The organism is Pedobacter hiemivivus (assembly GCF_004331685.1).
GTDB lineage: Bacteria > Bacteroidota > Bacteroidia > Sphingobacteriales > Sphingobacteriaceae > Pedobacter > Pedobacter hiemivivus.
Window position 1 is genome coordinate 1 of sequence record NZ_SJSM01000034.1, and the last position, 43,552, is coordinate 43,552.

General features: G+C 38.0%; 41 protein-coding genes, 1 pseudogene and 2 riboswitches. Of the genes and pseudogenes, 24 read left to right on the plus strand and 18 right to left on the minus strand.

The genetic code is table 11. The annotated features are described in order from the left end of the window. Window positions 1–259: transposase (locus EZ444_RS25460; RefSeq protein ID WP_165503623.1), on the minus strand; the 259-nt coding region annotated here is incomplete at its 3' end. A gap of 151 nt (window positions 260–410) precedes the next feature. Between EZ444_RS25460 and thrS the strand changes: the two genes are divergently transcribed. The 4 genes from thrS (at window position 411) to rplT (ending at window position 3,562) form a co-directional block, all read left to right on the plus strand. Beyond that, the gene (thrS, locus tag EZ444_RS25465) at window positions 411–2,336 is read left to right on the plus strand and encodes a threonine--tRNA ligase (RefSeq protein WP_131612700.1); all 1,926 of its coding nucleotides are present in this window, start codon (window positions 411–413) and stop codon (window positions 2,334–2,336) included. A 13-nt stretch (window positions 2,337–2,349) separates the two neighbouring features. Next, window positions 2,350–2,919, plus strand: a complete 570-nt coding sequence (infC, locus tag EZ444_RS25470; protein WP_084290180.1) for a translation initiation factor IF-3 — start codon at window positions 2,350–2,352, stop codon at window positions 2,917–2,919. Between the two features lie 24 nt (window positions 2,920–2,943). Next, complete coding sequence (gene rpmI, locus EZ444_RS25475; RefSeq protein ID WP_084290179.1) at window positions 2,944–3,144, plus strand: 50S ribosomal protein L35; 201 nt, start codon at window positions 2,944–2,946, stop codon at window positions 3,142–3,144. 73 nt (window positions 3,145–3,217) lie between these two features. After that, on the plus strand, window positions 3,218–3,562 hold the full coding sequence (gene rplT / locus EZ444_RS25480) for a 50S ribosomal protein L20 (RefSeq protein WP_090783774.1): 345 nt from the start codon (window positions 3,218–3,220) through the stop codon (window positions 3,560–3,562). 54 nt (window positions 3,563–3,616) lie between these two features. On the opposite strand, the gene bioD is transcribed toward rplT, so the two are convergent. The 3 genes from bioD to EZ444_RS25495 form a co-directional block, all read right to left on the minus strand. Continuing rightward, the gene (gene bioD, locus EZ444_RS25485; protein ID WP_131612702.1) at window positions 3,617–4,225 is read right to left on the minus strand and encodes a dethiobiotin synthase; all 609 of its coding nucleotides are present in this window, start codon (window positions 4,223–4,225) and stop codon (window positions 3,617–3,619) included. After that, window positions 4,218–5,348 (minus strand): aminotransferase class I/II-fold pyridoxal phosphate-dependent enzyme, encoded by a 1,131-nt coding sequence (locus tag EZ444_RS25490; protein ID WP_131612704.1) that lies wholly within the window; start codon window positions 5,346–5,348, stop codon window positions 4,218–4,220. Before EZ444_RS25490 ends, bioD begins: the two co-directional genes overlap by 8 nt. Before the next feature lie 103 nt (window positions 5,349–5,451). After that, window positions 5,452–6,228, minus strand: a complete 777-nt coding sequence (locus tag EZ444_RS25495) for an XRE family transcriptional regulator (protein WP_131612706.1) — start codon at window positions 6,226–6,228, stop codon at window positions 5,452–5,454. A 134-nt stretch (window positions 6,229–6,362) separates the two neighbouring features. Here EZ444_RS25495 and EZ444_RS25500 point away from each other — a divergent pair, with 134 nt between their 5' ends. Beyond that, window positions 6,363–6,713, plus strand: a complete 351-nt coding sequence (locus tag EZ444_RS25500) for a GIY-YIG nuclease family protein (protein WP_131612708.1) — start codon at window positions 6,363–6,365, stop codon at window positions 6,711–6,713. A gap of 72 nt (window positions 6,714–6,785) precedes the next feature. Here EZ444_RS25500 and EZ444_RS25505 read toward each other — a convergent pair whose 3' ends face one another. From EZ444_RS25505 to EZ444_RS25515, 3 genes are all read right to left on the minus strand, one after another. After that, complete coding sequence (locus tag EZ444_RS25505) at window positions 6,786–9,968, minus strand: basic secretory protein-like protein (RefSeq protein ID WP_131612710.1); 3,183 nt, start codon at window positions 9,966–9,968, stop codon at window positions 6,786–6,788. Continuing rightward, the gene (locus EZ444_RS25510; protein ID WP_131612712.1) at window positions 9,965–12,412 is read right to left on the minus strand and encodes a penicillin-binding protein 1A; all 2,448 of its coding nucleotides are present in this window, start codon (window positions 12,410–12,412) and stop codon (window positions 9,965–9,967) included. Before EZ444_RS25510 ends, EZ444_RS25505 begins: the two co-directional genes overlap by 4 nt. A gap of 93 nt (window positions 12,413–12,505) precedes the next feature. Further along, window positions 12,506–12,940 carry a CBS domain-containing protein gene (locus EZ444_RS25515; RefSeq protein ID WP_131612714.1) on the minus strand — a complete coding sequence of 145 codons (435 nt, stop codon included), beginning with the start codon at window positions 12,938–12,940 and terminating at the stop codon, window positions 12,506–12,508. A gap of 123 nt (window positions 12,941–13,063) precedes the next feature. On the opposite strand from EZ444_RS25515, the gene EZ444_RS25520 reads away from it, so the two are divergent. After that, the gene (locus tag EZ444_RS25520) at window positions 13,064–13,948 is read left to right on the plus strand and encodes a polyphosphate kinase 2 family protein (protein ID WP_225874851.1); all 885 of its coding nucleotides are present in this window, start codon (window positions 13,064–13,066) and stop codon (window positions 13,946–13,948) included. Between the two features lie 14 nt (window positions 13,949–13,962). Here EZ444_RS25520 and EZ444_RS25525 read toward each other — a convergent pair whose 3' ends face one another. Next, a complete protein-coding gene (locus EZ444_RS25525; RefSeq protein WP_131612716.1) occupies window positions 13,963–15,174 on the minus strand; it encodes a serine hydrolase in 1,212 nt (403 codons plus the stop codon). A gap of 70 nt (window positions 15,175–15,244) precedes the next feature. Further along, window positions 15,245–15,451: riboswitch (cobalamin riboswitch) on the plus strand. A gap of 110 nt (window positions 15,452–15,561) precedes the next feature. Here EZ444_RS25525 and EZ444_RS25530 point away from each other — a divergent pair. The 6 genes from EZ444_RS25530 (at window position 15,562) to EZ444_RS25555 (ending at window position 24,037) form a co-directional block, all read left to right on the plus strand. Next, a complete protein-coding gene (locus EZ444_RS25530) occupies window positions 15,562–17,442 on the plus strand; it encodes a TonB-dependent receptor plug domain-containing protein (protein ID WP_131612718.1) in 1,881 nt (626 codons plus the stop codon). 89 nt (window positions 17,443–17,531) lie between these two features. Further along, window positions 17,532–17,740: riboswitch (cobalamin riboswitch) on the plus strand. A 96-nt stretch (window positions 17,741–17,836) separates the two neighbouring features. Next, the gene (locus EZ444_RS25535) at window positions 17,837–19,897 is read left to right on the plus strand and encodes a TonB-dependent receptor plug domain-containing protein (protein ID WP_131612720.1); all 2,061 of its coding nucleotides are present in this window, start codon (window positions 17,837–17,839) and stop codon (window positions 19,895–19,897) included. A 2-nt stretch (window positions 19,898–19,899) separates the two neighbouring features. Further along, a complete protein-coding gene (locus EZ444_RS25540; RefSeq protein ID WP_131612722.1) occupies window positions 19,900–21,042 on the plus strand; it encodes a YncE family protein in 1,143 nt (380 codons plus the stop codon). A 110-nt stretch (window positions 21,043–21,152) separates the two neighbouring features. Then, window positions 21,153–22,256, plus strand: coding sequence for a cell surface protein (locus EZ444_RS25545; RefSeq protein WP_131612724.1), 1,104 nt, complete (start codon window positions 21,153–21,155; stop codon window positions 22,254–22,256). Between the two features lie 65 nt (window positions 22,257–22,321). Next, a complete protein-coding gene (locus tag EZ444_RS25550; protein ID WP_131612726.1) occupies window positions 22,322–23,422 on the plus strand; it encodes a DUF5074 domain-containing protein in 1,101 nt (366 codons plus the stop codon). A gap of 45 nt (window positions 23,423–23,467) precedes the next feature. Further along, window positions 23,468–24,037, plus strand: coding sequence for a DUF6580 family putative transport protein (locus EZ444_RS25555; RefSeq protein ID WP_225874852.1), 570 nt, complete (start codon window positions 23,468–23,470; stop codon window positions 24,035–24,037). Here the strand turns inward: EZ444_RS25555 and EZ444_RS27925 are convergent. Next, entirely contained in the window at window positions 24,034–24,303 is a 270-nt protein-coding gene (locus EZ444_RS27925; RefSeq protein WP_131612730.1) for a DUF1016 N-terminal domain-containing protein, read from the minus strand. The two genes, EZ444_RS25555 and EZ444_RS27925, sit on opposite strands and share 4 nt — an antisense overlap. A 24-nt stretch (window positions 24,304–24,327) precedes the next feature. Then, on the minus strand, window positions 24,328–24,570 hold the full coding sequence (locus EZ444_RS25565; RefSeq protein ID WP_131612732.1) for a hypothetical protein: 243 nt from the start codon (window positions 24,568–24,570) through the stop codon (window positions 24,328–24,330). A gap of 464 nt (window positions 24,571–25,034) precedes the next feature. Between EZ444_RS25565 and EZ444_RS25570 the strand changes: the two genes are divergently transcribed. Genes EZ444_RS25570 through EZ444_RS25585 form a run of 4 tightly spaced genes read left to right on the plus strand, consistent with a single transcriptional unit; the run spans window position 25,035 to window position 29,858 of the window. Further along, complete coding sequence (locus tag EZ444_RS25570; RefSeq protein WP_131612734.1) at window positions 25,035–26,519, plus strand: TolC family protein; 1,485 nt, start codon at window positions 25,035–25,037, stop codon at window positions 26,517–26,519. A gap of 45 nt (window positions 26,520–26,564) precedes the next feature. Continuing rightward, window positions 26,565–27,551 (plus strand): HlyD family secretion protein, encoded by a 987-nt coding sequence (locus tag EZ444_RS25575; protein ID WP_131612735.1) that lies wholly within the window; start codon window positions 26,565–26,567, stop codon window positions 27,549–27,551. Further along, a complete protein-coding gene (locus EZ444_RS25580) occupies window positions 27,551–28,735 on the plus strand; it encodes an ABC transporter permease (RefSeq protein WP_131612737.1) in 1,185 nt (394 codons plus the stop codon). Before EZ444_RS25575 ends, EZ444_RS25580 begins: the two co-directional genes overlap by 1 nt. Then, window positions 28,704–29,858: an ABC transporter permease gene (locus EZ444_RS25585; protein WP_131612739.1), complete on the plus strand. Its 1,155-nt coding sequence runs from the start codon at window positions 28,704–28,706 to the stop codon at window positions 29,856–29,858. Before EZ444_RS25580 ends, EZ444_RS25585 begins: the two co-directional genes overlap by 32 nt. Here EZ444_RS25585 and EZ444_RS25590 read toward each other — a convergent pair. The 7 genes from EZ444_RS25590 to EZ444_RS25620 form a co-directional block, all read right to left on the minus strand. Beyond that, window positions 29,844–30,128: a hypothetical protein gene (locus EZ444_RS25590; RefSeq protein ID WP_131612741.1), complete on the minus strand. Its 285-nt coding sequence runs from the start codon at window positions 30,126–30,128 to the stop codon at window positions 29,844–29,846. The two genes, EZ444_RS25585 and EZ444_RS25590, sit on opposite strands and share 15 nt — an antisense overlap. A 47-nt stretch (window positions 30,129–30,175) precedes the next feature. Next, window positions 30,176–31,918, minus strand: coding sequence for a hypothetical protein (locus EZ444_RS25595; protein WP_131612743.1), 1,743 nt, complete (start codon window positions 31,916–31,918; stop codon window positions 30,176–30,178). Next, window positions 31,918–32,871, minus strand: coding sequence for a FecR family protein (locus tag EZ444_RS25600; protein ID WP_131612745.1), 954 nt, complete (start codon window positions 32,869–32,871; stop codon window positions 31,918–31,920). The genes EZ444_RS25595 and EZ444_RS25600 overlap by 1 nt, the downstream gene beginning before the upstream one ends. Window positions 32,872–32,879: 8 nt before the next feature. After that, entirely contained in the window at window positions 32,880–33,467 is a 588-nt protein-coding gene (locus EZ444_RS25605) for an RNA polymerase sigma-70 factor (RefSeq protein ID WP_131612747.1), read from the minus strand. A gap of 10 nt (window positions 33,468–33,477) precedes the next feature. Then, complete coding sequence (locus tag EZ444_RS25610) at window positions 33,478–34,137, minus strand: DUF4833 domain-containing protein (protein WP_165503730.1); 660 nt, start codon at window positions 34,135–34,137, stop codon at window positions 33,478–33,480. 69 nt (window positions 34,138–34,206) lie between these two features. Further along, window positions 34,207–35,274 (minus strand): hypothetical protein, encoded by a 1,068-nt coding sequence (locus tag EZ444_RS25615; protein ID WP_131612751.1) that lies wholly within the window; start codon window positions 35,272–35,274, stop codon window positions 34,207–34,209. Window positions 35,275–35,340: 66 nt separating this feature from the next. Then, a complete protein-coding gene (locus EZ444_RS25620) occupies window positions 35,341–36,540 on the minus strand; it encodes a multidrug effflux MFS transporter (RefSeq protein WP_131612753.1) in 1,200 nt (399 codons plus the stop codon). Between the two features lie 251 nt (window positions 36,541–36,791). Here EZ444_RS25620 and EZ444_RS25625 point away from each other — a divergent pair, with 251 nt between their 5' ends. From EZ444_RS25625 to EZ444_RS25660, 8 genes are read left to right on the plus strand one after another with little or no spacing between them, the layout of a single operon-like run. Continuing rightward, window positions 36,792–37,316: a helix-turn-helix domain-containing protein gene (locus EZ444_RS25625; protein WP_225874853.1), complete on the plus strand. Its 525-nt coding sequence runs from the start codon at window positions 36,792–36,794 to the stop codon at window positions 37,314–37,316. A 53-nt stretch (window positions 37,317–37,369) separates the two neighbouring features. Then, the gene (locus tag EZ444_RS25630; protein WP_131612757.1) at window positions 37,370–38,065 is read left to right on the plus strand and encodes an HAD family hydrolase; all 696 of its coding nucleotides are present in this window, start codon (window positions 37,370–37,372) and stop codon (window positions 38,063–38,065) included. Then, a complete protein-coding gene (locus EZ444_RS25635; RefSeq protein WP_131612759.1) occupies window positions 38,062–38,898 on the plus strand; it encodes a phosphoribosyltransferase family protein in 837 nt (278 codons plus the stop codon). Before EZ444_RS25630 ends, EZ444_RS25635 begins: the two co-directional genes overlap by 4 nt. 2 nt (window positions 38,899–38,900) lie before the next feature. Beyond that, a complete protein-coding gene (locus tag EZ444_RS25640) occupies window positions 38,901–39,455 on the plus strand; it encodes a TerD family protein (RefSeq protein WP_131612761.1) in 555 nt (184 codons plus the stop codon). Between the two features lie 6 nt (window positions 39,456–39,461). After that, window positions 39,462–40,076 carry a TerD family protein gene (locus EZ444_RS25645; RefSeq protein WP_131612763.1) on the plus strand — a complete coding sequence of 205 codons (615 nt, stop codon included), beginning with the start codon at window positions 39,462–39,464 and terminating at the stop codon, window positions 40,074–40,076. Window positions 40,077–40,101: 25 nt separating this feature from the next. Further along, a complete protein-coding gene (locus EZ444_RS25650; protein ID WP_131612765.1) occupies window positions 40,102–41,199 on the plus strand; it encodes a toxic anion resistance protein in 1,098 nt (365 codons plus the stop codon). A gap of 9 nt (window positions 41,200–41,208) precedes the next feature. Beyond that, on the plus strand, window positions 41,209–42,171 hold the full coding sequence (locus EZ444_RS25655) for a hypothetical protein (RefSeq protein WP_131612767.1): 963 nt from the start codon (window positions 41,209–41,211) through the stop codon (window positions 42,169–42,171). 54 nt (window positions 42,172–42,225) lie between these two features. After that, window positions 42,226–43,218, plus strand: a complete 993-nt coding sequence (locus tag EZ444_RS25660) for a TerC/Alx family metal homeostasis membrane protein (protein WP_225874854.1) — start codon at window positions 42,226–42,228, stop codon at window positions 43,216–43,218. A gap of 90 nt (window positions 43,219–43,308) precedes the next feature. Here the strand turns inward: EZ444_RS25660 and EZ444_RS25665 are convergent. Beyond that, a pseudogene (locus tag EZ444_RS25665) lies at window positions 43,309–43,552 on the minus strand (hypothetical protein); the annotation flags it as partial.

The following is a 43,552-nucleotide window of genomic DNA, read 5'->3' on the forward strand; positions in this document are numbered from 1 at the left end:
CGCTCATTCCTGCTTTTATAGCCCGGATGACCGACCGCTTTTCTCCGGCGGTATAACGCTTGTGCTTGGCTATGCCTGAACCATATTTGGCTATCCAATCAATGAGCGTACCGGGGCTCATACCATAATCATTTACCAGATCTCTGCGAGGAACGCCTTGTTCCGCCAGATCAACAATATGCGCTATTAAACGCTTATCAAAGCGCTGTTTATTATTCCTACGAGAGGAATAAAGAAATTCCGTTTCTTTTGTTTCCATACACTGTTTTTAGTGTATAGCTTTTTTAGGAATCGACATTCTGTATTTTTATATCCTTTAAATAAGTTTTTTCTTATCTTCGCGATATTAGAAATCACATTGTAGGTGATTCATATTTAATTTTTTATTAATTTTTAAATCATAGTTGTAGATGATTAATATTACACTCCCTGACGGTTCGAGCCGCCAGTATGAAAAGGGCACAACTGCCCATCAAATTGCTTTATCTATTTCAGAGGGTCTTGCCCGTAATGTTTTAGCTGCTGAAGTAAACGGCGAAATTTGGGATTCATCGAGGCCTATTGAGGCTGATGCTTCCGTAAAATTGCTAACCTGGAATGATCAGGTTGGTAAAGCTACTTTCTGGCATTCATCGGCACATATTATGGCCGAGGCATTAGAGGCTTTATATCCAGGAACAAAATTTGGTATTGGTCCGGCTATTGAAACCGGCTTTTATTATGATGTTGATTTTGGAGACAGAGAGTTCTCATCAGATGATTTTAAGGCTATTGAAGCTAAAATCATTGAATTGGCAAAACAGAAAGAAGTTTTTGAACGTAAAGCTGTTGCTAAGGCTGATGCCATCGCTTATTTTAAAGAAAAAGGCGATGAGTATAAACTAGACCTTTTAGAAGGTTTAGAAGATGGTAAGATCACTTTCTATACACAAGGCGAATTTACTGATCTTTGTCGCGGTCCACATATTCCTAATACTGGTTTTGTGAAAGCTGTAAAACTGATGAACGTTGCCGGTGCTTATTGGCGTGGTGACGAGACTAGAAAACAGTTGACACGTATATATGGGGTTACTTTCCCTAAAGCAAGTGAGCTAACTGAATATCTTCACATGATTGAAGAGGCTAAGAAAAGAGATCACCGTAAATTGGGTAAAGAATTGGAGCTGTTTGCTTTTTCTGAAAAAGTGGGCATGGGCTTGCCATTGTGGTTGCCAAAGGGCGCTGCTTTGCGTGAACGTTTGGTTCAGTTTTTAACTAAGGCACAAAGTAAGGCTGGTTATGAGCAGGTGGTTACACCGCATATCGGACATAAGAACTTATACATTACATCTGGCCATTATGAAAAGTATGGTAAGGATGCTTTTCAACCGATAAAAACACCACAGGAGGGAGAGGAGTTCTTTTTGAAACCAATGAATTGTCCGCATCACTGCGAAATTTATAAGGTTAAACCCCGCTCTTATAAAGATCTTCCTTTGCGTTTTGCTGAGTTTGGAACTGTTTATCGTTATGAACAAAGTGGTGAACTACATGGTTTAACTCGTGTTCGTGGCTTTACTCAGGATGATGCGCATTTATTTTGCAGACCAGATCAGGTAAAAGAAGAGTTTAAGAAGGTAATTGATTTGGTATTGTATGTATTTAAGTCTTTAGGATTTGATAACTACACTGCACAGGTTTCCTTAAGAGACCCTGAGAATAAAACTAAATACATTGGTAGCGATGAGAACTGGCATTTGGCTGAGACGGCTATTATAGAAGCTGCCGCTGAAAAAGGTTTACCTACAGTAGTAGAATATGGTGAAGCGGCTTTTTATGGTCCTAAGCTAGACTTTATGGTGAAGGATGCTTTGGGCAGAAAGTGGCAATTGGGAACAATACAGGTAGATTATAATTTGCCGGAACGTTTTGAATTGGAATATACTGGAAGCGATAATCAGAAGCACAGACCGGTGATGATCCATAGGGCTCCATTTGGTTCATTAGAGCGTTTTATTGCTGTTCTGATTGAGCATTGTGCTGGGAATTTCCCACTATGGCTTTCTCCAGAGCAGTTTATTATTCTTCCTATCTCTGAAAAGTATGAAGAATATGCAAAAAAAGTTTCAGATGAACTAAATAATTCCGATATTCGCGGGCTGATTGACTTCCGAGATGAGAAAATTGGAAGGAAAATCAGGGATGCAGAGGTTAAGAAAATCCCTTATATGTTGATTATTGGTGAGAAGGAAATGGCAGAAGGTAAGGTGTCAGTAAGGAAGCATGGAGAGGGAGATTTAGGTGAAATGACACTGCAAGAATTTAGTGAATTATTAATTAAAGAAATAACAGTTTAAACAATATACAAATTTGGCATTAGGCAGACCAGGATTTAACAGGGGACCACGTCCTCCTTTTAAGAAAAAAGAAGCAGAACATAATATTAATCAGCATATCAGAGCACAAGAGGTGCGATTGGCTGGAGATAATGTTGAACCGGGGATCTATCCTTTGGCAAAAGCTTTGGCCCTTGCCGACGAATTGGAATTGGATTTGGTAGAAATATCTCCAAATGCAGTACCTCCAGTTTGTAGGATCATTGATTACAGTAAGTTTGTTTACGAGCAGAAGAAAAAGCAGAAAGAGATTAAAGCAAACGCAAAGCAGACTGTAATTAAGGAGATCCGTTTTGGACCTAACACTAACGATCACGATTTTCAGTTTAAACTAAAGCACGCTGTTAGTTTCCTGGAGAATGGTGAGAAAGTTAGAGCTTATGTTCACTTTAAAGGTAGGGCGATTGTTTACAAGGAACAAGGAGAGATCTTGTTGTTGAAATTTGCTCAAGCCCTTGAAGATATAGGGAAGGTAGAGTTACTACCTAAATTAGAAGGTAAGCGTATGTTTTTAACGCTTGCACCTAAGGTTGTTAAGAAATAAATTACATTAATATAAACACAGGTTATGCCAAAAATGAAAACCAATTCCAGTGCTAAAAAGCGTTTTAAGCTTACTGGAACAGGTAAAATCGCAAGGAAGAATGCCTACAAAAGCCACATCTTAACTAAGATGTCGACTAAACGTAAGCGTAATTTAGGACACACTTCAATGGTGTCAGCAGCTGACACAGGCAACGTTAAACGTATGCTTGCAATCGGTAAATAATTAATTTTTAACCAGGTAACCGGTAGTAAGTTTGCTGTAATACGCAACGCCGTTTATCAAAAACAACAAAAACATGCCACGTTCGGTAAACGCAGTAGCTTCGAGAAGAAGAAGGAAAAAGGTCTTAAATTTAGCCAAAGGTTATTGGGGATCAAGAAGTAAGGTATTCACCGTAGCTAAAAATACGGTAGAAAAAGGTTTGCAATATGCTTACCGTGACCGTAAAGTTAAGAAAAGAGAATTCCGCGGATTGTGGATTCAGCGTATCAATGCTGGAGCACGTCAGCACGGTATATCTTACTCTCAATTAATTGGTAAATTAGCAACTAAAAATATCGGTTTAAACCGTAAAGTTTTAGCAGATTTAGCTATGAACCATCCAGAAGCTTTTAAAGCTGTAATTGATGCAGTAAAATAGATATAACTTATAAGTTGTAAAAAAAGGGGAGTCGATTGACTTCCCTTTTTTTATTTATAAGGTAATGCCTTGACCCGCTTTTTTAATACTTTCACTATCTACTACACTTAACTTCGGAATTCTTCCAAGCACTTTTACGTTACTATAATTTGTGATGTACTGTTCGCTTTCTTGATTTTCTGTACCATTGAAGATCAAACCTGCTACATCGATTTTATTTGCTTTAAGCACTTCTAGTGTAAGTAGGGTATGATTAATACTGCCCAGGTAGTTTTGAGATACAACAATCACTTTGGCTTGTAAACCTTTGATCAGGTCAAGTATCAGTTCTTCGTCGTTTAAAGGGACCATTAAGCCACCGGCGCCTTCAATGATCAGGTGGTTGTTGGTTTGTGGCTTTTTTATAGATGCTACCGTAATGTTAATGCCATCGAGTTTTGCCGACAAGTGTGGCGATAAGGGCTGACTAAGTCGATAACGCTCTGGATGGATGACGGTTTCGGGGCTAACGAGATGTTTAACAAATAGACTGTCGCTAATGTCCAGGTCGCCAGACTGCACAGGCTTCCAATAGTCTGCCTTTAGTTTTTCTGTGAGTACAGCACTGACAATCGTTTTGCCAATACCTGTTCCGATACCGGTAATAAAATATGTATTATTCATGTTTTAAGGTCTTTAATTCATTAACCAATTTTTTAATCTCCAGGTCGCTGTTAAATAGGTGAAGACAAATTCTTAGTCTTTCTTTTCCTTCGGCAACGGTAGGACTTAATATTGCTCTAACATCGATTCCTTTAATTTGTAAGCTTTGGGCCGCTGCTTTTGCTTCGCTGCTATTGTTAAATAAAACAGTTTGTATAGCACTTGTACTTTGAATAGTAGGGATATTTGAGTCTTTTAATAAATTAAGATATAGGGTTATTTTTGATTTGATCTTTGTAGTGTAATCTGTTTTGATCAGCATTTGGTATGCCGAATGGATGGCTGCGATGGCATGGATAGGGGCTGCAGTAGTGTACACAAAAGAACGGGCAAAGTTGATGAGGTATGTGCGCAGGTTTGTGCTTCCCAGGACTATGGCACCATGACAGCCAAGGGCTTTACCAAAAGTTACAATACGTGCAAAGACTTCATGTTCTAGTCCGAGCATTTGAACTAAGCCTACACCATGATCTCCGAATACACCAAGGGCATGGGCTTCATCCACAATCAGCTGTGCCTGGTACTGATGGCAAAGCTTGTTGATTTCTACCAATGGGGCAATATCACCATCCATAGAATATACGCTTTCTATAAGTACATAAATATTGCCTTTGGCTACTTTTAGTTTGGCTTCCAGCTCATTCAGGTCGTTATGTTTAAAGGTATAACGGTTGGCATGGCTAAGTCTGGCTCCATCTATCAGACTTGCATGTATCAACTCGTCGGCTATGACGGTATCGCCACGTTGTGCTAAGCTGGATATGAGGCCGACATTGGCATCATAACCGGAATTGAAGATTAGTCCCGCTTCTGCCTGATGAAAGTTTGCAATGGCTTGTTCAGTCTCTTCGGTGAAGTTATGGTTGCCACTAAGTAAACGGGAGCCGGTAGCACCGTTTTTATAATGTGGTATTTGACCTAGTGTGGTTGCAGTACGGATCTTTAATTCGGCTGACCTTGCAAAACCAAGGTAATCATTGGAAGAAAAATCTATGGGGAAGTTGGTAGAGGAGAGCGCTCTGAGTATGCCCTTGTCGGCTCTTTCCTGTAGCCTGCTTTGGATGAATTGCTCTGCTTTGTTCATGGTTTCAAAAATATACAAAGCAGATTAAAGTATACCTGTTGAATTGAATTTATTTTGCTTCGCAGCTAATCGTGGTCAGTTCAACAGGTAGTATAAGGTGTCTTTAGTTTTTGTTCAGTTGCGAGATAGATTTCTGCATCTGTGCCATCATGGTACTTAGCGTTTCTATGCTTGGTTCTGGTGTTGGATCAGGTAAAGCAGTTGAGATGTAAGCTTTGGCTTTCCATATTTCCAGAATGTCTTCAGCTGCGACAGTGTATGGATCGTAGATTCTATTGTCAGAGATCAGTTTAAGATCTTTGTTTTCTTTGAAGCGGTTACCAGCTCTTTTGTAAACCACACCTTCATTTTTACTGATTATGATATAGGTTTCTCCAGTTTTAACATCATTCCAGTTGTCCATATATTCTGCAACGATGATACTTCCCGGTTGTATAGGTAGCATAGAGTCACCTACAATTTCAAAAGCTCTAAAGGTTCCATGTTTTAAAAACGGAAGGGGAAGTTGAAATTTTGGTAAGTCTTTAATGTATTGTGGATCAGAAAATCCGTTCAAGTATCCGGCGCTAGCCTTTACAGGAACCATTTCTATATTCTCATTGTCGTCTTTGTCGACTGATATACTTAATATACGAAGATTTGATCCCTGGCTTTTTGGCTTGGGTTTCCAGTCTTCATTGATGCTTTCGTTAATAAACTCATCTATTGTTAGGTCAAAGTATTCTGCTATTTTTTTTAGCAAATCGTATTTTGGTTCAGCCCGGTCTTCTTCATAAGCACCAATAAGTGACCTTTTAATTCCCATAGCATCAGCGAATTGCTGCTGTGTATGGCCTTTTTTCTTTCTTAAGTACTTAAGGTTGGATGAAATATTTGACATAAAATAAAAAGTTAAAATAAGTTTGTTTTTACTAATATTGTTAGTATTATTGTACCAATAAAGTTAGTATTATTAATTCGAATATCCAATAGTTATGCTAACTAATTTAGTTAATCTTATTTAAGCTTAGTGTTATGAAAAATTTTGTGTACGTGATAACAGACAGAAACAGAACAAGTTTACATGTAGGAATGAGTTCTGATCTAATTAAAACATTAGATTTCTATAAACAAATGCCTTGTTTATTTTTTGACAGTGGACAGCAGTTGACGAGACTGGTTTACTTTGAAGAATTTAAAACAGAGGCTCAGGCACTAAGTCGTTTTAAACTGATCAGCAGATTCACCAGAACGCAGAAGGAGCGTTTGGTAAGGTCTTGTAATCCGGACTGGGTTGATCTAACTATTGGTTTGGATTTCGAACACATCACCTCCGGGAGAAAAATGATCAATCAGGTGAACCTGAATTTTAATATGCTTTCCTAGTTAACGCCCTATATCTACACAAAAAAGGCCGATCATGATTTATGATCGGCCTTAGAAAAGCTTTTGGTGTAATTACCATCCAGGTGCAAAGGTTAACCCAAATACACCTCCTGAAATGTCTTTACGTTGGAAAGGGAAGGCGTAATAAGGCTCCAGTACAAAAGCACCGAACATATTTACCCTAACTGATATACCTACACTCATCGCAGGAACGCGTTCATTCGTTTTCTGATAGATAGGGTTTCCATTAAGGTCAGTTAATATCTCGCCATTTACACCCGTCTTAGGATCATAATTATTTACCGGTTGATTTTTGAAAACAATTTTAGAGTCCTCATTCCATGCCAGACCGGCATCAAAGAAAACATTTAGATCGGTGAACAGGAATTTAGAAGGAATCGCGGCTAATTTTTTAGGACCGGTAAATGGAAGCCTTAGTTCTAAATTAAATACTGCAATTTTATTTCCAGACAGCTGATTGATATCAAAACCATTGGTGAAACCTGAACTGTTATTGTAAAGTGATGTGGCTTCATATCCTCTGATTAGATAAGGATATCCTATAAATAATGGATAAAGGTTTTCTCCTTCTTTACCGATTCTTAGGTAGTTGTAGCTTCTTGCTGCAATGGTAACTGGTTTTAAACGCCAGTATTTTCTTATATCCACAGTAACCGCAGAGAAGTTGTAGTCACCAAAATACTGTTCGACGCCCACTCTGTATCTAAAGCCATCTAAAGGAGCGGCGATTCCATTAATAGAATTGTCTCCAACAAAATTGGCGTTTAATTGAAAGATATTGAAACTTTTTAATTGTGCTCCAAATGGATTGGTCGCGGAGTCAATTGGAACTTTTCTTTTTTCTGAGGTGATGTAGTAACCAATTTGATCACCTACTCTTTCGTAATAATTGCTAATGCGGTCAACTCTATAGCTGTAACGGGAGAACGCACCTCCAACCTCAAAACGGTGTACTTTATTGAATGGATAGGCTGCAAATAGCTGGGCTTGATCTTCAAAAGTCCTGACAAGATCTGTTCTGTCATCAAATACATTCATGTTGTTTCCGTTTCTGTCTTTGATTGTAGTCTTAACAATGTCCCGGTAACCACTGATATAAGGAATATGCGATAAGGCAGCACCCCAACTAATTCTCTTTTGTTGATTGATATAACCTACTAATCCGCCGATGTCGTAAATCTCTCCGTTAACAGACAGATTGGCTATGATTTGGTTGCGGCCCAGGATATCGCTAAACATACCCACAATACCACCTTGAACGCCTGTCCCAAATCTGCTGGTAGACACACCTACACCACTATTGGCCAGGTAATCTAATTTGAATTTCGGGGTGTAAGGAATAAGGCGCATAGAGTCGGTAACGGTCCTTTCAAAACGCTCAAAGTTTTTAAGGTTTGAATTTACAATGTCTACGCCAGTGCTTTCCATTGGGGGTAGGATAGCAGCATCAAAATTTACAGCATTAGCATCCACTGTTTTTGCACGGAAAGCACTTGCAGGGGAGTTGTAAAGTGTGTAACGCTGATAGCGGTAATAGCTATAAACGATCTCGTCATTTCTGGATACGGAAATAGCTGGTGAGAATTCGGTAATGCCGCTGATTCCTGTAAAGTAGTCAGTAAGCTGTTTTACACTATTGTCGGCCAGCGTATATTCGTAAAGGTTTCTGAAGCCGTCTCTATTGGATAAGAAAAACAACCTTTTACTATCACCAGAGAACTGTGCATTCAGGTTATTGGCGCCTGGAAATACAGGGACATCGTTTAAGGATTTGCTTTCAACATCATAAATACTCAAGTTGATCGGATGAACAGCCTCATTGTTATTGCTTTTTATGGAAGCTCTGTCTGACGAGAATGCTATCTTTTTCCCGTCTTGTGAGTAAGCAGGGGCATAGTCGGAATATACATCATTGGTGATTTGTGTAACGACCTTCGTTTTAAGGTTGTATGAGAAGATGTCGCTTTGACCCTGGATCATTCCAGAGAAGGCAATATCATCACCGTTTGGAGACCAGGAAAGGTTTCCAAACTGAGCTACATCGCCCATTTGTGCACGTAAGGCAACGCTTCCGTTGTTTACATTGATGATCATCAGTTGGTTTTTACCTTTACTGAAAATACTAAAAGCGAACTGTTTACCATCTGGCGACCATGTACCAGCTGATTCTAAAAAGTTAAAATCGTCGATGTGGGAGTTGGAGACCTGACTGCTTAACTTTCGGAGCACTTTTCCTGTTTTAGCATCGGCGAGAAAGAGGTCGATACCAAAAAGGTCTTTTTCCGATAAGAAGGCGAGGTATTTACCATCTGGACTGATAGATGGGGCAACATTCATATTGCCTGCGTTTTTATTATCTATGATTTTTGTTCCAACGATTTTGATTTGAGAGCTATCAGTTTTAAGCATTGGGCGGTAATGGGCTTCAATAGCATTTTTCCATAAGCCTGATAATGCCCTATCGTCGTAACCAAAAGTATACCTTAATCCGTTTTCATAACCATATTTTACCGTTGCTTTAAATAAGGGAACGATAGTGGAGTCTCCATATACCGAACCTACAAAAGTCCAAAATGCCTGACCGTAACGGTAAGGGAAGTATTTATTGGAGTTGGTTAAGTCTTTTAACGAAGGAATATCTCTGTTTAATAAGGCATCGCGCATCCACATAGCTGTGAAGGCATCTGTTTTGCCTACTGATAAGTACTCCGCCATACCCTCAATCATCCATAAGGGGATCTGGCTAATGTTTTCCAGATTTACAGAGTCTTTTTCTAGTAGGAGATGATATTGGAAGGCGTGGACAAGCTCGTGGCCTAATACGTGCCTGGTTTGGTTATTGAGCTCCATAACCGGCATGATTACCCTGTTTTTAAAAGCTTCGGTAACCCCACCTGTTCCTATGCCTATTTCACCTTGAAGGGCGGTAGTCTGTTGAAAGTCGGGATGGTTATTGTATAGAATGATTGGATTTTTCTTTACAAAGGTATCCTTGAATATTTCCTGGTGCATCTTGTACCAGGTTTCTGCATCCTGAGCAAACTTTTCAATCAGTTTTTCATTCTTCAGGTAATAATAGATTTCGAAGTGAGGTGTTTGTAAAACTTTAAATTTCTCGTTGTTGTAACGCACCTTGTTTTGTCCGAAATATTGAGCCTGTAGCGCGGCAGAAGATGTTGTAAGGATAAACAATACGGCAATTAATCCTCTTAGGAAAGTATAGCTTTTGTTCATATTTCGTTATTTTTCTTTTTTTCTTTCTCTTCCTGACGTTGTTTTCTTCTTTGTTCCCTTTGTTCTTTTTTTGTTAGGGGAACTTCGGCGGCAGGTTGTTTAATAGGTTCCGGAGTTTTCTTTTCTTCTGTCTTTTGTATCACAGGTTCACTTGTAACTGGCTGTGATTCCATGGTTGGGACTACTTCAAAATCGGTAGAATCTACTGCCAGACTATCATTTTCAGTAGTGTCTCTCTCGTATCTAGGTGTTGGACAATTGATTTCTCTTGTGATTTTTACTTTTGCTTTAGGGAAAGGGCCCATCGTATATCCAGTACTTGGATCTTTGTATACTTTTTCCATGAACTTACCAAAAATAGGAAGTGCTGTTCTGGATCCTTCACCTGTTTCTCCGTTTTTAAAATGCGCTGTACGTTCATCACAACCTACCCAAATGCCAGTAACCAAATCTTTGGTAACGCCCATATACCAGGCATCTACGTAATCACTTGATGTACCTGTTTTTCCACCTATCTGGTTTCCTTTTTTCCAAAGATCCCATTCCCATAAGGCTTGAGAAGTTCCACCTGGTTCTTCCATACCCCCTCTAAGCATGTATAACATTAACCAGGACATTTCTTCAGTAAGGGTTCTTTTAGTTTTGGGTTTGAAATCCTCAATAACGTTATCATCTAAATCGGTTATCTTTTCTACAAGAATAGGATCAGTTTTTATACCATCGTTTAAGAAGGTGCCATAGGCTTTAACCATTTCAAACACGGTAACATCATTTGGGCCTAATCCAACTGATGGAACGGATTCTAAATGACTGTCGATACCGCATTCGTGTGCCCATTTTACCACATTATCCCATCCAACTTTTTCAGTAATCTGCGCAGTAACGGTATTTACAGAGCGTGCCATTGCATAACGGAGCGACATATCATTGTAGCTAAAGCTATAGCTGGCATTTTTAGGTTCCCAGTATTCTGTTTTTCCTTTCTCCTGGTAGGCTATTTTTACAGGCTTGTCTGTGATCTTGTCACATGGATTCATGCCGCTTTCCAATGCTGCCAGGTAGGCAAAAGGTTTAAAGATAGAGCCAGCTTGTCTTTTCGACTGATTTACGTGGTCGTACTTAAAATATTTATGGTCAAGACCACCCACCCAAACTTTTATTTTTCCATTAAAAGGGTCAAGGGTCATCATTCCTACGTTCAGAATCTTTCCGTAGTAACGGATGGAGTCCATTGTCGAAAACAGCGTGTCACGATCACCTTTCCAGGTAAAGATTTTCATCTTTTTCTTTTTGTTGAAATAAGCCGTTACGGAATCAGGATTATTTGGGAATTTCTTTTCCAGTATTTTAAAGATAGGAAGATTGCGCATGGCACGATCCGGGTAGTCTACTTTTTTTCCTTCCGAATCTTCCCATGGATCTTCATTGCCCCAAATACTATAAAACCTTCTTTGAAGGGTCTTCATCTGTTCATTCACCGCTTCTTCCGCGTATTGTTGAAGTTTTGAGTCAATGGTTGTATAGATTTTTAAACCATCTTCATATAGGTTGTAACCATTATCCTTACACCACTTTTCAAGGTATTTATCTACAGCAGCTCTTAAATACGAATCGCCATCGCTACCTTCATCTATTCGTCCTTCTTTAAGTTTTATTGGGGTGTTTTTATAGGCATTTAATTCGGCAGCAGATATGTAATTGTATTTATTCATCTGTGCCAAAGCAACATTACGACGTTCTAATGCTTTTTGAGGGTTTCTGATAGGGTTATAAGTGGTAGTCCCTTTTAGCATCCCTACCAATAAGGCCGATTCAGGTACATCCAGTTGGTTAGCTTCTTTATCGAAATAGACACGGGCAGCTGTTTTGATACCATATGCATTATTACCGAAGGAAACGGTATTTAAGTACATGGTAATGATCTCGTTTTTAGGATAATTGGATTCTAATTTTACTGCAGTGAGCCATTCTTTTAGTTTTGCAATAATGGTCCGGAGCACCGGCACATGGCTTAAAAAGCCTTGAGATTTATTGTATCTGGTTTGGTATAAATTTTTTGCCAGCTGTTGTGTAATGGTACTTGCCCCGCGCTTGTCGCCCGTTGCTGTAGAGAGTCCGCTGGAAAGCAGGGAACGGAAATCGATACCGATGTGGCTATAGAAACGAACATCTTCTGTTGCAATAAGTGCATTAATTACGCTAGGTGATATTTCTTTAAAACTTACTGGTGTGCGGTTCTCTTTGTAATAACGACCGATTAGCTTCCCATCTGAAGTGTACAATTCTGAGCCCACACGAAGGGTTGGCGTTTTGATGTCTTCATAAGATGGCGAGTAGCCAAATAACCATAAGAAGTTGAGCTGTAGCGCGCAAAAAAAGATGATGATACAAAAAAGGAATATGCTTGAATAACGGAGATACTTATTGCGAATTTCTTTAAACATGGACGTAAAGATCAAAAAAACGTAAAACAGTTTGTGTTAAATAGTGTTAAAAAGTAAGGTTGCAAATTAACGTAATTATTTGATCTTTCCCGTCTATCTGCCACCTGTAATGTAATGCTCCAAGTTTCCGATGATGAATTTCTGTTCATCGATGATATACTTCACTATGTCGCCAATAGAAACAATACCGGTTAGCTTATCATCGTCTATGACTGGTAGATGTCTGGTGAATTTGTTGGTCATTAACCACATACATTCTTCAATTGTTGTATTGGATGATACGATGACAGGATTTTCGGTCAAAATTTCTTTGACTAGGGTATCTTTAGACGATTTTCCTTTCAAAATAACCTTTCGGGCATAATCTCTTTCCGTCATCATTCCGACGAATTTTTCTTGTTCCATTACTAAAAGGGCCCCAATGTTTTTTTTAAACATTAGCTCTAGCGCCTCAAAAACAGTAGTGTCGGGACTTACAAAAATAACGGGAATGGTTTTCTCTTGTAAGACATTTCTAACTTTACCCATAATTGAACTCCTTTCTGTTTGCGGATTTATCCCAAAATCCGTTACTTGGTTATCATATTACCGTTTAAACAATTGAATCTTAGAATTGTTAGTCTATAAGTGTTATTATTTATGTTAAATTGTATGATGGAAAAAGAGATAGCAGAATATTTAGTTAGTCCAGGAAAGAAGGTTTTACTTAGCGATTATCCAACCCAATATAAAGGGCCTCAAGTGAAGGGAAATGCAGTATTGGAGCTGGCTGAGATTAAAGAGCAGTTGGATGAACTTCAGGAAAGGTTGTATGCTGCTGATTCTCATTCTGTCTTGATTCTTTTTCAGGCGATGGATGCTGCGGGGAAGGATAGTGCGATAGAGCATGTAATGTCGGGTTTAAATCCTCAGGGTTGCCAGGTATTTACTTTTAAAACGCCAACATCGGAAGAGTATGATCATGATTTTTTATGGCGTCATTACAAAGCTTTACCAGAAAAAGGACGAATAGGTATTCATAACCGGTCTCATTATGAAAATGTATTGGTGTGTAAAGTACATCCTGAATATGTGTTAAATGAAAAGATCCCTGGCTATAGTAATATTAAAAAAATAAATAAGGCTTTTTGGAACCGGAGGTACGAGAGTATTAGGAATTTTGAGCAGCATATTAGTGATAATGGAACTGTTATTGTGAAAATATTTTTACATGTTTCCAAAGAGGAGCAGCGTCAACGTTTCCTGGATAGAATTGATGATCCGGCTAAGAATTGGAAGTTTTCTTCTGCTGATATCGCCGAACGTGCTTTATGGGAAGATTATATGAAAGCCTATGAAGAGGCCTTAACGGAAACTTCTACGCAAGGGGCGCCTTGGTACGTCATCCCTGCTGATAAGAAATGGTATGCCAGGTTGGCTATAAGTAAGATTGTGCTAGATACGTTTAAAAAATTAGATCTCAAATATCCGGTGCTGCCAATAAATGAGATGCATAAGTTGGGCGAAATTAAGCAACAGTTACTCAACGAAAAGTAGGCTATAGATTACACTTATTTCGTGTGTTTTCTCTGCAGCTCGTAATCGTAGATTAGTTTTCCGATGTTCTTCATAAAAGGATAGCATACTGTAGTATACTCATACTTTCCATCGTTATAAATTCCATCATCATTGGATTGAATTACTGCTGTTAAAAAGAACTCTACTTTATGTTTGCTGTCTTTGAAATACGCGTTATCTATGATAAAGCCGTAAGAGTCGCCGTATTTATTAAATATTTTCAAATCAGGATTCAATACCGCATCTTTTTCTCGGCCATAGTATAGCATTTTGGAATAGGTCGGCCAAAATTCCTTAGGATCATAAGCTGGGTAATCACTTTCTGTTGGTAGTTTACTCATATAGACGTAGATGAGTTGGTAATCGGCAGGTGTTAAGTTAAAACGTTCTTTAGCAGGGAATGCTTCAGGATGGATTAACTTTTTCATCATCGCTTGTTGATCTGTGATGCTAAACGCATTCTTGTTGGAGAGGTTAAAAGGTTTGTTTACTAGTTTTTCGGCACTGTCAATGTATCCAATGCCCATAACTGTATTGGACAATTTTAAAGGATATTTTTTAGGGTCGTATTGTGGAGGCTGAGTGTACACCAACTGCTGACCATTGTAAAATCGGATCGGATTGGTGTGTTTTGCGGGCTCTCCAGAATCGCCGATAGCTAATCTATTCAGTATCCTGCTGTCGTGGTATCCATATTTTTTAAGTTTACTATTGATCTCTGCACGACCGATAAACTCAAATAAGCGATTAAAGGCATCATTGTCGCTGGTTAATAATATTTTTTTAATGTATTGTTCTATAGATGGTAGGCCATTTTTAGCGGTTGTATCAACCAATACCTTCGTTTGGCCCGATCTTGCACTATCTGTGATCATGGTACTGGCAGCGCTAAACCCTTTTATTTTAAGTTCGTTTATTTTCTCCAAGGCAAAGATTACTGCAGCAAGCTTTACTGTACTGGCCGGATAAAAATAACGATGATCATTTAAATTGTAGCTGTAGGATTTAAAGGTTGTTTTGTTTTTTAAGTCTCTGTTTACTTGAGTATATCTGACCTGTATTTGATTTTTTTGAGGATGATTTAAAACACTTGAAAATAGCTCTGGGTGTTGATTCATGAGCTTTTCGATCAGTACGGTGTCGGTTTTTTGTGCTGCAGAATGGAGGCTGATCATGAGCAGTAAAGCGAAAATTGTTTTGTTCATTGCCGTAGGTTAATACTGATAAATATAAGTAATAAAAAATATAGGTTTTGTTGGTGGATGGATAATTGATTACATTCGCCTCGCTTTTGGTTCTGGATAGTTGATCTATCTGGATTAAAAGGGAATACGGTGTAAATCCGTAACTGTCCCGCAGCTGTAAGCTCTATAACGGTGTTCAAATCGAAGCCACTTTTCAGATTCTGTTAAAAGAACGATGATTGGGAAGGCAGGATATCCGGGAGTAAGTCAGAAGACCTGCCATAAGTAATAATATTTCATAGCTTTCGGGGACTGAAGCTAGGGGTGAGTGCTTGTTTATTGTATTTCATTTCCTTGATCTATCTGTTTGCTGTGGGTAAAAAAGCTCACAAACAAAAACAAAATAAAATGAAGTTTAATAGTAAACTATTAATTGCAATGAGTGCTGGTATAATCCAGCTGGGCGTTACAGAAACATCACAAGCCCAGAAGGTCGTAAGTCTTGATAGCGTTGTTATCTCGGCCACAAAAAATGACCAGAAGCAATCACAGACCGGTAAGGTAGTTACCATTATTGGTCGTGACGTGTTAGATCGGAGCCAGGGTAAAAATTTGATGGAACTGCTAAATGAGCAGGCCGGAATCGTAGTAGGTGCCGCAACCGCAAATGCTGGTTTAAATAAAAGTTTATTTGTAAGGGGAGCTGCAAGCGCCCATGCAGTAGTGTTGATTGATGGTATCCTGGTAAATAATCCGGCCGGTTCAGGAAGCGCGCTCGATCTTCGGATGTTCTCTATTGATCAGGTTGATCATATTGAGATTTTAAAAGGCGGTCAGTCGACTATTTATGGCTCTGATGCAATAGCAGGTGTAATTAACATCGTAACAAAAAAAGGTAAAGATGCTGGAAATAGTGTTTATGGTGTAGCCAGTTACGGTACTTATAACACCTACAAAGGAACAATCGGGGTGAGTGCCAATGTGGATAGATTTTCCTACAACATTGCCTATACGCAAATCAAAACTGATGGTTTTTCGGAAGCTGCAGAACCGGTAGGGAATACAACCCCATTTGAAAAGGATGGCAACAAGACCGGGGCAGTTAATGCAAATTTCTCTTTGCAGGCCACTGATAATTTCAGTATTAGCCCGTTCCTTCGCTATTTTTACGGCCATTATGATTTTGATGCGACGTCATTTGTAGATGATCCAAACAATAATTCAAAGCTTAAGCACTTCAATGGTGGTGTTAGTTCAAGATATAACTTCGGAACAGGTAAAGTTACTTTCAATTACAGTTACGAAACTTCATCACTAGGTTCTGAAACTCAATATGGTGCAAGCCTCGGTGAAGGTAAATTGAGTCTGATTGATTTATTTTACAATCAAAAAGTAGGTAATAATATTGATGTTTTGGTGGGTTTAGATAATAGAGCTACCAACTCTAGATCGAATTCAGGTCCAAGCGTATCGACCAATCTATTTAGTACCTATGCATCGGTATTTGCACATGATTTAAGCATTTTTAACCTTGAGATAGGTGGACGTTACAATAAACATAAAGACTTTGGAGAAAATTATACTTACAATATTACCCCTTCGATTAACATTATAAAACAAGTTAAGTTATTCGGTACCATTTCAACATCATTTAAAACACCTACGCTTGCAAATTTATTCGGATTGTATGGCGCCAATTTGAATCTTAAACCGGAGCGTTCTAAAAACTACGAAGCAGGAGTTAATTTTAGTCTTGCTGACAATAAATACACTTTGCGAGTTGCAGGTTTTAAAAGAGATCTAACGGATGGTATTGTATTTACAAATTCAGGATATGTAAATCAGCCGTATCAAACGGCCAAAGGTTTGGAAGTAGAGCCATCGGTGAAATTTGGAACTTTTAACCTGAACGGATTTTACGCTTATGTAGAAGGTAAGGAATTTAATGATGTAGCGAGAGATGTTTCTAACCATCTAATGCGCAGGCCAAAACATGTTTTCGGTGTAAATGCGGGTGTTCAGGCTACAAAGCAGCTTTATGTAAGTTCTTCATTTAAGTATAATGGAAAGCGTACAGATGCTGATTATGCTGATTTTAACGCCGTTAAGGTTGTAGATCTTCCGGCTTACAAATTGCTAAACATCTATGGTGAGTATACTTTGGTTAAAAAACATGTTAAGTTATTTGCTGATTTCAAGAATGTTTTGGATGAGAAGTATACTGAGTATTATGGTTACAACAGTATGGGCTTTAACGTGAATGCTGGCGTAAGTTTTACGATTAAATAGCATATCGTTTATTTAATGATACGGCCCCTTTTGTGTAAAGCAAAAGGGGCTTTTTCGTTTTTAATATTTGCGGATAGTTTTATATTAAGTACCTTCGCAACGCTTTTGGTTCCCGATAGGAATTAACCTATCTGGATTAAAAGGGAATACGGTGTAATTCCGTAACTGTCCCGCAGCTGTAAGCTCCATAACGGTATTCAAATCGAAGCCACTTTTCTAAACCTTTAACAAGGGGATGATTGGGAAGGCAGAATATCCGGGAGTAAGTCAGAAGACCTGCCATTCGCTTTTATGATTTCATAGCTTTCGGGGATTGAAGCTAGGAGTGAGTGCTTATTTATTGTATTTCATTTCCTTAATCTAACTGTTTGCTGTGGGTAATACTCACAACAAAATGATAAGAAACAAACATGCCTTTAGGGGCGTAAATTGTGCTTTATTGACTTTTATGGCCATTTTTTTGGCTAACTTTTTTATGCCCGTAACTCTGCTGGCACAAAAGGTTGTTACCAAAGCTTTAAGGTCAGATTCGTTAAATAAAGTAAACCAGCTTAAAGAAGTACAGATCAGCAGGGTAAAGATTACGCGGCGACAAACTTCTTCTACACCTCTTCAAATACTTTCAGGAGCAGAGCTGGAACGTTTAAACAGTTTGTCTGTTGCTGATGCCGTTCGCTTTTTCTCAGGTGTACAGCTAAAGGATTATGGGGGTATTGGGGGCTTAAAGACCATCAACGTAAGGAGTATGGGGACCAATCATACCGCTGTATTTTATGATGGCGTACAATTGGGGAATGCCCAGAATGGACAAGTTGATCTCGGGAAATTTTCTTTGGATAACATCGAGGAAATAGAACTCTATAATGGCCAGAAGAGCACCATCTTTCAATCGGCCAAAGGTTTTGCTTCAGGGAGTTCCCTATATCTTAATGCAAAACAGCCTGTTTTTGAAAAAGGACAGTCTGATCATCTAACCGCAACACTTAAATCGGGTTCCTTTGGTTTAATTAACCCTTCAGTACGCTGGCAAAAGAAAGTAAACGATAAGGTTTACAGCTCAATAAGTGCAGAGTATAAAAATGCAAATGGGAGATATAAATTCCATGATACCAATGGTACATATGATACTACACTGGTTAGGAAAAATGGAGATATAGAGACCATGCGATTGGAGGGGGGCTTATACGGTAAGTTGGCCGATAGTAGTGTCTGGAGCGCTAAGCTTTATTTTTATAATGATGAGCAGGGCTTACCAGGTGCAATAGTTAACAATGTATATGACTTCAGTCAGCGCTTGTGGAACCGGAACTTTTTTGTTCAGGGTAACTATAAAAAAGAAGCGGGCCGGTATAATTTAATGGCATCAGTAAAATATGCGAATGATTATTCTAAATATCTGGATCCTAATATTGTTAAGGATGATGGCTTAACTAATAATATTTACAAGCAGCAGGAGTTTTATGCGACCTTGTCTAACCGATATAAAATCAGTCCCTTATGGGACGTTGTTTTATCTGCAGATTACCAGCGCAATACTTTGGATGCGAACTTGTACCGTTTCCCGTATCCTACCAGACAAACGGTTCTTGTTGCCCTGGCCACCGAAATTCATTTAAACCGGTTAAATATTCAGGCTAATTTATTGGGAACACTTGTAAATGACGAAGTAGAGCAATATTACTCTGCGGGTAATAAGCGCGAGCTTACGCCAACTGTAATGGCCTCCTGGCAGCCTTTTGGTTCAAAGGAGTTTCGCTTACGTGCGTTTTACAAGCACATATTCAGGATGCCTACTTTTAATGATCTGTATTATACTTTTATTGGCAGCACTTTTTTGAAGCCAGAATATACTAAGCAGTATGATGTGGGTTTTACTTACATCAAGCTATTTGAAAACAAGTGGCTAAGTCAGATCAGTATCCAATCTGATGCTTACTACAATAAGGTAAAGGATAAAATTGTTGCTGTTCCCGGGGCAAACCTGTTTAGATGGAGCATGCAGAATTTAGGTTTGGTTGAAATAAAAGGACTGGATGTGAATGCGCAATCTGTCTGGAAAATTGCCGATGGCTTAAACGCTAACCTAGGGCTTACCTATACTTATCAGCAGGCACTTAATGTAACCAATGTAACGTTGAACTATAGGAATCAAATTCCTTATACTCCGGTTCACAGTGGTTCTATAATAGGGGGGCTAGACTGGCGAAACCTGGGTCTGAACTACAGTTATATTTATACTGGAGAGCGGTATGACCAAAGTGCAAATATTGCTGCAAACTATGTACAGCCCTGGTATACCCATGATATCACATTTCATTACCGTAAATCTATTGGCGATAAAAATATCAAGTTCTCTGCCGAAGTAAATAACCTACTTGATCAGAATTACGCCGTGATTACCAATTTCCCAATGCCCGGCAGGTCATATCGTTTCACCTTATCTTATTCCTATTAATTATGAACAATAGAAAACTATATTTTTTAAACTCGGTTCTGCTTTGTGCTTTAATGCTTACAGCTTGCAGAAAGGATATAAATCCTGTGAAAGAGGAAATTGAAGCAATCATTCCTGATCCTTCAAGTGCGATAAAGGGCTTTTACCTGGTTAATGAAGGAAACATGAATATGAATAAGGCCTCATTGGATTACCTTGATATACATGCGGGCGTTTATAGAAAGAATGTTTATGGCACAGCCAATCCTGAAGTAGTAAAAGGATTGGGTGATGTTGGGAATGATATCTCTGTATATGGCTCAAAGCTATATGTAGTAGTTAATGTGTCCAATAAGGTAGAGGTGTTGGATGTTAAAACGGGTAAAAAAATCAAGCAGATTGATGTGCTTAATTGTCGTTATATCACCTTCAATAAGGGTAAAGCTTATGTAAGTGCTTATTTAGGTGAGGTTGGTGATCCTAAAGCGCCACAAGGGGTCGTGGTATGTATCGATACGACTACTTTGAACGAAGTAAAAAGGGTAGAGGTTGGTAGGCAACCAGAAGAAATGGCTATAGTTGGCGAAAAATTATACGTTGCCAACTCTGGTGGTTACAGTCCACCAAACTATGAAAGAACAGTTTCCGTCATAGATCTGAATACCTTTCAGGTGGTTAAAAATATTGATGTAGCTATTAATTTACATCGACTTAAAGCTGATCAGTACGGAGATTTATATGTGACTTCGAGAGGGGATTACTATGATACCCCTTCTAAACTTTTTGTGATTGATACCAAGACTGAGACTGTCAAAAAGACCTTTGATATTGGCGTAAGTAATTTGGCTATAGATAATGATCTGGCTTACTTCTATAGTACAGAGTTTAGTTATTTGACTGGTAATAATACGATTAGTTATGGTATCCTAAATGTAAAAGACGAGGTGCTAACGAACCAAAAGTTTATAACTGATGGGACAGATAAAAATATCATGATTCCGTATGGAATTGCCGTTAACCCGATTAGTAAGGATGTATATGTAACCGATGCCAAAGATTACGTTTCGCCTGGCAGGTTGTACTGTTTTGATAAAAATACCGGAAAAAGGAAGTGGTCTGTCGAAACCGGAGATATTCCTGCTCATATCGCTTTTGTTTACAAGTAAGATCACCCGTTGCCATCATGGGACTCCAAATACAATTGTCATCGCCTGAATCAATTAAATCATTAAATAATTAACCAATAAATAAATAAATAAATAAATAAATAAATCAAATGAAAATTAAAAATTATCTTCTCCTGGCATGTTTAGTCATTAGCCTGCTATCAGCCTGTAAAAAAGACGAGGCTATACCGGCTCTATCCATTCAGATGGGTGTTGCTGACAAAGAGATTACTGGTAAGTTAAGTGAAAAGCTATCCTTTTCTGCGAGTAGCACAAATGAGGTTGTTTACCAACAGGAATGGAAGTTAGATGGCGAAGTAAAAAGCACTGGAGGTGTGTATGAGTTTACGCCTTTAAAATCTGGCATTTACCTGATCGAATACACTGCTTTTAATAACTCGGATACATTTACTTTTTTATACACCATTAAAGTAGAGGCTCCAACTAAGCCTGTTACTCCTGAGAGCTCCATGTATGTAACTAAGTTATTCGAATACAATCCTGCACCTGGACAATTTATCAATAAAGCACCTGGAAATTTAGTAAGTGCTGAAGGTATCCTTGGAAAAAAAGGGATGGTTACATTAGGTGCATGGGGCGGTTATATCGTATTGGGATTTGATCATACTGTGTTGAATGTCGATAAGGATGATATTGTTGTGTACGGTAATCCAATGGGAAACTTTGCTGAACCAGGAATTATATGGGTAATGCAGGATGAAAATAACAATGGAAAGCCTGATGATACCTGGTATGAAGTGGCAGGAAGTGACTTTGGTAAAGCCGGCTATAAAAGGAATTACTCAGTTACCTATACCAGGCCTACACCAGATACTGCTCCAATTCCATGGAAAGATAGCGATGGTAATACAGGTTTTGTCGCTACAAACACTTTTCACAAGCAGAGTTATTTTCCACTATGGGTAACTGGAAGTGAATATACATTAACGGGTTCTATATTGCCATCTACGGGTATTGATATGACTAACCCTAGCTACATCACAAGTGCTCCATTTGCATGGGGATATGCTGATAATACTGTTGGTGGAGATAAGGTTGATATCAGCAATGCTGTAGATAAGAATGGTAAAAAAGTATCATTAACGGGTGTTGATTTTATTAAAATTCAAACAGGTATCCAAGCTAATATGGGATGGTTAGGTGAGCTGTCTACAGAAGTACTTGGTGTAGCTGATCTTAGTTTGTTGAAGTAATAGCAATTCTTTCTTACCAGAATAAAGCGCTCTTAAAACACAAATTCGAAATTATTTGACAAAAAATGAAAATTAAAAATTTAAAAAATGCAGTGTTTGCATTAATGATTACAAGTGCTTTAGTTGCCTGTAAAAAAGACAATAATATTGTTAAAGAAGAGTTGCCTGCTCCTGGTAAATATGAAAACGGTTTTTTTGTAATTAATGAAGGTTGGTTTGGTCATGGAACAGGTTCTGTAAGCTTTTTTGATTATGAATCAGGAAGTTTAAAGGACAGTGTATTTCAAAAGGAGAATCCAAATAGTCAAGGATTTATGCCTACAAGTTCTACAGTACAGTTTGCTGCGGAGTTTAACCATAATTTGTATGTGGTAAGTAAAGCTAGAGGGCCTGTTGTTATAGCAGATGCCAAGACCCTTAAAGAGGTTGGCCGTATTCCGGGGTCAACTGATTACGAATGGCGTGCTTTTGTAGGTTTAGACGAAAATAGAGGGTTGTTGAGTGCTAGTGATGGTGTTTATATGATTAATCTTAAAACTTATAAACCTGCTTTTAAACTATTGGGTGCTACAGGACAGACTGGGGATATGCTAAAAGCTGGTAAATATATTTATGTGCTTAATCAGTCGGCTGGTGCGATTATTTATAATGCTGAAGATCTTACTGTAGTTAAGAAAATAGCAGGAGTTACTTTAGGATTTGCGCAAACACCTAACCAAAAAGTATGGTATACCAAAACAAAATACTTGTACAGCTCCAATCCGCAAACCTTAGAGACCGATAGTGTTGAATTACCATTTACTCCTCCAACAACATGGTCTATCTGGTTTTCTTCTCCAATTATAGCATCTACCAAGGATAATACTGTGTTTTTATTGAAATCACCGAGCTATGGTGGAGGTAAAGAGTTGTATAAATATACGGAAGGCAACAAAACGACTTTAGAAAAGCCATTCATTACTACGCCGGATAAACAATCCTTTTATAAAAGGAATTTAGGCTATAATCCGCAAACCAATCAAATTGTTACGAGTACTGTGCAGGATGGTTATGGTGTAAATTACGCGGTCAATAATATCTATTTTCATGATGCTGGGACAGGACAACTGGTTAAACAGATTCCTTATAGCGGTTATTATTTCCCTGCAATGTTTGTATTCCATTAAAATTCCATATAAATAATATAACTTTGTGTTATAAATTAAATGAACATGTCTGGATCTAAATTTAATCCAAGTGCAGTAATTCTATTGTCAATAGTTGTACTTGTTAGCATTTTCCGCGTAGCGGCACCTTACTCTGACAATTTTAAAGATATTGCTAATTTTTCGGCAGTAGGAGCTATTGCCTTGTTTGGCGGTGCATACTTTAATAGTTCTGCCAAGGCATTTGGTTTCCCTTTATTGGTACTATTGATCAGCGATATTTTTATTGCCCAAACATCTGGATTTGGTTTCTTTTACCCGGGATGGTACTGGACATATATCGCTTTTATCGCAATGGTTTTTGCTAGTAAGTTATTGCTTAATAAAGTAAATGTTCAGAATTTAGTATTGTCAACAATCGTAATAGTGCTAATCCACTGGATTGTTTCTGATATTAGTGCAATGTATGTACCTGGATTGTATCCACCTACATTGGCTGGTTTTGGTGCATGTTTAATAGCTGCAATTCCTTTCGAATTGAAGTTTTTATATGGTACCGTGATTTATGGAACGGTGATGTTCGGTGTAATGGCTACGTATCCTAGCTTGAGTTTTAAAAAGAGTGTAAAAGCTTAAATTGATATAACAAATTTTAGTTTAAAAAGGCAGCCCAAAAAGGCTGCCTTTTTTCTTTTAGAGGCCTTATCTTGCCTTTTAGATAGTTGAGATTTCATTTGGAACGCCAATAGATCCCTACTCCAATTATTTCCTATTGTTTCTAGTATATAAAAATAAGCTTCCTCTATGCTATTTGATTTGCTGAAGATTAATATATTATGCCCCCATTGTATTTGGACAACAGGATGTTGAATAGTTTCATCCCTGATATTATGGAAACTCAAATTCTTGAACTAAAAAAAGAGTAACTACAAAGATTCAATTTGCTCAATAGTGAGTCCAGTAGTCTCAGAGATTAAATTAAAGGCAGCATTTGCGGCTTTTAATTTAAGAGCCATTTCTTTACGTTCCTCTTCTCTCACGTTCTCCATCGCGCTAAAGTAATCACGCTCTATTTTTAATCCTTGATTGTATTCGCACATTTCTTCTCGCGTTAAATTGTCCATTTCAGCAAGCTCAAATACTTTTTCGTATTCTGTGTTGCCTACCAAAGATAGCGGTATTTCAGATAATTCCTCATTTAAGAAGTATGATCTGTTATTGCTGTTTCTTTATTTCATTGGCTATATATTTATGTAATTGGTTTTTGAATTAAATCGATTGCAAGATTATTAGAATAATTTAAACACACGATATTTTCAATAAAATTATTTATGTTTTTTTACAAGAAATATTGTAATTAATTGCGATGTTTTTGAGTGGTCTCTTGTAAAGAACTAACCCAATCACATTTATAGCCAAAGAGCAGGTTTCCTCACACCTTGTTCACACCAAACCCACAAACAGGTACCTTTTCGTGAAAGGATTGTGTCTAATGTGTGAATCATGTGAGGACTTGCCTACCGGGACGGTATAGTTGTAGGTAGGATCGGTACCAGTGCTGAATAAAAAACCTTTCGTTGCTTTTATTGTTATTTCAATGTTAGTATTGCTCAGCATCTTTTTATAGCTCCGTATGATTAAAATTTTCCCTATTAATCTTAAAGTAAAAAAACGAGGTAATCCTTTTACTTACTTATTATTTTGCTGCTTACCCTTCTTTTGTTTGAATTTGAATGCGCAATCAACAAGTTTGCAGGATTGTTTCAATTTGGCTGTTCAGCATAACATGACCATCAGACAAGCCCGGTCTGCTTTGTTATCTGGTCAGTATAATTTGCAGGCTGAGAAAAAGAGCTACTTACCTAAAGTTGATTTACTATCCAGTTACACCTATTTGAGTAGTCCACTTACGATCAATCTGCAGACCGTTAAAGATGGTCTTGTTAGTGGATCATCGGCACAAAGTGTAAATGCGGCAAATGAGGTGTTTAGGGAGATTACAGGCAACAACCTTTCTCAGGCTGCTCAGGATAGAATTTTGAATACTTCAAAGAATATTATTGGCGCTATCTATCCTGATTATAATCCTGAATTGAGTAAGCAATCCTATTTTGTTGCGGGCTTAGGGGTAAGGCAGCCCATTTTTTTAGGCAATAAGCTTGATGCGGCTACTAATCTGGCCCAGTCTTTAGTAAACACGGCAAGTATCAATGTAAATCTGGTAAGCAAGGAAGTTGATTTTTTAATTTCTCTGCAATACATGCGTATTTTATATCTGAATACGCTTTTAAACAACCAGCAGCTTATCGTTAGTGCCTTAGAAAAGAATAAGAACTATGCAGAAGAGCTGGTTAAGAATCAAATATTACCTCCTTATCAAAAGAGTTGGACCAGTGTAGTGCTGATGCAAGCAAACGCAAGGTTTAATAGTATCAAATTAGATAAACAAAATGCCCATGTTGAGCTGAATAAGCTGCTTGGAGTTGGTTTGGACTCTAATGTGGTGATTACAGATACTTTAAAATATGTAACGGTTGATCCGGTTTTGCCCCAGGGAGATTTTTGGACTGATAACCCAATTTATCAGCTTGCCGGAAGTAAAATTTCGTATGCTAAAACTGCAGAAAAGATCAGTAAATCATTTGCGCTCCCTAATGTTTTTGCTATCGGTAATTACAATTTATATCAGCGAGATCTGCCGGTAACGATACCCGATTGGTTTGTTGGTGTGGAGTTACAGTGGAGCTTGTTTAACGGGCAAACCCGCAAGCGTACATTGGCTGCAAGGCAATTGGTAGATGAGGCGAAATTGGGTGAAGAGAATGCTGCACAGACACTGCAGGTGTTATCGAAGGTTTCGAGGAATAAAATGATTTCTCTTCAGAATGAGGTAATGGTACTGGACAATGCCAGGAAAGAGGCACATACGACCACGAGCTTAATCACTAAACGGATGGAGAATCAGCTTTCATCTCCAAAGGATGTAAATGATGCGGTGTTGATAGAGGAAGAAATAGATAAGGCCTATCAGGCAGCAGTTTTGGGCTATTACCTGGCACTCGCAGAATATTTTAACAGTCTGGGAAATCCTAAACAAATCTCTCAATTTATTAAGTAAAAGGATGTGAAGATGCAGGGCAAAAAGAATATAAAAGATACAAAAATGAAGAAAATTATACAAAATTACTGGGCACTACTTATACCAATTTTGGTGGTTATAATTGCTTTGTTTTTCTTTCTCGCAGGTAATAAAGACGAAGAAAACATGATAGGGATGGTTGACGCTTCGAGCGTGGATGTGGCGGCAGAGTTTCCGGGAAGATTGGACTCTTTATTAGTTGAGCAGGGGGATACTGTTAAAGCAGGGCAGCTGTTGGCTATTTTGCGGTCTAATGAGATTGATGCGATTAAATCACAAGCTTTAGCGGCAATAGATGCGGCTAAAGGTCAACAAGAGTTGCTAACCCAGGGAGCCAGACCAGAACTGATTGAAGCGACATCAAAGCTGTACCAGATCTCTGAGGAGCAATATAAACTGTTTAACACGACTTACCAGCGTATGGAGCGCTTATACAATGCTGATGTAATTTCGGGACAGGAGAAGGATGTGTTTTATTTCAGATATCAGGCTGCAAAGAAAGAGATGGAGACTGCTCAATTGAATTTGCAGATGCTTAAAAATGGTACGCGACCAGAGATTCTTAAAACAGCGAATGCAATTGTGAAACAAGCTGAGCAGGCTTATGAGCTCACTAAAGCATTAGGCGATAATACTAAGGTGCATGCACCTGCAGAAGGCGTAATATCCAGTCTGGTTACGCATCAAGGGGAAATTGTATCTATTGGGTACCCTATGATGACCATAGAAAAGAAAAACTCCTCGTTTTTAAAATTCAATATCCGTCAGGATAAAGCAAAGGATTTGAAAGTAGGATCGCTAGCAAAGGTTACTGTGCCTGGTTGTGAGCCAGAGACTTTTGCCGTAAAGGTATCATCTATTTCGCCTACATTGGAGTTTGCCAATTGGGTGCCTGCTAAGGATAAGGGGCAATTTGAATTAAGAACATTCACAATAGAGTTTAAACCAGCGCATCTTTCGGCTATTAAGGGATTACGTTCGGGCATGACAGCGTCATTAATTCTGCCCTAATGCAGTTAATCGCTCATATCATTTTAAGGGAGTGGAAGCGGATACTAAGATTACCCGTTTTTTACCTGGTTATGCTAGTTATTCCCGGCTTGCTGTTTTCGTTTTATGCCTTGATTTATGAGAAAAAAGATGCAAAGCATTTGGCTTTTGCCATTTGGGATGACGATAAATCGGCTATAAGCAGGCAGCTTATTTTCTTGCTGGAGCAACGCGAAACCCTTCAGATTACTCGGAGCGTAAGCAGCGAGGCAGAAGTGAAAGACTTGATTCAAAAAGGAGAAATATTGGGTGCGGTGCACTTTCCTGTAAATATGCAGAAGGATATTTTCAGCAGGCATAAGACTAATGTAACACTTTATACAAATGCTGCATCATTAGTACCAGCCAAGCTTGTATATAAAGCTGTTGCGGAAGTGATTATAACAGGAAGTTCGGGGGCAGTATTGAAAAAATTGGTAAAAACAGGGATGAAGCCTGATCGGGCAATGGCATTGGCTAATCCAATTAAGCTTAATTCTTATCAGTTGTACAATTCGAACTACAATTACCAGGAGTATCTTGTTCCGGGCTTAATTACTGTAGGTATGCAGATGATTCTCATCATCAGTAGTATGTTGGCGCTCAATTACGAGTGGAAAACGAATACCATGCAGGAATTGTTCGAGCTCAGCAATGGGTCGGCGTTGTTGGTTATTACAGGCAAAACGATTGCTCATCTTGTGGTGAGTTGGTTTAATTTCTTTTTAATAGCTTTTGTCATTTTTCCCTTCTTTGGGATTGGTGTGTGGGAGGCTACAGCTAAATTCTTTTTGATGTATACCTTATTGTCTCTGGCTTGTTTGGGTATAGGGATGTTTATTTCCGCTTTGTTTAAGGATGTGATGTTATCGGGGGATGTGGCTTTGTTTTATACTTCTCCTGCATTCGTTTTTAGCGGCTTTACCTTCCCTAGATGGGCAATGCCATGGTATGATCAGTATTATGCTACGATAATGCCTTACACACCTTTTCTGGATGCCTTTTTTAAGGTTTACTATATGAATTTACCCATGCGCTATGCACAGGCAGATATTTATAAGCTGCTTTTGTTTTGTATAGTTATGTTTCCAACAGCTTTAATATTATTTCAGCGTCAATTTAATACGAGTAAAAATGAGCAAGAAGTCCAGGCCGTCGCTAATTAAGCTTTTTTTAAGGGAAGCATCGCTGGTAGCAAAGGACCATAGTTTGTTGCTTACGTTGCTTATTGCTCCATTGCTGTATGCTTTTTTTTATGGGAGTATTTACATCAATAAAGAAGAGGAGAATGTAAAGCTGGCGGTAGTGGATGATGACCAGTCGCGATTGTCACGTTTGTTACAGCAAAATATTGATAATTCGCCGATGGTTGAACTGATTCATTTTCCTAATTTGGAAGCGGCAAAGGAGTATATGTATCAGGGCGATTGTCAGGGTTATTTCTATATCCCCAAGGGCACCCAAACTAATTTACTCAGTCTTAAACAAAGTAATGTAGTACTTGCAGTAAATGCAGCAAGGTTTCTGCCTTCTAGTGATTTATTGGCTAGTGTTCAGCAAATTTGTCTTACTATTGGGGCGGGAGTGCGGCTACAGTATTTTGAAAAAACTGAGGGTTTAAGCACAGCTATGGCCATGCAAAATGTAATGCCCATTAATTTAGATTACAGACCATTGTTTAATGAAAGATCGAGTTATGGTGCTTTTTTACTGCCGGCATTGTTGGCGCTAATTTTACAGCAAACTTTGCTTATTGGTTTGTCTGAAAGTGTGGCCGGCGAGCGGCAACATGGTACCTTTAAGGAATGGCTAGGTGGGGGCGTCTCGACTGCAATATGGGGTAAGGGCTTGTTTTATCTTTTTGTTTTTGGCGCTTATGGTTTCTTTTTTCTGAACGTAAATTTTAAACTGCTCGATTTGCCGATGCGGGGTAGCGGTTTTCAATTAGGGGTATTGTTGTTTGTGTTGCTGCTTACGCTTATTCCAATGGCACAATTTATTGGCTCATTGTTTAAAAGCCAGCTCCTGTGTTTGCAGATCATGGCTTTTTCGACTTATCCTATTTTCTTAATTACAGGCTATACCTGGCCATTTGAATCGTTACCCTTAGTTGTGCAGTGGATGTCGATGTTATTGCCTACAACGCCGTTTATTAAAGTGTACACGGCTATTGTACAATCGGGAGCTAGTTTGGCTAGTATGATGGGGCCTATGTTGCATTTATTACTGTTGTGGTTGTTTTATAGTAGTATCTGCTATATGAGGTTTAGAAAATTAAGATTCTCTTAATACGGCTGTGATCTCTTCTCCGATGTGGAACACAGTATCTTCACATAAAACGATGTCTAGCCGATCGGCTTCTAAATCAGGTTGATATAGTGGTAAGTCGCCGGGAATGATGTCTTCGTCAGGTACTTGCTCCCAAAGTTCACCATCAGGGTCCATTCTAACAGCGCCAATGATTCCACCAAAGTAAATTACTAAATAATACTTTTGTGTGGTGGGCAATATGGCTAACGTTACTTCCTGTTCACCAAAACCAATTCTTATATTGAACATTTTCATAATTAGACAACATCCATTCTAAGGTTTTGTTTTTCTGTAGGTTACATTATGGTGATGCCAGCATTGAAGCCCAGCCATCCTTTTGTGGAGCCGCCTAAATTGGTATGGCGGCTAGGGACTATATTTTGTTTATAGCCTGGGGCGCTGGGATTTAGGTGCTGATTGCCGGTGTAAATGGCATAAGTAGGTCCGCCGAATACCGTTAAGCCCTTAAACAACTGAAATTGGATGTTACTTTGAAAGCGATTAAGTAAGTTGTCTGCGTTCCAATCGCCCAGGTATAGGTATTGTCCGGTCATTTCCAGCCCAATAGCTATGCGTTTGTTAAGGATGAAATCATGACCAACACCAATACCTGCGGTATGTATTTTTTCCTGATTTGAAAGGTTTAAGCCTGCAAACAATATGGTATATAGCTTGGCATTACCGGTTTTTAAGGAAACATTGACATTGGTGATTTCGTTTGTGTATAGGCTTATTTTGTGGTAACCATTTTTTATAAAGTTGATTAAACCTAAGCTGTAACCGGATGAGGTATCGGCAACATTGATTAAGCCAAATTGAAAACCGTCCATTTTTTTAGCATAATTAAAGATGCCCGCAATTTGTACACCTTTTACGTGCTTAGCACCTATATTGCCTATGCCTGCGAGTTGGAAGCCATCAAAATCTTTACTAACCAGGTTAAGGATGCCAGCTGATTGCGTCCCCTTCATGTTTTTAGCGGCTAGATTAAGTATGCCTGCCAGCTGGAAACCAGCTGCGTCGGCTTTTACATTGTTGACCAGCCCGGCTGCCTGCAATCCTTTTGTTTTTCCCCGTACGTCATTTACCAATCCTGCCATCTGAATTCCGGTAACTGAGCCGCCAACTTGATTGAAAAGTCCTGCGGCCTGTAGTTTCTTTACATCACCCTTGGTAATGTTGAATAGCCCTGCCATTTCGAAACCGTTTGTGCCTGCGGTGTATCCGCCTAAGACGTTTATCGATAGTTTATTAATCACTTGTGAACTCATGATCCCATGAGAGCTTAATCCGGGCGTTAGGGAGGCTTGAAAAGGGGTGTTTGCAAAGAAATTGGGAATGTTTAGACTCTGGATCCTTTGACGTGAGGAAATGAAGAACCTGCCCAATCCTGAGTTTTCGATGTCACCGAATCGCCCGTTTCCTTTGTTTGCATCAGGATCATTGTATCCTTCGGGCTTTATTTTGATATCTGATAGGAAAATTAGGGTAGTATCGCGGTAACTTTCCTTACTGGCGGTTAATATCACCTCTTGGTGTTCGCCTTTGAATTTTAACCTAAAATACCCCTCATTGTCTGTGAGGGTTGATTGTAATAGCCTTTTCTCGTAAACACTGGCTTGTTTAACTTTGAGGCCTGTTTCTATATCTATCACAAAGCCGCTGATCAGGTATAGTTTCTCTGCTGTAGTGATGTTTTCGGGTTCGATGGTGAAATGGTTTGGAGCATAGCGCAAAATAATGTATTCTCCATTTTCTGTATAATCAACTTTGTTGTTAAATAGCTTGTTTAGCACTTCTCTTACAGGCGCGTTTTTGACGCTTAGGTTGATTAGGCTATCTCGCTTAAATAAAGAGCCACTGTATGAAAAATAGAAGTCCCCGGCCTTGCTGATCTTATTGAGCACTTCGAATAGCTGTTGGTCTTTGGCTTCGATGCTTACTCTTTTTTCTAAATTGTATTTAGATGGAGGAATGGGCATTTGCGCTTTTACATATCCTACAAGCAGCAATAGGGCAAGGGTGATTTTAAGTTTCATTATTGATGGTTGGACAATAGAATTTGGTTTTGCTTACGCTGCATGGTTATCCCTAAGGTTTCACAAATCACATCTAAATTACGATCTAAGCTTGCAGCGGTTTTTAATGTGGTGTTGAGCGGTAGGTTTTTTATAGCCGGATCATTAATGATAATGTTTGCGCTGTATTGTTCATTCAGCACTTCTACCATTCGCCATAGTGGGGTATTGTTGGCTATAAACTCTTGGCTGCGGTAATAGTTATACAATTGATCTGTATTTTGTTCTTTTATCAATTTGTCTGTGCTGTTGTTGATCACTATTTTTTCTCCTTTTTGGAGATTTATTTGATCTCTACCTAGGGTTACTTTTACGATTCCTGTCTCAACAATTACTTCAGTTTGGTTGGCTAAATGCTTTATGTTAAATGAGGTTCCGACAACCAGAACTGATACTTTGTCTATGTCAATTACAAAGGGCTTAGCTTTATCATGTGCAACATTAAAAAACACATCACCTTGTTGCAGGTGGATGCTTCTGTTTTTTTTAAAGTTGTTGGCATAACTAATCCGGGCATTTTTGTTCAGCGTAAGTTTAGATCCATCGGGAAGGATTTTTGTAATTACGGTATTGCCTGCTCTGAGGTTGATATAGGAAACAGGTTTTACGATATTGTATAATGACCATCCGGCAGCAATAAGGACAAATACAGCAGCAATTTTAAGCCAATTGTACCTAGGCTTTAATTGACGTGTTATGGTGCTGTTGGTTGTTTTTTGTTTAAACCTTAGCCAGGCATCATTTTCATTTATTTTGCTTTGGCTGGAAAGTGTTTTGCTACTGTTCCATATCTTTTCGAATTGTAAAAAATAGGTCGTATTATTTGGACTGGCATCTAGCCAGTTTTGCACTGTGATGCTTTCGGCTTCGGTTGTTTCTTTTAAAAGAAACTTTATCAATAATTCATCAGTCATGCTGTTTCTTAATTAAAAAAATCCTTGTAATACATTAAGCCTATTAAAATGAGGGAGAGGTAGTCCGCCAGTTCTAAACGCATAATTCTAAGCGCTTTTCCCATTTGGTTTTCAATTGTTTTTACAGATAAGCCCAGTCGATCTGCAATTTCTTTATATTTTAATTCTTCAAATCTGCTCATCTGAAATATGGTACGGCATTGCTCCGGTAACTTGTTTAATGCCAGTCCTATATTGAATGTTAGTTCTGTCATTTCTACTTTTGAAGATGCAGGTTCATTTTTTGTGTTCATGGTATAACTTGCAAAGTCCTGGTACTTGGTCTTGATCTTTTGGTGTTTTAAAAAGTTAAGACTGTCGTGGTATATGCATTTATAGAGGTATGCTTTTAAAGAAGTTTGCACATTTAATAAATCCCTTTTTTCCCAAAATTTTAAGAACATGTTTTGAACAATTTCTTCGGCATCATCTTCATCCTTTAAAATAGCATTGGCATAAGCATGTAATGCTTTAAAATGAGCCTTGAACAGTTGTTCAAAAGCCTGGTCATCATATTGCTGATGCTTGTTCTCGGGAGTGCTGTAAGTTAGTTTCAATGTTTAGATCTTATTCAAATATATTGGTTTCTATACCGGTAGCACTGTTTGTGGTTGTCAAATCTATGTACTGTAATTTTGGAAACCAAAAAGTGCCACGGTTAAGCTTTATAAATACTCTCTTTAGCAATACATTATTGCCTTCGTCTTTAATGTATAAATAATAATTGTTGTCGGCTGCCGACCTTTTAAGGTACAAGGGCATTTTTTTATAAGCTCGCAGTCTGATTTCATATTCATCATTTCCTATTGCTTTGCTTTGGATACCGTATTCATGTTTTTTTTCTCTGGCACTAAGCGGTTCAAGTTTTTGTGCTTCGTTTTTTTTGAGCCAGAAGCCTTTAATTGGGTCGTTAGGGTGTAAAGTCCCATTGCTATTATAGTTGAGTTCATAAACGATGGTTTTTGTCTCCGGTGAACGTTGTATATAGAACAGGCTGCTTTTTGGTATTTGAAATGCAACCTGTTCTTGTGCATCGGAAAATTGACTTAATAATAGTATTATAGTAATTAGGATTAGCGCAGTTCTTAATAACCGTTTAGCAATGGTTTTAGGCGAAGCTAACTGTAGTGCTTTGCCAGGCTTATGTTTATAGGTTTTAGATGGGCTGGCGCATATAAAGAACAAAAGTTCTTTAAGTCCGTCATTGTGCTTTATGTCTTGCAGCATATTCCTATAGTCATTAAAGCTTAACATCACATTATCTTGTTATTTATCTGGATTATTATTGTTTAAGGATTAGAATATGTATTGGATTCCGCCACCGTAACCAATGTAAAGTGCTTGAAAGTTATCATTTCGTTTGTTTTCCCACGTGGTGATATAGTCTTTGTGCAATTTTAAGCCTTCGCTACTATTTGTATTCAGATAGTTTAATGAAGGGCCACCGAAGATTTCAAGGTTACGTGTGATTTTAATTGCAGGAAGTAGTTTTAATGATGTTTTGAAATAATCTCCTTTTTTAAAGCTTTCTAATCCAATCCCGATAATTTCTGTGTTTAATCTAAATGATTTGGATTGGAAAAGGTGTGCACCTAAGCCAGCTTCAAATGCGTAGACTTCATCAGAATTTTTGAAATTGTAGCCGAGGCCGATGATTCCATAAAGAACTTTTCCACCAGATCTAAAGGAAAGCATAGTAGTAAGCGTCTCGTCGGTGGTTAAGCTGATGCTTTTCTCTCCGTTTTTAACGAGGTTTATGATTCCAATAGGGTAGTCGCTACTGTCGGCCACATTGATGAATCCAGCAACCTGAGCGCCTTTAACCTTTCCTGCAATATTGATGAAGCCTGCTATTTGTGATCCTTTGACATCCTTGGCTTTATTGATGAAGCCACCAACCTGGGTACCGTTGATATGAGCCGCCTTATTGATAAACCCTGCTGCCTGCAAACCTTTTACATCCTTTGTTAGATTAGCAAAGCCTGCAATTGCAGCTACATCTCCGCCACCATAGGTATTTAAAAAGCCAGCAAATAGAGCTCCATTGGCTTGTTTGGTAACGTGATTGGAAATGCCGGCAATCTGAAAGCCTTTGGTGTCGTTGCGGACGATGTTTGAAATTCCTGCGAAAGAAGCGCCTCTCTCGGCAGCCGAAACGCCAGCCAGCAAATGGATCGATAAAGTGTTTGTATCTAGCGGCGCATGGGTGCCATTAGTACTAAGGGGATAAATAATGCCAAAATGCATTTTTCCGGTAGGACTGTGCTGACCGAATGATTTTATCCCTGTTAGGCATAAAATCACACATAGAATAGTCTTAAACGCTGGTACTTGAATGTTTGTTCTGTAGAATGTAAAGTTCATTTTTGTCTTATTTTAAAATAGGACAACCAATTGAATCTTTACCCCTACGTGTGGAGCAAATATTTTTTACGGCTTATGTTGGCTCTTCAGTTTTTTCTTTCCTAAATACAAAACAGTAAGGGCTAGTACGGAGCTTAGCACCATAACGCTTACGGTAGGCACTGCTGATTTGACAGCAAAAAGGCTAACGCCAACTGAAGCTAAGGCACCTACTCCCATTTGAATGGCTCCCATTAGGGCTGATGCACTACCTGCATTTTTTGTAAAAGGCAATAAGGACAGCGCTGAGGTGTTTGGACTTACGAAGCCCAGGCAACATAAAAATACAAAGAGCAATGCAGTTGTTTCGGTAAGTCCGAACCAACCGTAGATGCTTCCGATAAGAAAAACTATTGCGGTAATGGACTGTGTAATTAATGCTCCAGAGATCAATTGTTCGCTGGTGTAGCGTCTGAGCATTAATGTATTGACTTGGCTTGATCCGATAAAACCTAATGCAAGGAGAGCGAAAATCCATCCGTAGGTTTCTTCGCTAACCTGAAATATCTCCATAAACAAAAGTGGAGATCCTGATATGTAAGCAAATAACCCAGAAAAGGCCAGTGCACCGGTTAAGGCGTAGGTGTAAAACTGTGGGGTTTTAAATACGATCCAAAAATTATTAATGATAGGTTTTGGTTTTAGGGAAAGATTGGTGTCGGGTTTATAACTTTCCGGCAACCAAAGCCAACTGGCTATTAGGTTAAAAGTACCTAAACCGAGTAAGATTAAGAATATGGTATGCCAACCGAAAGCTACGGTTACATATCCACCTAATGTTGGGGCAACCATTGGTGAAACACCTAAAACAAGCATCAGCAGTGCGAATACTTTGGCGTTATCCTTAACTGGGAATAAATCACGCACCATAGCAACGGAGGCTACTGTGGCGGCGCAGCTTCCTAGTGCTTGAATGAATCTTAAGCCGATTAGCGCGTCAATTGTGGTTACAAAGGCGCATCCTGCTGATGCAAGGATGTAGACTAATAGGCCAAGGTATAGCGGTCTTTTTCTCCCAAATCTGTCTAACAATGGACCATAGAGTAATTGTCCGGCTGAGATGCCGATAAAAAAGCTAGATAGGGATAAAGATACTCTTGATGTATTGGTTTGAAGATCTGCTGCAATTGCAGGAAATCCGGGAAGGTACATATCAATCGAAAAAGGGCCAAGAGCCGTAAGTGAGCCTAGTATTAAAATTAGGCTATAATATCTTTTTTGAGTCATTGCTTTTTATTGGGTTAACACAATCTTATGCTGTGAGCGGGGAGCAAGATTTTGTGAAGGTTTGCAAATATAATAAATGTGGAGTTAGGGAGTTTGTTTTGCTTAGGTTAGATTAGTGTAACGATAACGTGAAAGGCCTAAATAGATTAATTATTGCTTTATATTTGTGAATGGGGCTATTTGCTCTTTAAAATAGTAATTGATTGCCTATGTTGTTGTATGTTAAGAATATGGTTTGCGACCGTTGTATCATGATTGTGAAACAACAGTTAGAGAATTTTGGTTTAAAGGTGAATGATATCTCTTTAGGCAAGATTGACGTTGAGCCAGCTCCCGATGCGAATAAGTTACAAGATATAGCTTCTGCGATGCAGGTTTTAGGATTTGAATTGATCGATAAAGAAAAGGATCAATTGGTTGAACAGATTAAAAATCAGGTTATTGAATTGATTCATTATTCGGATTTGAGTACTATCGATCAAAGTTTAACTCAGGTTATTGCTGAAAGATTGAATAAGGATTATGCTTATTTGAGCAGGCAGTTTTCGGAAGTAGAGGGTTTGACGATTGAAAAATACATTATTCAACAGAAAATCGAGAAAGTGAAAGAGCTGATGGAATACGGAGAGCTGAATTTAAACGAAATCGCCTATAAAATGGGCTATAGTAGTAGCGCTCATTTATCTACTCAATTTAAAACGGTTACTAGTTTTACGCCAAGCAAGTATAAATTAACGGAATTGAACAATAGAAAGCCGCTGGATAAGTTGATTTAATTTGTAACATTAGGGTTTGAACTGAGTCGAACCCTGTAAAATATACGCTGAAGATGCCTTTTTATAAACATTATTCCTTTGACCTTTGGTTGACTTTGATTAAATCCAATCCGGCTTTTAAGTTGGAGCGGACAAGATATTTTTATGATAATTTTAATGCTGCTAAAAAGACGATAGAAGAGGTTGCTTATATATTTAGACAAGTAGACCTGATGGTGAATGCCATCAATGAAAAAACCGGTAAAAATATTGATGCAGAAGAGATGTATCTTATGGTGATTAGCATCATTAATGATTTTTCTACTGAATTTCAAGATATTGATGTAGATAAACTGTATGATGACATGGAGGTGTTATTATTTAATAACATGCCTTTGCTATACGGTTCTGAATCTATCGACGTTTTGTATAAACTGAAAGAGGCTAATCAAAGTACGATTAGTATTTTAAGTAACACAGGATTTATAAAGGGAAAAACTTTAAGAAAGGTGTTGAAACATTTGGAATTGGATAGTTTTATTGATTTTCAACTGTATTCGGACGAAGTACGAATGTCTAAACCCAATTTAAGCTTTTTCCAGCTTATGCTGGACACTATTGACAGAAACAAGCACGCTGATATCAGTTTAAGCGAGATTATACATGTAGGCGATAATCCTGTGGCGGATATTCGTGGTGCCGAAGCTATAGGAATAAATAGCTTATTGATCAATTCAAATCATTTATCCATTTCAAATTTACTCTCATGATCCCATATACTTATTCTCTACACAAAATTCACAATGCCAGTAATTTTGATTTTCATCCTGATAATTACAGCAAGTTTAAATTTGGTGATGATCTTGTCGCTAAAGCATTTGGGGAAGCGCTTGCTGATGGATTTATAAAGGATATTTTGGTTGATAATCCCATTACAGATCAAATTGTGGTGATTTCGAGTCCATATTGCTTTATTCCTACTGCAACTTTTGCGATGAAAAACTATTTCGTTTATCAGTTGAATCACTGGTTGGCAGAAAATGGGATGTTAGTAGCTCAGGAAGCAAAAGTACACCGCACAATTACTTATAAGGAGGATTATGGGGAATTGAGTGCGGAGGATAGAATGAAGTTAATAGGGAATGATTCGTTTCATATTGACAAGGATTTTTTAGCTGGTAAGATTTTAGTTTTTTTAGATGATATTAAAATAACCGGGAGTCATGAAAGGATGATTTTGAAAATGGTTAAAGATTATTCCTTGAAAAACGAAATACATATGTTGTATTTTGCTGAGCTGGTAAATCACGATATTCATCCGAATATAGAAAACCATTTAAATTACCACAGTGTAAAGTCAATCTTTGATTTGGAAGAAATTATTAAAAGCGGTAATTTTTGTTTTAACACCAGGATTGTTAAATATATCTTAAATTGCGATTTTAATAGCTTCTCTATTTTCCTGGAACGGCAGAGTAATGATTTCATTAGAAATCTTTATAACCTTGCATTAGGGAATAGCTACCATACTATAGAAAGCTATTCTAGAAATTTAAACTTTATAAAGAACTACTTAAATAATAAAAAATATAAATTGATTTAACTATGGCCATTAATCTTCAAAAAGGACAAAGAGAAAATATTGATGCTCCTAAATTCACTATTGGTTTAGGATGGGATACGAATAGTTCTACAACTGGAACTGCTTTTGACTTAGACGCTTCTGTTTTTATGCTGGATGCAAACAAAAAGTTAGTTTCGGATGAACACTTGGTATTTTATAATAATTTAAAGTCGCCAGATGGCGCTGTTGAGCATACTGGTGATAATTTAACTGGTGATGGTGATGGCGATGATGAGCAAATTAAAGTTGATTTGACCAAAGCAGGTGCGAATGTATCTGAGATATGCGTTGTAGTTACAATTCATGATGCGGAGAATAGAAGACAGAATTTTGGTCAAGTGAGAAATTCATTTGTACGTATTTTTGATGCTGTTACTAATGAGGTGTTACTTAAGTATGAGTTGGAGGAAGATTTTTCTATTGAAACTGCTGTTGAATTCGGTAGAATTTACAAGCGTGATGATAAATGGAAATTTGAAGCGGTTGGAATGGGAATGAAAGGTGGTTTACAGGATTATTTAAATAAATATCAATAAGAAATTATGGCAATTAATCTGCAAAAAGGACAAAGAATTAGTCTTGAGAAAAGCAATGGCAGCAAACTTCAAAGTGTTTGTGTGGGTATTAACTGGGGCGCGATAGAGAAAAAAGGAATGTTTGGCTTTGGTAAAACCAAAGAAGCAGTTGATTTGGATGCTAGTTGTGCTTTGTATAATGAAAATAAAGAGCTTGTTGATGTAGTTTATTTCGGTAGCCTGGCCTCAAAGGATGGATCTGTAAAGCATAGCGGAGATGATTTGACTGGCGATATGGGTGGTGATGATGGCTTGGATAATGAGGTGATTACACTTGATTTTTCTAGGTTAAATGCCAATGTGAATTATGTTGCTTTTGTATTGAACAGCTTTAGAGGGCATGATTTTGGTACTATTCCTTTTGCATCGATTCGTATTTATGAAGGAACACCTAAACGTGTGAATGAAGTATTTGCAAATTATGATATCGCAAATGGTTCTAATTTTGCCGGTCATGTTTCTATGGTAATGGGCGTGTTTTACAAGAAAAACGGTGAATGGAAATTCAATGCAATAGGCGAACCTACTAAAGATAAGAAACTGGAAGAAACAGTTAAAACGGTAACTCAAAGTTATTTATAAGGGTTAACCTTGATTATATAAAACTATGGAAACAAACCAAAATACTACTCAGTCGCTTACTCCGACAAAGATTGATAAGGAAGGTAATGTTGATCTGACTGTCCTTTCTGTTGAGGATGAGCAAAAGTACAGAGAGATGAGCAAGTCTTTGGAGCCATCTGATGTTAATTCTATTTTGAATTATGGGGTAGAGGCACAAAACTCTATGGAGAAGTACAGTAATGATTTTTTATCATCTGTGCGGACTTATAATAGTGGCGAAGTTGGTGGTTTAATCAATGAATTGCTTACGGAACTCAATTATATTGATGTTGCTGAGTTAGAGCAAAGCGGTTTTAAATCTTTTATTTCTAAAATTCCGTTTTTAAAGAATTTGGTGGTTGATGTTAAAAAGCTATTTCAGAAGTATGATGTAGTGGTAAATAACATTGATAAGATTACCAATAAGGTTAAGGCAGGGCGTTTAAACTCTATTAAAGACAACAGTTCTCTGCAAACCATGTTTGATAGTAATGTAGGTTACATTCATGATATGGAGGAATTGATCATTTCGGGTCAGTTTAAGTACAATGAATTAAGTGCTAAACTAGCTGAAATGGAGGGTAGGCCTGCTGATTATCAGGATTACGAAATTGCCGATCTTAGGGATTTTATCAGCAGACTTGACAAAAGGCTGGCGGATATGAAGATCGTAAGGTTTATTATGTTGCAGTCTCTTGCTCAAATAAGGGTGGTACAGAACAACAATACTTCTATCGCTGAAAAAGCGCAGTCTATTGTGTCTACGACTATTCCTGTCTGGAAAAACCAACTGACTATCGCTGTCGCTTTACAAAGGCAAAAGGCTAATGTAGAGATGCAGAAAAAGATTTCGGATACGACGAATACTATTTTGCAGAAAAATGCAGAGATGCTAAAACAAAATAGTATTGATGTGGCTAAAGAAAACGAAAAAACAGTAGTTTCATTAGATACATTAAAAAGAACGACACAATCATTAATTGAAACCTTGAATGAGGTTAAGAAAATTCATGAGGATGGCGCTCAAAGCAGAAGGGTATTGGATGGGGAATTGAAAACTTTAGAAACTGAACTGAAGAAGAATGTTACCCGCGTTAATTAGTTTTAACAAATGGATGAACGCCATGTAAATATTTTAAGAGAATCACGTACAGAGATCAGCCGTTTACAGCTGCTCTCTGTATTTTTCGAGGAGGAAGCTGTATATAAAATTTATTTACGGAGCCAGGTAATTCATCAATTGTTTGAAAATAATGATGAACTCGATATTGATAAACTTGAATTGTTTCATGTTCAGTTTACTAGCAGTTTGATCGAACTTTTAAGGAAGATCAAAAAGAGTAACGAAAAGAATGTTACCCTTATTTATGATGAAATTCAGCTGAATAAGGAGATGATCGCTAATATGGGCGATTCGGTCTTTACTGAAAAGAATTTTAACCTGGACAAGCAAAAACAGGCACTCAAGATCAATTTATCTTTAAGAAAGCTGTTTCAGTCGCTGTCTGACTTTACTGAAGAATTTCCGTTTGCAAAGCACATTAATACTTTTAGCTCCAGATACTCAAAGGATTTTTACTATGATGTTTCTGCCGAGAAACTGGGGGTATTGATTGATTACGATGTGAAGGATGTGTATGCGGATACACATGCAACTATCCATAAAAAACTAATGGGGTTATTGTGTAAGCATGATTTCAGGACTGAGTTTTTTAGTGGGTTGAAAGCTGGACAATTGATCATTGAACTCTATAAGTTTATTGATCTTGATCGGTATTTTATTTTTTTTCCAAGCAGGAATTTGTTTTTGTTTTGTGATCTGGCAAAACTGAAAGGGATTGATTGGACGAACAACTTATCTGAAAAGGGGAGGATTATTCAGGAGTTGTCTTATAAGAATGATAAGCTGGAGGGAGAGGCGGTTGCACTGAAGACCTATATTCCAAAGGAGATTATAACACTGCTTGAAGAAAATTATGTGAAGATTTCGGATATTAACTTCCTTGATCATTTGAATAATTATGATGTTCAGGCCAATATTTTAAAATCGATGCTGAAAACAGATCTTTTTTAGCATTTTTATTACTAGTGTCACACAAAAAAGAAATATAAATAAAAGATGGATAGTATGATTAATCACCCCGGTGTTATTATCGGGTTTGCAGTTGTAGTAGTAGTAATGCTGCTCTTAGATTTAGGTGTTTTTAATAAGAAGGTGCATGCCGTAACCAGTAAGGAGGCTGCGATATGGTCTGTAGTTTGGATTTCTTTGTCAATGTTGTTTAGTGGGGTAATTTATTTGACCTCTGGTTTTGAAAAATTCACACAGTTTCAGTCGGCATATTGGATAGAAAAGGCTTTATCGGTTGATAATCTGTTTGTTTTTATATTGGTTTTTGGCTTTTTTAATGTACCTAAGGAATTGCATCATAAAGTGTTGTTTTGGGGTATTATTGGTGCATTGCTATTCCGAGCCATCTTTATTTTTGCAGGTGTTGGGTTAATTAACCTTACTTATTTGCCCGAAATGACTTTATTTGGTCACATAGTTAAGATCAATGCGGTACTGCTGCTTTTTGGTTTGTTTCTTATTTATGCGGGTATTAAATCCTGGGTTTCGACTGATGACGATGATGAGGAAAAGGATTTTAGTAAAAGTCCGGGCGCTAGAGTGATTTATAAGCTTTTTAAAGTGAGTAAGGAATTTGATGGTGCTAAGTTTTTCACTGTTGAAAATGGAATTAAAATGGCTACGCCTTTATTGGTTGTGGTAGCGGTAATTGAGTTTACAGATTTATTGTTTGCAGTAGATTCTATCCCTGCAATTTTTGCTATTGCCCCAGATGATCCTTTGATTTTATATACTTCTAATATATTTGCCATATTGGGTTTGAGAGCTCTTTATTTCCTTTTGGCTAACTTTATTCACATGTTCAGTTTATTGAAATATGGTTTGGCAATTATTCTAGCATTTATTGGTGTTAAAATGGTGATAGCTCCATTTTATCACATTTCATCTCCATCGTCATTGTTGATTGTAGGGGGGGTATTGGTTCTTTCTGTTATTGCATCGCTTATTTTTGTACCTAAGGAAGCGGAGGGTGTTAAAAAGATTGATTAAAACCTGCTTAAACGAGATCCTGATACCGGCCTGCGCCGGCATGATTGTTATGATTCATACAAGTATTTTTTATTTTTTTTTTATAAAATATTATGCAGCAATTAATTGATTATTTACATAAGGTTTCTGGTGGTTCACCACAGCGACTACTCTTAGTGCGATTTTATTTCTTATCGCATTTAAGATACTCATTGGGTGCTTGCCTTCTTCCTTTTTACGGTTATAATACGTCCTGAACTCAGGGTAGTATTGTATGACCGTTAAAGCACTTAGATGGAATAGTTTTTTGAGTTCTTTATTAGCCATATGATGCACGCGGTTACGCCCTTTAATG

Excerpts from the sequence above, each read along its gene's own strand:
- thrS (WP_131612700.1), top strand. The coding sequence starts at position 411 with ATGATTAATATTACACTCCCTGACGGTTCGAGCCGCCAGTATGAAAAG.
- rpmI (WP_084290179.1), top strand. The coding sequence starts at position 2,944 with ATGCCAAAAATGAAAACCAATTCCAGTGCTAAAAAGCGTTTTAAGCTT.
- rplT (WP_090783774.1), top strand. The coding sequence starts at position 3,218 with ATGCCACGTTCGGTAAACGCAGTAGCTTCGAGAAGAAGAAGGAAAAAG.
- bioD (WP_131612702.1), bottom strand. The coding sequence starts at position 4,225 with ATGAATAATACATATTTTATTACCGGTATCGGAACAGGTATTGGCAAA.
- EZ444_RS25490 (WP_131612704.1), bottom strand. The coding sequence starts at position 5,348 with ATGAACAAAGCAGAGCAATTCATCCAAAGCAGGCTACAGGAAAGAGCC.
- EZ444_RS25495 (WP_131612706.1), bottom strand. The coding sequence starts at position 6,228 with ATGTCAAATATTTCATCCAACCTTAAGTACTTAAGAAAGAAAAAAGGC.
- EZ444_RS25500 (WP_131612708.1), top strand. The coding sequence starts at position 6,363 with ATGAAAAATTTTGTGTACGTGATAACAGACAGAAACAGAACAAGTTTA.
- EZ444_RS25505 (WP_131612710.1), bottom strand. The coding sequence starts at position 9,968 with ATGAACAAAAGCTATACTTTCCTAAGAGGATTAATTGCCGTATTGTTT.
- EZ444_RS25510 (WP_131612712.1), bottom strand. The coding sequence starts at position 12,412 with ATGTTTAAAGAAATTCGCAATAAGTATCTCCGTTATTCAAGCATATTC.
- EZ444_RS25515 (WP_131612714.1), bottom strand. The coding sequence starts at position 12,940 with ATGGGTAAAGTTAGAAATGTCTTACAAGAGAAAACCATTCCCGTTATT.
- EZ444_RS25520 (WP_225874851.1), top strand. The coding sequence starts at position 13,064 with ATGATGGAAAAAGAGATAGCAGAATATTTAGTTAGTCCAGGAAAGAAG.
- EZ444_RS25525 (WP_131612716.1), bottom strand. The coding sequence starts at position 15,174 with ATGAACAAAACAATTTTCGCTTTACTGCTCATGATCAGCCTCCATTCT.
- EZ444_RS25530 (WP_131612718.1), top strand. The coding sequence starts at position 15,562 with ATGAAGTTTAATAGTAAACTATTAATTGCAATGAGTGCTGGTATAATC.
- EZ444_RS25535 (WP_131612720.1), top strand. The coding sequence starts at position 17,837 with ATGATAAGAAACAAACATGCCTTTAGGGGCGTAAATTGTGCTTTATTG.
- EZ444_RS25540 (WP_131612722.1), top strand. The coding sequence starts at position 19,900 with ATGAACAATAGAAAACTATATTTTTTAAACTCGGTTCTGCTTTGTGCT.
- EZ444_RS25545 (WP_131612724.1), top strand. The coding sequence starts at position 21,153 with ATGAAAATTAAAAATTATCTTCTCCTGGCATGTTTAGTCATTAGCCTG.
- EZ444_RS25550 (WP_131612726.1), top strand. The coding sequence starts at position 22,322 with ATGAAAATTAAAAATTTAAAAAATGCAGTGTTTGCATTAATGATTACA.
- EZ444_RS25555 (WP_225874852.1), top strand. The coding sequence starts at position 23,468 with ATGTCTGGATCTAAATTTAATCCAAGTGCAGTAATTCTATTGTCAATA.
- EZ444_RS25570 (WP_131612734.1), top strand. The coding sequence starts at position 25,035 with ATGATTAAAATTTTCCCTATTAATCTTAAAGTAAAAAAACGAGGTAAT.
- EZ444_RS25575 (WP_131612735.1), top strand. The coding sequence starts at position 26,565 with ATGAAGAAAATTATACAAAATTACTGGGCACTACTTATACCAATTTTG.
- EZ444_RS25580 (WP_131612737.1), top strand. The coding sequence starts at position 27,551 with ATGCAGTTAATCGCTCATATCATTTTAAGGGAGTGGAAGCGGATACTA.
- EZ444_RS25585 (WP_131612739.1), top strand. The coding sequence starts at position 28,704 with ATGAGCAAGAAGTCCAGGCCGTCGCTAATTAAGCTTTTTTTAAGGGAA.
- EZ444_RS25590 (WP_131612741.1), bottom strand. The coding sequence starts at position 30,128 with ATGTTCAATATAAGAATTGGTTTTGGTGAACAGGAAGTAACGTTAGCC.
- EZ444_RS25595 (WP_131612743.1), bottom strand. The coding sequence starts at position 31,918 with ATGAAACTTAAAATCACCCTTGCCCTATTGCTGCTTGTAGGATATGTA.
- EZ444_RS25600 (WP_131612745.1), bottom strand. The coding sequence starts at position 32,871 with ATGACTGATGAATTATTGATAAAGTTTCTTTTAAAAGAAACAACCGAA.
- EZ444_RS25610 (WP_165503730.1), bottom strand. The coding sequence starts at position 34,137 with ATGCTGCAAGACATAAAGCACAATGACGGACTTAAAGAACTTTTGTTC.
- EZ444_RS25615 (WP_131612751.1), bottom strand. The coding sequence starts at position 35,274 with ATGAACTTTACATTCTACAGAACAAACATTCAAGTACCAGCGTTTAAG.
- EZ444_RS25620 (WP_131612753.1), bottom strand. The coding sequence starts at position 36,540 with ATGACTCAAAAAAGATATTATAGCCTAATTTTAATACTAGGCTCACTT.
- EZ444_RS25625 (WP_225874853.1), top strand. The coding sequence starts at position 36,792 with ATGATTGTGAAACAACAGTTAGAGAATTTTGGTTTAAAGGTGAATGAT.
- EZ444_RS25630 (WP_131612757.1), top strand. The coding sequence starts at position 37,370 with ATGCCTTTTTATAAACATTATTCCTTTGACCTTTGGTTGACTTTGATT.
- EZ444_RS25635 (WP_131612759.1), top strand. The coding sequence starts at position 38,062 with ATGATCCCATATACTTATTCTCTACACAAAATTCACAATGCCAGTAAT.
- EZ444_RS25640 (WP_131612761.1), top strand. The coding sequence starts at position 38,901 with ATGGCCATTAATCTTCAAAAAGGACAAAGAGAAAATATTGATGCTCCT.
- EZ444_RS25645 (WP_131612763.1), top strand. The coding sequence starts at position 39,462 with ATGGCAATTAATCTGCAAAAAGGACAAAGAATTAGTCTTGAGAAAAGC.
- EZ444_RS25650 (WP_131612765.1), top strand. The coding sequence starts at position 40,102 with ATGGAAACAAACCAAAATACTACTCAGTCGCTTACTCCGACAAAGATT.
- EZ444_RS25655 (WP_131612767.1), top strand. The coding sequence starts at position 41,209 with ATGGATGAACGCCATGTAAATATTTTAAGAGAATCACGTACAGAGATC.
- EZ444_RS25660 (WP_225874854.1), top strand. The coding sequence starts at position 42,226 with ATGATTAATCACCCCGGTGTTATTATCGGGTTTGCAGTTGTAGTAGTA.